This window comes from Carboxylicivirga sp. M1479 (assembly GCF_007097485.1).
Classification (GTDB): Bacteria; Bacteroidota; Bacteroidia; order Bacteroidales; family Marinilabiliaceae; genus Carboxylicivirga.
In genome coordinates, this window is record NZ_VKDE01000017.1 from 1 (window position 1) to 57,671 (window position 57,671).

Here is a 57,671-nt window from a genome sequence, read left to right on the forward strand (position 1 = left end):
TTCCTGGCGTTGGCAAGGAAGGAGCGGCATATATTTTAGCGGAGATCGGCAATAATATGGATCAGTTTCCAAATGAGCAACATTTAGCTTCATGGGCGGGGATGTCTCCGGGAAGCAATGAATCGGCTGGTAAAAAAAAAGCACCCGAATAACACATGGAGATAAATATCTTAAGGTTTTGCTAGTGCAATGTGCATGGGCAGCAACGAGAACAAAAAACACCTATCTACGGAGTAAGTATGATAGTCTTGTAGGACGCAGAGGTAAGAAAAGAGCATTAGTAGCAATAGGACATAAGATCCTGGTAGCCGCCTACTACATCCTTCAAGACAAAGTAGCTTATAGGGAGTTAGGAGTAGAGTATTTACAAGAGATTAAAAAGGAAAAACAAATTAAAAGACATATTCAACTCTTAAAAGAAATGGGAGTTGAAATAGAGATTAAAAAAGAAGTTGCCTAAAGGTCGATTTTTACTGGAGGTTGAAATATCCATATTCAGATATGGAAACCCCGTATATGAAACTGAATTCAAACGCTAAGCACACAGGACTATTGCCTCGAGCATGAACATGAAAATTTAACTTCTTGGCGTTTACAACTTATTTTGAAACAAACTCTATGTCAGAGAATAACAAAATTATAAACACATGAAACGAGCCATGCGAATTGCTTCACACACAGGAGTATGATTAATTTTGGCGAGTTCCATGTGACAATAAAAAACAAAATATAATCACATGAAAATTGCTTTTATCGTACCCGGAACTGGTGATTCATTTTATTGCGGCAACTGTTTTCGTGATAATTTACAGGCCTCAGCACTTCGGAAGCAAGGGCACGATGTAATGGTTATTCCGCTTTATCTGCCGGTTAACAATAAGGCATTCAAAACTAATAGTCCTATTTTCTTTCCTGCTACATCATTCTATTTGGCTCAAAAATTCTTCCAACGAATAAAGATGCCCCTTTGGATAGAGCGAATGCTCAGCTCTGGTTCAATGCTTAAGATGGCAGCATCCTTGTCCGGTACTACATCTGGTGATGGAATGGAAGGTATGACTTTGGCGATGATTAATGGTGATGATAAGGTCTTTTTGGCGGAAGTAGAACGGTTAGTGTCATGGCTAAAAGAAGACGAGCAGCCGGATATCATACATCTATCCAGCACATTGTTAATAGGTATAGCCAAAGTATTAAAGGAAAAGCTGGATATTCCTGTTGTATGCTCTGTGCAGGATGAAGAGGTATGGCTTGATAGTATGAAAGAAAAATACGCCAATGATGCATGGCGTAGTATTGAGGTCAATCTTCAATATGTTGATAAGCTGATAACCACAAGTAATTTTTATAAGAATGTTCTTCAGCAAAGGCTTCCCAATAGTAAAGAACCCGAGGTTATCTATCCTGGCATTGATCAGACCGATTATAAGCAAGTGAATAGACCAACTGTTCCGGTGATAGGCTTCTTCTATCGTATGAACCATTTAAATGGTCTAGATATATTAGCCAAAGCCTTTTTGATATTAAAAGAGAAGAATAATATTCCGCAGCTAAAACTTAAAATAGGAGGGGGCTATACCAATGCCGATATTAAGTTCGTAAAGAAGCTAAAGAAGATGTTGGAACCCTACCAAAACGATGTTGAGTTTGTTGATGATTATGCGATGTCTGATCATGCTTCTTTTTATGATGCTGTTTCGCTTATTTCAGTTCCACTGACATTTGATGAGGGCGTGGGTTTATATTTGTGCGAAGCTTTCGCTGCTGGTATCCCTGCTGTAGTCCCTGATACAGGCTCTTTTTCTGAGATTGTAGATGGCGCAGGAGTGTTGTATCAACCTAACAATCATGAAAAGCTGGCAGCTGCGCTGGAGAGCTTATTAACCGACTCACAAGCATTTAATAATGCCCGCAAAAAAGCATTACAACATGCAAGGTATAAGTACAACGATATAGCTTTAGCTGATAAATTAGTTGATGTCTATCAATCTTGCCTAAGAAATTGGTAGAGAGGTGTTATACCATTTATTTCATTATATCAAGTGCTAATTTCATAATCAAAATGGTATTACCCCCTCGACTAAGCCAAAAGCAAACAATGCAAAAAAAATAACGTTTGTGTGCTTTTGGTTGTTTATCCTGTTAAATAGTGTGTTGGTGAATAAAATAGTGTTATTAGTCTAAAACCCCATAAAGACTGATAATTGTCAGTGTGTTGAGTGTGTGGTCTGCTTAGCTTCGTAATATTGTTTAACCAACAAAAGAATTATGCAAGAGAATAATTATGAATTAGAGCTAAGTAGCGAAGAAGAAACACAGGTAAATGATGCTGTAAAAGTGCTGGAAGCAGTGTTATTACCTAAGCTGGCCGTTTTAAGTGCCAATGAAAAGCAAGATATGCTAATAATGGGTGATAAGTCAGTGGCTTTTGTTGACAAGGCCGCTGAAGTAGCCCGACAAGAGCAGGGCTTGTTGCAGACATTTATTGATCAGGCAGCTTTTGATAAAGATGTTAAAGCCATTGATCAACTACGCTCGTTAAATTTTAAATTAACGCAACTAACAGCGGGTATTAATGATTCGTATGCCATTGCAGGTAGCGAGGCTTATCGCACTTCACTGATGATTTATAGCCTAATGAAGAACGCTGCTAAAATGAACCACCCGGGAGCCAAGGAGAAGGTATCTGAAATGGCAGCCCGCTTTCCACGTAAACGTAAAAAGAAAGAGGAGGAAGTATAGTAGATCATTCAACAAGGGTGCCACATCGGTGCCCTTCCTTGTAATATCTCGTTCACACATTGATTGCTCTGTCGTGTTTACTTCATCATCCATAGCGATCAAATTTTCATCTACTTTCTTAATTTTTACATCTCCCACGTAAAAAAAATCATCAGCCTCCTGGCTTGTAACATCGGTTTTACTCATTTAAAGATCAATAAACATGTCTAAAGGCATATGAACCTGGCTTGTGGCACCTGCCTGTCGATGTGTTTTTGTAGCCAGTTGATGTCATTAAACACCATTATTGATGAAAAAAAGCAGCAAGTTCTACTTAAAACCCAGAAAACCGACCTCTAATAGTAGACATTTTGATGTGCTCAATCATAATAACCGATGTTAGAGAGCACGTGTTTGATGTTTGTTAGGAGGATAGGGATGGCTAGCATATAAGTCATGATGTATGGTGAGGGGAGACTTTGCTGTATTAAATATTAGACGAATTAGTTAAAATGAAAACCATTGCCCAACGCACTAAATACAACTATATAAATATGCTTGAAGAGATTGGACTTTCTCCAGAGCATTTAGTTCTTGATACTGTAGAGATAGAAAAAAGCGAAGAATTTAAATAGTATCATCAATTGTTAAGTTAATTATCAAATGAAAAAAAATGCTTTAGTTTTTTTAATACAGAAACAAAGTTGTGCAACAAGTGCAGTGAAATTATGAAGCACATAGATTTTTCGATTTACCAAATGATGTTTAACCCTCAATAATAGAAAAAGAAGGTTGGGAAGAATCAGACAGTATAGCACATGTTATGGAGTTGAAGAGTATTTTTATTACAGTCAGTTGTTTGGTAGTGTGTTGAAAAATAATGATTAACAATGTGACTCCCTTGTTAATACTAGTAAGGCAACTTTTGTATTAAATAGTTTTTATTAGTAGGTGCTAAGGTGGGGAAATGCTCTGTTTATGAAATTTTTTTTATAGTAATAAAATATAAAGTGTAATAATAATAATACTTTTATAAGTATGTTTAATTAGTCTTGTTTGACTTTTAATCCTTTAATCTAATTAAATGGTACATGACAAAATCACAAATTAACAAACTAGGGAAAGAATTAAGAAAAATACTTAAAGAAGATAAACGCCCAACAATTGAACTATTAGACAAACTTCAAAAATACAGAACATCGTTTAAGGATGATTTATCATCAATGTTTGAGGATTTGAGGGTGATTTCTAAACAGAGTAATAAGAGCAATATCATTTCTTTTAGAATTAAGCGTATTGAATCAATTTTATCCAAAATAAAACGACAGCCAACCATGTCTTTAGGTAATATGGGCGATTTAGCCGGTTGTCGAATTTTAGTTTATAATGAAAGTGCGATAAAAAATCTCGTTAAATTAATTAGTATACGTTTTAACGTTAAGCACTCTAACGATTATCTAAAAGAGAGTAAGGAAGATGGTTACAGAGGCTATCATATATATATTGAAAGTCCTATGAATGCCTCTAAATTAATAGAAGTACAAATACGTACAGTCAGGAGTCACAAATGGGCTTCTATGGTGGAGATAATCGATATTTTATATAATTTAAAAATCAAGGAGGGAGAAAAACACGAAGATTTTGAGCATGTGCTACTACTGCTTTCACGAATAGATAAATTAACTATTGAAGAGAAAAAAGAGGTAATTGAATTAGATGAGAAATATAAAATACATTCTAAGTTTAATGAGGTCTTCATAAAAAACCATCGAAACATTAGAGATGAATGGTTTTATCATATTGGTAAGAATAATAACTTTTTCATTATCGAAGTAGATTCTAATAAATCCTCTAGTATTTCATCATATTGCTCGTACGAAAATGCTGAATCAATCTATTTCGAAAAATTTAAGCAAAATGAACAATCAAACTTTGTTCTAACTCATATTGAAAAGCCAAATTTTAAACGTGTTTGTATTGCTTATGCTAGTTATGTTTTAATAAATCACGATTATTTAAAAGATTGGTATAAAATTGCTAAAGATGTCATAAATCACTCACTAATCACTAATCACTAATCAAAAAAATGAAGCTTTAAGGTATCATAAACTTGTTTACGAAAACCTTAATGAACAATTGGCAGTTGTGCACAGCGAAATAGATGAAATTACCTTGTATAAAGAAGAGGAGAATAATAATATCGATGGTTATGAGGAATGGCTAGATGAAATCAAGGAGAAAGTAAGTACTGTAAGAAAAATTGTAATTGATCATGCTCCCAACGAAAAGATAAAAAACAAATTAATTAAAATAATGAGTAACTAAACAGAGTATTTGACACCAATATTGACCCCTTAAAAACACAAAACCCAGTAAATCAATGATTTACTGGGTTTTTAGTGATCCCGGCAGGAATATCTTCTGAGGTGATAGTGTCCTAACATACAATGTATTGGCTTGTGATTATATTCAGTGTTACACCGAATATTACACTTATTAAATGATGCTATTTATTATCCTTTGATGCTATACAATATACATAAATTTTTTCGAATGACATTTTATTAAAGAGTAAAAATTGTCGTCTGTAGTATTACATCAACAAAAAATAGTTATCACATTTTCATTACTCATAAGCAAAGCTCTTAACGGGCTCAACACATGCAAAAGTGTTCGGCATAAACCTTATTTAAATGATGCGCATTTGTGTGGTCTGATTAGTAAAACCAATGCTTGTTTTTCTATTGAGATTATCTTAGAAGTTTTTTTTTGAGCTTATTAAAACAAGCATCCATTTTACATATCCAAATGTAATGCCCATCAATTTAAATTAAAGGTTATTCCGCTTCCTTTTGCATATAGTTTTTCCCTTCTAAGAAAAGTGGCTTAAGCAAATAAAAATGCCCCATATAATTATGAATGCAAGAGTAGTGTTTTATTCTATAAACCTCGATGTTAAAAGATTGCTGAATTCCTCTTACGAAGTAGATGCAAGATGTGTTTTTGTAATACAAAAACGAGTTTCCTTGCCCTACGGGGTATGAAGTAAAAATGATAAAATCCATATAGAAGACAGCAACATGTAACGAACAATATGAAAAATTCTACAACACTCTATAGTATAGGATTTGTTTTTACATTTCAATGAGCGGAGAGAGAGGGAACTGAAAATTTGCTTTAAGTACCCTATTCTCAATATTTTACGAATTCAATTTTTAAAGTCCTCTGTAAGTCCACCAAAAAAGGCTAAAAAATGCCCGTTTCAAATGCGTTTTAATGAACTCATTTGACAATAAATATAGCAAAAAGGAATCGAACCTAAAAATGGGTTAATGTCAAGTATATTGTGAGATAAAATCGAAGTCGATTGTGAATAGTAATCTGTTCATGAAATTTATTACAGGTAGTGGTTTTGTAGATAAGTACTATGTTATCACTTCTATTTAGAAATGAAGCTTTCTTTCATTTTTGAAGTATAGTGTTTAATCTGGAAAAAATGTCAGTTAAAGTGGTCATAATGACACTGGTACGTTATTGATTTATGTCAAAATGACTCTTGGATAAACACTGCTTTTTATTCCACAAAATCTATTTATTTGAAAATCAATAAAAAATAAATCTTACAGAATAACGCCATTGAAATTGGCATTTAGTTTGAAATAGCAAAGGTGTAATTATAAAAATTTGTTGAACTAAAATTTTTGGAGGATAAAGTTATGACACTTGCAAAATTATCAAACAACTGGTTTCCATCAGCACCTTCAATCTTCGATAGATTTTTCGATGGCGAATTGATGGATTGGAATAGAACTAACTATTCAAGCACAGACACTACCTTACCAGCAGTTAATGTTAAAGAAAACGACAATGAGTTTTTAATCGATGTTGCTGCACCAGGTTTAACCAAAGAAGATTTCAAAGTAAACTATGACAATGGTCGTTTGACTATTTCATCAGAAAAGAAAAGTGAAGTAGAAGAAAAAGATGGTGAAAAAGTAACTCGTCGTGAATTCAGCTACCAGTCTTTCCAACGCTCATTTACAGTTTCTGAAAATGTAATTGATGCTGAGAAAATTGGCGCAAATTATGAAAATGGTATTCTTCACCTTACACTTCCCAAACGCGAAGAGGTTAAACCAAAACCTGCAAAACAAATCGAAATTATGTAATTGACTATGGGCAGTTTTTACTGCCCTTATTTTCGAATTCTTTAAATATCTTGTTATGAAAAGGATAGTTTTATCACTATTTATTCTGGCAACGGTATTTGCCGGATGTGAAAAAGTAGAAAATAAAGTGGAAGGACTAAATGTTGATTCAGTAAAAAAGAGTGAATCTTCAGAAAAGATAGTTGAAACCAATGAAATTACTCAAGTTCCAATAGCTCCTAATATTGATTCTGTTTATATGTACCCATTTTTCAACTCAAAAGTCGATTCAACTTTTAATCTATTTACTCCATTTCAATATTGGCATAACATTCCAGTCTTACAGCCTGATTCATCAAAATTAGGAAATAACGATGGAGAATAGAATTAAGAGCTGGATAGTAAGTTGCATCCCTTGATATTAATTTAAAAAGTAATTATCATGAAAACTATAATATGTACAAACGCAATACCTTGGTTCAGCCCATTATTTGAGTTTAGTTTATTGGAACCAATACTTGAATATAGTCGTCAGCAAACAGAAAGTATATCGGAAACTCCATTTGCTTATAACTATAGTTATACATTGCCAGGTTTTAGAAAAAAAGACTTAGCCATAAGTTTGCAAAACAATGTATTAACCATTGAAGGGACAAATAAAAATAAAGGCTCATGGTGGAATAGTAATACTGACAATAGTATAGAAAAGCACTTTGTTAAAAATATAAGATTATCAAGTGATATGAATCTTGATAATATCAATGCTTCATTCCAAAAAGGTGTTCTAAAAGTAGAGATTCCAAAAAAGGAAGAATACGTAAGCTATAGGGAAATTCCGGTATTTGACGATTCAAGTAATGCTAAAGCTTTGGAAGAAAAAAACAATAAACCAAAAAATATAATTAACGAGATAAAGCTTCGCATTAACAACTTATTCAAGAATACAGCATAAGAAGAAGCAAATTGTTTAAATGGATAAATCTTGATTTAATGGAAGTTTTAAATAAAGAAACGTTCAGGTGTAATCACCAATTAAGAAATAACCATGCTTACATTTCAACAGAAAAATGTAACAATCAGAATGTAGAATTTAAATATGAGGAAAAGCAAGGGCGGAGTTTTGTTTTTATAAGTTCGGCTTTGCTAAAGGAGAATAATTATAGGTTAAATATAAAGGGGGCTTGTTTATCTCTAATCATCTATGAGAGAAGAGAGATTGTAAAACCCAGGTACTTCAGGTTACTTGATAAAACGATTAATGAAAAATCAACTTACGACAGGCTTAAAAGCTTTAAGTATAAGTTGCCACAGGATAATTATATAATTAGTAATGTTTCATGGGATAAAGAAATGAAGAGACTTGAAGTGGTTTTACAAACGGATGAAGTTAATGAGCGGAATTGTAGTCGCATAAAGGATTGTGATGCACTTTAACATTTTCTTAACTGAGTTTAACCAGTCTTTAACCAAAACAATTTGTCATAGAAATTAATTTTGTATTAAACAATAAAATATAGCAACAATGAAAAGGTTTGGCTCATTGCTATTGGTGTCTGTTGTAAGCAGTGCCCTTACAATAGGTGCGTTTCTTTTTATAAATAGCAATAATAATAAAACAGTAAAGGTTGAACATCTATCGGGCACTCCAGTTGTAGGAACTACCTATACAGTTAATAAAAGTGGAGAGATAGTTCCGCTTGAATTTACTGAAGTAGCAAAAAAGGTAATGCCTGCGGTTGTTCATATCAAATCTACACAGGTTCAGAATGTCAAAAACTACAATTATCGTCATCAATCCGACCCGTTTAGGGATTTTTTTCAAGATGACATGTTTAAACGCTTTTTTGGTCCGGAATTTAAGTTTGAATCCCCTCAGCCACAACAAAGAGGTCCGCAAGCAAGAGTAGGTAGTGGTTCTGGTGTAATCATTAATACAGATGGTTATATTGTAACCAATAACCATGTTATTGCCAATGCTGACGATATTGAGGTTACTTTGGATGATAACCAGGTTTTTAAAGCTAAGGTAGTTGGAACTGACCCTTCTACTGACTTGGCTCTGTTGCAGATAAAAGAAAAGGGATTGCCTTATTTGCCATTAGTAAATTCAGATGAAGTAGAGGTTGGAGAATGGGTATTAGCTGTTGGGAATCCCTTCAATCTTAATTCAACAGTGACAGCAGGAATTGTAAGTGCCACCGGACGAAATATAAATATTTTAAGAGACCAAAGTGCGATTGAATCCTTCATTCAGACAGATGCAGCTATTAATCCGGGAAACAGCGGAGGAGCTTTGGTTAACCTTCAGGGTGGATTAATTGGAATTAACACTGCTATAGCAAGTCCAACAGGTGCTTATGCTGGATATGGCTTTGCTGTTCCTGCTAATATAGTTTCAAAAGTTATTGAAGACCTCCTTAAATATGGGATGGTTCAAAGAGGTTATTTGGGCTTGATGATTCGAAGCGTTGACGGGAATCTTGCAAAAGAAAAAGACCTTAAAGTCACAGAAGGAGTTTATGTGGATAGTATTGCCAGCCATAGTGCTGCCGGAGAGGCCGGGATTGAAGTTGGAGATGTTATACTTAAAGTAAATGATGTTGAAGTAGTGGCATCTGCTAAATTATTAGAAGTTATTGGTAGGCATCATCCCGGAGATAAAGTAGCATTAGTAGTAAACCGTTATGGAAAAGAGTTGGAATTTCTGGTAACACTCCGAAATCAGGAAGGAAAAACTAAGTTGTACGAAAAAGGTACCAACGAAATATTAGATGTATTAGGTATTGAATTGGAGGAGATAAACAAGTCAACAGCCAAAAAACTTAATATTGACGGAGGAATCAGAATAACTAAGTTGTTCACAGGTAAATTAAAACGACATACAGATGTAAAAGTTGGTTTTATCATTACTAAGGTGGATGGAAAGCTTTATAAAACAGTTGATGATTTAGTAGACTACCTGCAAGATAAAAAAGGCGGTGTTATGCTGGAAGGTGTTTACGAGGATTATCCTGGTAGCTATTATTACGCATTTGGATTATAAAAATATATAAATAAAAAACAGATTAATATCTTTTTTAAAACAGTAAATATTTTGTTGAATCTTTATTAAAGTATCGTTCTATGTTAGAATTATGTAAGACAGTATTGAATGGAGTTCATGAAGACAAAAGCCTCTTTAGAAAGGAATTGATTAAATCTATCTCCTGGCTCAATCAAGAAGAGCAGGAAAAATTTCAAAATTGGGTACGAGAACGTTTCAGTAATGAGCATGCAGATGTCATTGATGAAATATTAAATACTAAGTACCAATTTGCATCATAAAATTTTTGATTTGAAGCATGCATAGGTTTGTTCTGTGCATGCTTTTCATATATGTCTATGCTCTTTTCTGAGTATGGATGCTTTATTGTGTTTAATTATTTAATTACTAACAGTTTTAAGGAGGAACTTTTATGAAAAGTCTACATTCTTATTGTAAATTTTTAATTGTATCTATTTTATTTTTTAGTGTTCAGCAAAACATTTTTGCTAATGATGGTAAAACAGAAATTTTTACACCTTACACCAAGGTATCTGTATCACCCGGAAGTACAGTAAATTATTCACTGGATATCATCAATAATAACGAACAGACCATAAACGAAAACATAAACATTAGTAACATTCCTCGTTCGTGGAATTATACACTTACAGCTAGTGGAATGAATATTAATAAAGTAGCTGTATTAGGCAGTAAGAAACAAACTTTAAAACTTAAAATTGATGTTCCCTATCGTGTAAAAAAAGGTTATTATACCTTTTATGCAAAGCTTGGCAGTATAGCTTCATTGCCATTGACCATTAATGTAACTACAGCAGGCTCTAATGAATCAGAACTTACATGCGACCAGAAAAACATGGAAGGTACTTCAAAATCTAACTTTTCATTTAATGCCGTATTAAAGAATAAAACAGCTACTAAGCAACAGTACGCATTAATGGCATCTCCACCAAGGGGATGGAGTGTAATGATTAAGCCAAACCATAAACAGGCTACTTCAACAGAGGTGGATGCCAATGGCACAAAAAATATTAATTATACCATCAAAGCACCATCAAATGTAAAAGCCGGAACTTATAAGATTCCTGTAAAAGCGGTTTCAGGTTCCACTTCTGCAGAGATGGAATTAGAGGTTGTTATCACAGGTACTTACGAAATGGCTTTTTCAACTCCAACAGGATTGTTAAGTTCAAAAATCACAGCAGGAGATGATAAAAAGGTAGAGTTGGTAGTTAAGAATACAGGCTCTACAAAATTGGAGAATATAGAACTATCAGCATCTAAACCGAAAAATTGGGAGGTTTCATTCGATAACAAAAAAATAGAAAGCCTGGAACCGGGAAAAACATCGACGGTTTATGCAACGATAAAGGCCGACAAAAAAGCTATTCCGGGAGACTACGTGACCAAAATAACTGCCAAAACATCTGAAGCTAATCAAAATCTATCTTTCCGAATTATGGTCAAAACACCAATGCTTATGGGTTGGTTAGGAATTTTAATCATATTAGCTTCCATAGGAGGGATAGCATTCTTAATCAAGAAATTCGGAAGGAGGTAAGTATGGATAATCCAGTTATACAACTAAATGGTATTTCTAAAAAGTACGGAGACTTTACTGCTGTAAATGACCTGGACTTATCCATTAATAAAGGTGAGATTTTTGGATTGCTTGGGCCAAACGGTGCTGGAAAGTCAACTACAATACTCATGCTCATGGGGCTTACAGAGCCTAGTTCGGGAAGTGTAAGTGTATGTGGAATTAATTCTACCTCAAAACCTATTGCGGTTAAAAAGAAGGTAGGGTATTTACCAGAGGATGTAGGGTTTTATGATGATTTATCGGGTTTGGATAACCTTATATATACGGCCAGGCTGAATGGTTTTGATTATAGCACTGCCAAAGAAAAAGCCGGTGAACTGTTGGAGCGAGTTGGTCTTGGTAACGATAAAAACAAAAAAACAGGCAAGTATTCTAAAGGAATGCGCCAACGATTAGGTTTAGCTGATGTATTGATTAAAAATCCGGAAGTTATCATTCTAGATGAACCTACAACAGGCATAGACCCGAAAGGTGTAATAGAATTACTTAGCTTAATAAAAAAACTCAGCGTAGAGCAAAATATTACAGTACTATTTTCTTCTCATAACCTTCATCAGGTTCAGCAAGTTTGCGACCGTGTAGGAATATTTGTTAGTGGAAAGATATTGGCAGAAGGAAATATCAAAGAGTTATCGCAAAAGTTGTTTACACACGGTATGTACCTTATTGAACTTAGAATAGATAGCGGTGACAAATCTCCAATAGGTTCGGAAGAATTGGAAAAGCTATTAGCTCCAATAGAAGATATCCAGAAAGTATCAGCAGATAATGGACTTTTTCAAATTGAATGCTCTTCAGATATTTCTTCATCCATTGCTAAAAAAGTTATTGAGGCTGATTATAAACTTAATTTATTGAGTAAAAAAGAATATGGTCTTGATGCTATTTATAACCGTTATTTTGAAGGAGGATTAAGCGATGATTAGTATAGCTACAAAGCAAACGAATCCCTTTGGGGTAATTGTAAGTAAAGAAATTTCCGACACGGTAAAAAGTTGGAAATTTATTATCATGGTAGCATTGGTGTTGCTAACATGTATGGGGTCGCTTTATGCTGCCCTGGATGATTTTTCGGCTGCTATTAAAGGAGGAAGTGCCGATGATGATTTCTTCTTCCTGAAGCTTTATACACATTCAAATGGCACTTTGCCTTCGTTTCTGGTTTTTATCAGTTTCCTGGGCCCATTGTTAGGTATTAGCATGGGATTTGACAGCATAAATACCGAACAAAACAAAGGAACTTTAAGCAGATTATTGGCACAACCTATTTATAGGGACTATATATTAAATGCCAAGTTTTTAGCTGCCTTAACCATTCTAAGCTACCTTTTTATTGGGCTAAGTTTACAGGTACTTGGTTTTGGTCTTATATTTATAGGTATTCCTCCTACAACTGATGAATTGATGAGAATCATTATTTTCTCTATTGTAAACATCATATACGTTGGCTTTTGGCTGAATCTATCCATACTGTTTTCTGTAAAATTCAGGCAGGCTGCAACATCTGCTCTGGCAGGGATTTCCGTATGGCTTTTCTTTACTATTTTCTATAGTATGATTGTAAACCTTATTGCAAAAGGACTTGCGCCAGTAAGGTTTATCAGCGAAAATCAAATGGTCAGTTTTCAACGTTTTGTCCAAAACCTAATGCGTTTTAATCCCGGACAATTATTCAATGATGTTACAACAACTCTGTTGCGCCCTTCAGTTCGAAGTTTGGGTCCATTAACAACAGAACAAACCATTGGAGCTATACCAAATCCTCTGCCATTAGGTCAGAGTCTTATGTTGGTTTGGCCACAAGTTGTAGCACTTATTGGAGGTACGCTGATGTTCTTTGCCATTGCATACACCATATTTATGCGAAGAGAGATACGTTCCAGATAGCTATTTACGTGTATAAAACCAGATAATTAACTAATTATTTTCAATTTTTAATAAATCATTCTAAACAATGGACATCCATGTAAAGAATATTACCAAGACGTATGGTACACAAAAAGCCTTAGATGATTTGTCGTTTAAGGTGAAGACAGGTGAAATCCTGGGATTTCTTGGCCCTAATGGAGCTGGTAAAACCACAACAATGAAGGCAATCACCTGCTATACTACTCCCAATGGAGGAGATATTACTCTAGGAGGAAAATCTGTTCATGATGCACCCGATGAAGTAAAGAAAAACATCGGTTACTTGCCAGAGAATAACCCTTTGTACTTAGATATGACCATTATGGATTATCTCAATTTCATTGGCGAGTTGCAAGGAGTTAGCAAAAGCAATATTAAAGTGCAGGTTGAGAAAATGATTCGAATTTGTGGGTTAGACCTTGAAAAGCACAAAAAGGTTGGAGAGTTATCGAAGGGGTACAAACAGCGTGTTGGATTAGCACAAGCTTTAATACACGACCCTGAAGTGTTAATTCTTGACGAACCAACCACTGGTTTAGACCCCAACCAGATTATTGAAATACGAAAGCTCATAAAGGAAATAGGACGTGAAAAAACGGTTATTCTGAGTTCTCATATTTTGGCTGAAGTAGAAGCAACTTGTGACAGGGTTTTAATCATAAACAAAGGAAAAATTGTTGCCGATGGAACACCAGAATCGCTTCGAAAAGAAGCACAAGGAACAGAACTTCTGAAGGTTGGGATAAGCATTATGGATCGCAATGAAGCCTATAAAGCATTGAGCAATATTGATGAAGTTGCAATGGTTTCATTTGTTGATGATAATTCATGCATTTTTGAGGTTGAAAGCCATGTTGGTAAATCATCGATTGAAAGCATCTTTAAAATGTGCGTAAGTAAAGGTTGGTTTATAACTCAACTAACACCGATAGAAAAAAACCTGGAAGATGTATTCAGGGAGTTAACTCAAGGTCGTTAATGAATATTATCTCAAAACTTTAAAAAAATAAGATATTCTGATGAAACAAATATGGATAATCACAAAAAAGGAATTGAAAGGCTATTTTGATTCCCTGATGGCATATATACTCATTGTTGTTTTTCTGGGCTTGAGTGGTTTTTTCACCTGGCTTTATGGAAACAATGACGTATTCTACATTAATAGGGCTACCATGCAACCGTTTTTCGGCATTGCATACTGGACGCTTTTTATATTTATTCCGGCATTAACCATGAAGCAAATTGCCGAAGAGTTTAAAACGGGCACTATTGAGTTACTCTTAACTAAACCTGTTTCGGATTGGCAGGTAGTTTCAGGTAAATTTTTGGCAACTTTTCTGCTAATTGCAATTTCACTGGCTCTAACATTGCCATATTATATTTCTATTGCCAATATTGGGCCAATTGACCATGGCTCCGTTCTGACCGGATATTTAGGTTTACTTTTAATGAGTGCCGCATATATAAGTCTTGGTATTTTTGCTAGTAGTATAACATCTAACCAAATTGTGGCCTTTTTATTGGCTCTTATTATTGGAATTTTCTTTCAGATTCTATTTGGCATTATTTCAAGGGCATTTCCGGGGATGATTGGCGATACTTTATCATATCTCGATATGCAATATCATTATAGAAGTATTACACGAGGTGTAATTGACAGTAAAAACATCATCTATTTTGCCTCAATAATCCTTGGAGGGTTAATGGCATCTGAACTGTCTCTTGTTAAACGTAACATCAACTAAAAAGAAAATCATGAACGACAAGCTACGATTTAAATATTATATCGCATTGGCTTTAGGTGTTTTGGTCTTAATTAACGTTTTGGCTAATCGTTTTTTTGTTCGCCTTGACTTTACAGAAGACCAGCGATATACATTGAGTGAAACCACCAAAGATATTTTAAAAGATATTACAGAGCCAATAACAGTAACTGCTTATTTTTCTGAAGGTTTGCAACCTCAGTTCGACCAATTAAGAAATGATTTTAAAGATTTATTGGCAGAATATGCATCTCGAAGCAATCATCAACTAGTATTTGAATTTATTAATCCCAATGAAGATGCGCAGGAAGAACAGAAAGCTGTACAGGCGGGAATTCAGACAGTGATGATTGAAGCAAGAGAGAAAGACCAGGCTAGTACAAAAAAAGCCTATATGGGGGCTTTAGTGCAGATTGGCGAAAACTCTGAAACAATACCATTTATTCAGCCTGGTGCACAAATGGAATATGCATTAACAACAGCCATTAAAAAGATGACAATTCCGGATAAGGATGCAATTGGCTTTATTGTTGGTCATGGAGAGCCAACACTAAATGAACAAATACAGGTAATTCAAGGATTGGAAGTTCTATATGTGCCGGAAGAAGTCGCATTATCAGATAGTGTAAATCTCAGCAAGTATAAAACACTGGCCTGGATAAACCCTCAGGATTCAATTCCTAAAGAGCATTTTACTTACGTAGAGGATTTTTTAAATCAGGGAGGAAACTTACTTGTATCTTTTAATAAGGTTGATGCTCAATTAAATCAAGGAATGGGCTTTGCTAAATATACAGGAATGGGTAATTGGCTGCAAAAACAAGGACTTACCGTTAATGAGGATTTTGTTGTGGATGCCAATTGTGGTTCTGTAAATGTTCAACAACGCCAAGGTATTTTTACGGTTAATCGTCCGATTAACTTTCCTTATTTACCAATTTTATCCAATTTCGCCGACCATCCTATCACACAAGGGTTAGGAACAATGATTATGCAATTTGGTAGTTCGTTAACCTTTAGTGGGGATTCATTAAGCACTTTTACGCCATTGGTCTTTACCTCGGATAAATCAGGAAAACAACCAGCTCCAGTTTATTTTAATATTGAAAAACAATGGCAGGAAAGGGACTTTACAGCTTCAAAACTTACAGTTTCAGGACTTATGGAAAAAGACAATCATAAATTAGTAGTAATCACAGATGGTGATTTGGCCATTAATGGTTCCGGGCAGGAGGTACGCCAGGTTCAACCTGATAATGCCAATTTTCTTGTGAATGCTATTGATTATATGAGCGATGATACCGGACTTATTCAATTAAGGAGTAAGCAGGTAAAGATGCGACCATTAGACCAGTTAGACGATGGGGATAAGAACTTGTTGAAAATTCTAAACTTTACTCTACCAATCCTTATCATTCTGGGTATTGGTATTTATCGTTATCAAAGAAGAAAATTTACCCGCTTAAAAATTAAAGGAGAAAGCTATGTTTAGAAAATTGAATATAAAAACGTTGAGCTGGGTATTTTTAGGCCTGCTCATATTAACTGTTGGTATAAAGGTATTGGATAACAGAAGAGGTGTTAATACACTCAAGACTGAACTATTTAATATTGAAGAAAATGTAATTACATCTGTAATTGTAAAACCCAAAATGCTCAATGGCAAGAGTATAGAACTTAAAAAGAATAATGAGGATTGGAGAGTTGTATCTGACGGAAAGTCATATAATGGTGATGCAGTAACAATAGAACAATTAATCAATCAATTAAATGGACTAAAGCCTATTAGGCTTGCTTCTCAAACAAAAGATGGATGGGATAAATTTGAATTGACAGATTCACTTTCTACAGAAGTGCAGTTTATGGGAGCTAAAGGGGAATTAGCAAAAATATACATCGGAAAGTTTTCGTATTCCCAACCCAAAACAAACCCTATGATGCAACAAAACCCTTATATGCGTCCGCAAGGCACCATGACATCTTACGTGCGATATAATGACGAAAAAGAGGTTTATGCAGTTGAGGGGTTCTTGGGTAGTTCTGCCAATAGAAATGTAGATGCGTTTAGGGATAAAACCCTATTAAAAACAAATAAAACCAATATTAACAAAATTGAGTTTAGTTATCCTGCTGACAGTTCGTTTACCATGGTTAAAAACGAAGGGGTCTGGATGAGTAATGGTATACAGCTTGATTCTGCATCTGTAGCCAATTATTTATCCGGAATTACTTCGTTGAAAGGTAACAGCTTTACAGGTGGCAACAGAACCTCATTTACTCATAAAACGAAAATCTTTTCAGATAATGGGGAGCAAGTAGAGGTGAATGCAGTGATTGAGAATGAAGAAGCTATATTGACAACTACTCAAAACCAAGGAACTGTTTTTAAAGAAGCCCTAAGTTCAAATTTCAATAAATTGTTTATTTCAAAAAAGGAGCTGTTGAAATAAACAGCTTTGTATTAGAGAAAACCCCTAGTTGCCTAACGGATAACTAGGGGCACAATAAAAACTAACTTTATCACTAGTGACCGAGTAAACTTTTAAAAGAGGGTACTCCCTTAAGGTTTCCCCTCAAAGTTGTAAATTGATTTTGCACAAACATTTTACAACATGAGTAAAAATAATGAAATAAATTTTGTCGGTCAGCCGATATTCAAACAGATAATAGATTTGCTTAAAGTCGTAGACATATCATCGCTCATTAAGCTTCACAATAGTGACCATTACTACAAAGCTTTTAAGACTAGAACCCATATTATCACCATGTTATTTGGGATTTTTAGCCGTTGTGATTCTATGACTGAAATCTTTGAAGGACTGCGGGCCTTAGGCGGAAAGTTAAACCATTTGGGTCTTGATAAGGCACCTGCCAAGAGTACGGCAGGAGATGGATTACGTAATCGGGACAATCAATTTTTTGAATCATTATATTTCGAATTGGTTAAGAAATACCAACCATTTTTGTCGGACAGCCGAACTTATGGCCTGACCTTCAAAGAGGTGCTTTTGATTGATTCTACAACTATTCGTTTATTCAGTGATGTACTTAAAGGTGTTGGTCGCAATCCTAAAGGAGATGGCAAAAAGAAAGGCGGATTAAAAGTACATATGCTTATTGATGCCGTGCAATCAGTCGGTAGGTTTGTAAAAGTTACAGCAGCTAAGGTGCATGACAAAAACTTTCTCAAGAGCTTAGAACTAATATCGCACAGTATGATAGTTTTCGATAAAGCTTACAACTATTATCATCAGTTTGCTTTATGGACTAACCAACAGGTGTACTTTGTCACTCGCTTAAAGAAAAATGCTGTTTTCACAGTGGTAGAAACACATAAAACAGGTTATCGAAAGAAAGGCATTGCCAAGGTTCTAAAGGATCAGACCATAGAATTAGAATACTATCCGGAGAATGAGGATGGCGGCACCAAAAAAGGCTAAAAAATGCCCGTTTCAAATGCGTTTTAATGAACTCATTTCCCTCCAAAAGTAGCAAAAAGGAACCGAACCTAAAAATGGATTTTTTGTCAAGTATTTTGATCAGAAAACTCGACGTATATATATGCGGCTATAAGAGTGGATTTGGCATTAAAAAAGCAGTTGGCTCAAATAAAGAAACAACTGCTTTTAATTATTTTATATGAGTAACTCTACAAACCTTGTTGCATCAATTTTTGCGAAATTTCAGTTTTTTTATGGTTATCAATGGCATCACAAATCTTAACGTAGTGCGACATTATATCCAAATTATTCAGGCACATCTTAATCAACCTACCACTAGCCAAAGATGTCACACCCTCATTCTCAATATTAGATATAGTATTTTTACTAAATCCTAATACTACACTTAATGTTGATGCAGCAATATGGTACTTCGTTCTAAAATTAATTATTTCATCAGGAGCAGCAGCTCCTTTAGCAACTAGGTAAGCACTTTTCAAAGCTTTTAAGTTACGAGTTGCTTGATTCTTAGTATAGTGCTTAACTTGTTTTTCTCTATTAATCATGCCCGTATTTTCATCTACTTCATAATCTAAGTAGTATGCTTCTACGTATGATAATTCCAAGCCTTTGTAATTCTTTTTTACAGTCTCATGTAATTCTTCAGTAGGCTTATTTTTTCTTGTTAAAACTTTTTTAGCATTCATAGTTTCTAACTTTTAAATGGCTGATTCATCGGAAAATCAGGAATATGATTAGAAAAAACTAGTATTTGTAAACCGTCCTCTTCAAGTCCGTATTTTAAATATATCTCAACATTATCTTTACCAACAAAAGCACGAAAGGCACATACGTTAAAATCAGCTTTACCAGAAGGATCTATGCCTCTATAATAGTTCTCTGGAGTAAGATTCAATATGGTATGTTCTATGTCTTCAACGGTAATATCATATTCAAGCATTAAGTCTTCCAATTCTGAATTAGCCTTTGCTGTAAAAGTAATATCAACCCCATTGGATATCCTTTCTCTTGTTTCATTTATGAACTCTTGTACAAGTTCAATATTATCAACCGTATTCGGTAGTTCTATCATATTGTAAATCTTTAATACAAAGATACTAAATCTTTTTTAATATTCCCAACCATTGGGAATTCACTGTGTTTGTTCACGAAAATACTAACATGTTGATATGTTTTTTGATCAAATAACTTGATATTTTTTAAGTGAAATATCAAATGTTAAATAGTCGTATTGTTAGTTACACTAGCATGGCTCATCTTAGAATATTTAGTTTAAATTATCCTCTATTTCCGTAGTCAGACTACTAAAATACTGACCCTTTTAATACAAATATGTGATGATGCATCACATGCCATACTTTTTGACGCCTTGCCTTATATCCATATTTAAATGATTTATAGTAGCGCGTAATATTCATATATACAGTGGAACAGAATGGATTCATATACAAAAACTGATACATCGACATATACTAAAATTGCCACATATTAAAAGTACCCTTTAGACGGGACGATGCGGAGAATAACTACACAAGATAATTTTGTTCGAAAATAAACATACCCTTTCGGGTATAATACGACCATTAAGGTAGAATATTATACCCGAATGAGTATAGTTTGCGTTATTTAGTGGATATTCCGGTTTATCAAACCTCTACAACCCTTCAAACTCTTCCTGACTAATACAAAAGTGTTCCAGGATTGCCTCGAGTTCTTTGTGAGTAAAATAATGGGCACGTTTATTACGTGTCAGCTTATCAAGCTTAGTGCTTAATTCCTGTGATAGTTTAATCTCCTTACGCAGTAATTGCATTGCGGAAATTGTATTTGAACTTTGAGGGTATAGTTTAATAGCTAATTTTTGTTTTAGTATTGTTCGGGGTAATATCATCGTATTGCGTTTAATATTATTCTACTTCATTTTGATGGTTGTAAAATTATATTATAAATCACAAAACTAGCGACTTACAGCTATGCCAATTTCGGACACAACTTAGCCAATTAACGACAATTTGAACTTTTATTGGTTTCATGCACGACAGACCATATAATTCCCAATAAAGTGCTCAAAAAGCACTCTAAAAAACGAAGCATTTTCCTAATTCACCAATGGTGTTGTTTTCATATTGGTGGAGGATTTACACCAAGTGGACAAAGCACTATTGATAATGAATAAAGCATCCCAAAAGTACTCTCAGGAATTTTGAAAGCATTCAAATAGCATGCTTAATATACACTACGAAATGGGCAAAGCGCTCAAAAGCATGTGAAATATGGTCTGCATATGCTCTGAAAGTACCCTCAAGCATGAAAAAGCACTCAAAAGCAATCTGTTTATTGGTACAGATAGTGCTTTTGAGCTTGTTTTTGCATGGTTTTTAGTGCGTTTTGCCATGATTTCATCCAAGAAGCCCCTACAATAGCTTAAATTCTTCCTGGCTAATGCAATAATGCTCCAGAATTGCTTCCAATTCTTTATGAGTATAATAATGCGCTCGTTTATTTCTTGTCAATAAATCGAGTTTGTTATTCAATTCAGGTGATAGTTTTATTTCTTTCCGGAGCAACTGCATCGCTGCATTTATATTTGAGCTTTGTGGATATAATTTAATGGCCAAATCTTGTTTCAAAATCGTTCTTCTAAATATCATTTTTGTGAGTCCTTTTTGCGTTTTTCTGATTCAATTATAGAGAAATAGAATGCAATTACAAAAGAAATGAAGAACATGGTAATAAATAGTAATAAAAGTAAAAGCGTTTGATTTTTAGATAGTAACAAATAGCATTAAATAGAAAAATGTCAAGGATTAGAAGTATGAAGTAATTTAGTCTGTACTCAGTAATATTTACTTGCGCTCAATTAAGAACCGCTAAAACGATAAAATACGATACAAAACAATTTTTTACTTGCTTTTACTCTCCTTTACTTTCCGTTACTATCTTTTACGAGAAAGTCAGTGTACTGTATTGCTTAGGTTTGACTCGTGAAATTAATAATGTATTAAAAATCGAATAAAAATGAGCAAGACAGTTGTAATCGTAGATGAACACCTCTTCAATAAGTTAATGGGCAAGATTGACCATATAAACGATAAGATTGACAGTATCAATGTGGCCAAAAATGATGGTTTTAAGGATCGTTGGTATGTTACCGAAGAAGTATGCAAACTATTAAATGTCAGTAGACGGACTTTACAAACCATGCGTGATAATAAAGTGATTGCCTACAAAAAGACTGGTCGTAAAATCTATTACAAAGCTTCGGAGATTGAAGCATACCTGGAAAGTATTAATGGGTAATTCTTTGTAAGCGTATGAAGTCAATTGAAAACGATAAAACAGAATTGGGAAAGGCACACCTTACTTCTGGAAAACTATCCTTAGAAGAAGCCAATGTCAGGCTAAAGCAGGCAGGTGAATCTGAATTTCCTTTATGTATATTTCCAAGGTTTATTCAGGATACCATTCTTGAACTGTATGAAAATGGGAATTATAATATTGATTATACTTCTGTTAGCATACTGACAGCCTTGGCAGGCATTATAGGAAACTCATATCATCTGCGTAAACACATTGAGTGGGTAGAAAATCCATCCATGTGGGTGGTGTTGGTCGGCAAGTCAGGTCAAAATAAAAGTGCGCCATTAAAAACGGCATTTAAAGCGGTTAAAAATTTACAGAAGCAATATGACCAGGAATATGAATCAGCCATAGCCAACTATAATCCTGATAGTGGTGAGAAGAAACCAAGTAAGAAGAAGCTGTATTCCACCGACCCTACCTTTGAGGCCCTGATTAATATTCATAAGCAAAATCCGAATGGCATGATATTAATGCCTGATGAATTCAAAAGTTTCATTTTGAATCTGATTGGATATAGTGGGACATCAAAGCAAAGTCAGTTCTTATCCATTTGGGATGGAGCGCCTATTTCGTTGGATAGAAAAGAGGCCGAAAGTTCATCATTAAGTATGCCCTGTGTTTCCATCGTTGGTAGCATACAGGATGACGTGATTGCCTCCTTTAAAGCCAAAGATATAAAGGATGGATTTTTTGAACGTATCTTATTTGCGATCCCATTGAAGATGGAGAAGAAATATGTGAAGCGGACAAATCCCAATGATTATACGATAGAACAGTTTCATTCAAAAATGAAAGATTTTCTTGATGCCGTTACTCAGAAGAATAATACTGAAGAGTTAGTATTATCTGATATGGCTGACGAATTATTCATTAATGAAGTGAATAAGCATGTAACACCATCCAATAAGGACTCAATGATTTCCGGAATACTGTCAAAGCTGGATAGGTACATTTTAAGGTTCGCACTTGTACTGGAGGTTTCGAATAGCTTTTTCGATAATCTACCTATCGAGCGTGTAGGTGAAAGTGCTATGAAGAAAGCCATTATGCTAAAGGATTACTTCTATGTCAATGCTTTAAAACTCAATAACATGGTTTTGAATGTGTATGAGGACAACTCCAAGGAGGGCAAAGTATTACAAGTCATAAAAAAGATTGGGAAAAAGGAATTTACCAACAAAGAGTTTATTCAAATGGCAGGCCATATGGGTATTGCTAAAGAGTCATATGCCTACCAATTACTCAGCAATACAAAGCTAGCTTATAAGGTGCAAAAGGGAGTGTATGAAACAGAGGTTTTAAACTAGAATACTGTGGAGTTTGTGGAGTTGTGGAGTTTACTTGATTCACAGTGCTTTATGTGTGGAGTTTGAGTGTAGTATGTGTGGAGTGGCAAAGTATCATTTACCAAGCAAAATAATCACATTTTTTATGAAGCTGTGGAGTGAGTGGAGTGGTGTGGAGTACTAAGTGTCTGAAAAACAACAATCCTCCACTACTCCACAAACTCCACTAAAACAAAAAAATTCCCTAATGTCAGATATTCGTTATTCATTGGAAAAATATAAAGGACGGTCAACCAGGTATCATTGTCCACAATGCCACCAGCGTACTTTTACCAGGTATGTAGATAATCATACCAACAAACATCTGTCTGATTATACGGGTAGGTGTAATCGTGTGGAGAAATGTGGTTACCATTTCACACCTAAAATGTACTTTGTGAAAAATGGATACAAACTAGATGATTTTCCTATATCAACACCTAAGTCAAAACCAATCATCAAACCTCCTTCATGTATTGACAAAAGGTTGATGCAAGCTTCTCTTTCCAACTACCATCAAAATAATTTTGCGGTAGGCTTGAGTAAATACTTTCCGAAACTTATGGTTTTGGAGGTATTACAAAGGTATTTCGTAGGTACTGCAAAAGGCAATAACACAATTTTCTGGCAGGTCAATCGATTGGGACAAGTAAGGACCGGTAAGGTAATGCTATATAATTCAAAAACTCTAAAGCGGGTTGGATATATCAACTGGGTGCATCATATTACTAAGCAAAAGGACTTCAATTTAAAACAAGTATTCTTTGGCGCTCACCTGCTTATTGATAAGACAATACCTGTGGCCATTGCCGAAGGTGAAAAGAATGCCATCTTCGGAGCATTGTATTATCCGCAATATAACTGGATAGCTGTTGGTTCTATTGAAATGCTGAATGTGCAAAAGCTAAATACGCTCAAAGGTTACCAGGTCACTTTATTTCCAGATAAAGGGAAAGCATTTGATAAATGGAGTAAAATTGCAACAAGTGCTTGCTTTGATGTTCATGTGAATACCGTTCTGGAGAATACCGATTTAAATGAAGGTGATGATATCGCTGACTTGGTTATCTCTATCAAAACGAAACAGTATCTGACTGGTCCCGAAGCTCTAATTGATAAGTTTAAAAGGAATAATAAGTACTTGGGCGTATTGATAGAGAAATTTGATCTAATTATTTCTTTATAATATTGAATTCTTTGGATTGCTCAAAGTCTTATAAAACCACCGTTTGCTGAGACAACATTTTCTCATACATCCTGAACAGGCTTTGACAGTCTCATAAACTGGTATTATAAATGTGTTTCACGATTTGGGGTTTTATGAGTATGCGTATTGCTTATGCGGAAATGATGAATGTGATTATTTTCCCTGAGAATAGTAAGGATAAGCGGAAGTAACTTCCTTATGGAACCAAATCTAGTCATCTTTTGGAATAAAACTAGGCAATAGATTTTGAACCTAATATTTATGTTTGAATCCGTAAGTTTCAAATAATTAAATTCAAATTAATATGAAAAAACTAGTACTCTATTTGGCTTTAGTAGGTTTTATGTTTGCGATAGAAAATGCTAATGCGCAACGAATAATTAACGTCATTTCACCCAATGAAGTTTCACCTGGGCAAACAATAAAGGTTACTGTTGAATACAACATTAGCAAATCCAGGGACATTCTTGTTAATGTACAGGAAAATGGTGGCGAATGGAAAAGCTATGCCTGGGAGCGAGTGAAAGTTAAACCAAGTAAAACCAAGGTGACAATTGAAGTACCGGTATCTTCAGAAATTCCATTAGCTACTAATGCCTATAAAATAGGTGTTGCACTGGCACCAGTTGGCGGGAGTTACCCAGATCGACTTGATGAACGCTCTAACACAAATGTGGATGCAGTATCATCTAACAGCCCGGTAGATGTTAAAGCCGCTGCATTAGATGATATAATTAGTTTAACTGCGCCAGAGCAGGTTTCTCCAGGAGAAAAAATAAAAGTAACAGTAGAATATGAGGCCAGCGAACCACGCGACATTCTTATTAATCTGACACTAAACAAAGAACCCTGGACTAATTATGCTTCTACCAAACTAAAAGTTCCAGCAGGCTCAGGCACAAAAGATATTGAATTAACTGTATCTAAGGATATTCCGCTGGCCACCGATGCATATAATTTAGCAGTTGCTATTGTACCTGTTGGCGAAAACTGGAAATCAAGGCTGGATAATATCATAGAGGACAAACTGGATGCAGCAGCTGCCACTGCTGGTAAAAAGGAAAAGAAAAAGAAAGGTAAAAAATAGACATTCGTTCAAAAACTGCACATAGTAATTCTGAAGCCATGCAAGTAAAAACATACATTATAATTGAGTATGGTTTAAACGCAATAAACTATTTCACGCCATCTTTAGGTCTAAAAATGTGCAATGGAATAAATGTCTAATTCCTAAGTTTAAGAATACAAGTTTCTAACAATTAATTCAAAATTATTATGAAAAAACTACTACTTTATTTAACCTTTACTGGTCTATTATTTGCTTTTGACCAGACCAATGCTCAGGAAATAACAAACATAACAGCACCTGATCCTGTTGAGGGTGGTAAAACTGAAATGATCACTGTAGACTATGTGGCCTCTGCACAAAGTGATATTGTTATCAGCCTTCAATCAACCGTTGACTGGACCAATTATGGAAGTGCCAGGGTAACCGTTGATGCAGGAACTGGTTCTGTAAATATAAACCTGACAGTTACAGCAAATATTCCACCTGCAGTAGATATTTATAAAGTGGGCGCCTTTATTGCACCAGTGGGTGGTGGGTATCCAGACCGACTTCACGAATTAAACCTTTATAATATTGACGCTGTAGCACCAGCAGGGCCGATTGATCAATTGATTAATGTCACCGCACCTACTGAAGTTGCACAAGGAGAAACGGTTTCAATTGAAGTGGAGTATGAGGCTACTCAACAGCGCGATATAACTGTCCTTATCCAAGAAAACGGTGGAAGCTGGGCCAAATATGGAGCAGGAACATTAACGGTTGAAGCGGGTACCGGAACGATAAATGTAGATTTACCTGTAGCAGCAGATATTCCTGTGGCCACAGGTACGTATAAGATAAGTACCACTCTGGTACCAGTTGGTTTAGGATGGGAAAGCCGCTTAGATGAAATTGTGGAGTATAATGTAAGTGCTACCATTGCCACTGCTATATCCAATAACCAGATGGATTTGGGAATTAAAATTTTTCCAAACCCGGCCAGCACTACCACTACCATCTCAAGTGAAACAAACATTAAAAGAGTTTCATTATATGCTTTATCCGGTAAATTAATGACTGATGTGAATGTAAATGCGTCAGAATTTCAGTTAGACCTTAAGCCATTTTCAAAAGGACTATACTTACTAAGTGTTACCCGTGAAAATGGTATATCAAGCAGTAAATTGGTAATTAAATAGACCACTGTAGGTTAAGCAGAGGCAATTAAATCTTTATAAGCATAAAGCAAGTTAAATAAAGAGGGAAGCTATACAGACCTGCTTCCCTTTTTTATAACAACTAAAAAAACAAGATGAGCAATTACCAGAGACATGCTATATTATATGCGGTTATCACAGCTTTTTTTGCAATAACCTCTTGTGATGCTTATTCTCAGCATGACGAGGCAGAACCCTCAGAGATAGGTTATTCCTATTGGGGAGAATATCAAAAAACACCTATGTCAGAAATAACAAATCCTCTATGGTTTTCTAAGGAAAGAGTAATAGACGGCTGGGACTGGTCGCTACCTGATAATGTTGAACCATCTGATAAATCAAGTTTATGTATTGCTCGTAACTTTGGACTTGGTATCTATAAAATAAATCAACTGCCTGCTATTCACTTCAAATGCAACCCGGTTATCTCTCATTGGGTCAGATGGAGGGATTTAGAACCTGTTGAAGGTGAAATTAATTTTAAGCCTTTAATAAACAACATTGAGGCAGCCTATCAAAAAGGCTACGGCTCAATTGTCCGTATACACTTTTCAGCCACCGATTTTGCACCAGATTGGATTAAGACATACAATATCCCCATCCGCAAGGAGCATAAAGAAAACCCGGTAAAAATCAACTATGAGGTAAGCCATCCTGAGTTCCATAAGCTTTATATAAAATTTATCCAAGCTCTGGGAAATAGTGGCATTCCCCAGATGGCGGAAGTTAAAGGTTTGTTTCTGGGATATGCATCACCCTCCAATGGCGATGAAGGAATAGGCCCTTACCCGGAACACAATGCAAGTGCCAACGATACCGTTCAACATGTTCGTGAGCGCATCGATGCCTGGGCTAGTGCATGTTCTGGAGTAGAACATAAAGTGTTTATGGGTGGTCTGTCTAACTATGGTTTTAGCAAAGGATTTGGCATCCGACGTGGCTTTGTGGAGATGTATCTGTACCATATTCCTGATGAAAACATAGGTCAATTGTTAGATAATGAAAACTATTTAATGGTTGATGAAACCAACCCCATTATTAAAAACAACCTGATCCATGGCGAAGAAAATGAGGAATACGAAGAGACTTGGGCCACTCCAGAACGCGGATTTCGTTTTGGACCAAACACATACCCCTACCCCTACCGCTACTTCACAGCCAATTTAAGGCTATTGCAAATGCGTTGTAATTACCTTTTAAATAATGAATTTTCCTTATTGCCAGATATGCTGACCTGGGTAAGTCTTAGTTTAGGAAAAACAAGGAAAGATGCTGGAGATGCTTGGTGTTTTCTTCGCGAAAGTTATCTGCGACAGCGTCCGGTAAAAAACTTTGAAAGATGGGTTTTTCAACGTGACATGCCTGGGTATGAAACCAAGCCTGTGATAAAAGTGGAACATCCTATAGAAATGTGGATGGTTCAACCCGGCAAATATTACGACTATGTGGCGAGGCAAGGTTCAAAAATAGGATTTGATGTGGATGATATCTTTCTTGCTTCCAACAAAAAATTTGCTATTAAAGTATCCTATATTGACACTGGTTATGGAGAATGGGCACTTATTTACCAGGGGACGAAAGGTCTCGAAAAGAAAGCTATAAAGTGCGAAAACACCGGCAAAATTAAAACGGCAACCTTTTTTATTGAAGCTGATTTTAAAACTAAAAGTATACCATTCGATCTAGAAATACATGGCCAAGGTAATTTCGAACCTGTCATTAGTTTTTTGAGAGTAATAAAAGTATAAGTGTCATTAAGAGCAAATGAAAATAGAAGTAGGTAAATCAATGCAATTTTTAATTGTTAGTCTGTTCAGATCGAGAGGGCTTACTACCTTTCTAGGACTACTTATAGCCTTCAATAATAATCAGGCAGAGGATGTTTTTCCTGAAAATGCATGGGTTATATATACTTGGGGGGCTTAGAACCCGAAAATTAATTACATTATAGTGTATTGACTATTTCTGCCTAGTCTTTGGAATATAATTAGCCCTAATATTGTATGCCTTGGAGGTAGTTTAGTGGCTTAAAATTAATGACGATGGAAAAACCTAAACTGGTAGAAAAAATACCTTTCATTCTAATAACACTTATCATGCTATTCTTAATATTGAAATATTTGTATGAACACAATTTGAATCCGCATTAGGTTAGTTGGCCCATGAATCATTATTCATAATTTTTTATTTCCAACATGTCGCTCATGGGCTTTAATCTTAAACAAAAACAATAATTTTTGGATTGTATCATTTAATTTATAACAAAATAAAATGCGTAAACTTATTATATTACTAACAGCCTTTCTTATCATCAATAATCTGGCAGCCCAATCTGCGGAAAAGGATTCTATAAATAAAAAGGTAAAACTACTTCTTATCGGTGATAGCACAACTGAAGGAGGCAAGCCAACCTTTGAAAATACGATAGAGCAATTACTAGCTAGAGAAGAAGGTATACCAAACGTTGAAGCAATTAATGTAGGCAAAGGTGGAGAAACAGCATTTTCTCTTTTAAACAGTGGACGCTATGATAGTCAAGTTAAAGGAATTGACAGCATAGACTATATCTTCTTGCGTTATGGTATTAACGACTGGTTCAAGAGACAACCATTTGAGGAAAATTTCCCAAAAGATATGAAAAATGTAATTGCTCAATTACGCAATGATTATCCCGAATCTCAAATCATTGTCATGACCATTCTTCCTTTTCTTCGTGAAGATGATACAAAGATTGTTAATCAGTTTATTACTAATGTAGCGTCAGAAGAAAAACTGGAAATATTTGATATATGCCCTGCCTATCAAAAAGGATTAGAAGAATATGGTGAATTTTCAATGAGTGTCCGATTTTTCCCTTTAAGTGATATCCCGGAAAAATACCATACGCTTGTAGCTCCTTATACCAAATATTACGAATGGAAGAAAGCTGAATGGCTAAGAGTTTACACGAACGAACTTGATCCTTTATTTGGCCATTTACCCGGGTGGTATAAAGACAAACATCCAAACCCTACAGGATATCGACTAATTGCACGAGAGACTGTAGAATTCATTCTACCTAAATTAAAAAATAAATAAGATTATTAATATCAACTTATTATTGTATATAGTTTAAAACACGAAATACGAATTAAAATATGAAGAATCTATTTGGTCTATTGATGGGAATATTAATCTTTTCAGCATGTAGTACCTCAAAGCACGATAAAAATACAACTCCAACTCAACCCAACATTATCTATATTCTGGCGGATGATTTGGGATATGGAGATCTGGGCTGTTATGGTCAAACAAAAATTGAAACACCCAACCTTGATAAAATGGCAGCTGAAGGTATGCTGTTTACGCAACACTATGCAGGCAGTACTGTTTGTGCACCTTCACGCAGTGTTTTATTAACAGGCCAACATACTGGTCATACTCCAATTAGAGGAAACAAAGAAAACGAACAGGAAGGGCAGCACCCAATTAGCAACAGTGCTCTTACTATGGCCGAATTATTAAAACAAGCAGGATATAAAACCGGAGCTTTTGGTAAATGGGGCCTTGGTTATGTTGGATCCGAAGGAGATCCTAACAATCAAGGCTTTGATGAGTTTTATGGTTACAACTGCCAACGACAAGCCCATCGTTATTATCCGATGCACTTATGGCATAATAGTCAAAAAATATTGTTAGAAGGTAACGACTTTAAGAACACCGAAGTTTATTCAGGTGACTTGATACATGAACAGGCCTTACTGTTTATTGAAGATAGTAAAGACCAACCATTTTTCATGTTCTATCCCAATGTCATTCCTCATGCTGAACTGATTATGCCTGAAGGAGAGATGATGAATAAATACCGAGGAAAATTTGAAGAAGAACCACATATTGATGGCCGTCCGGGAGCTGATTATGGGGACGAACCATTTGAAGTTAAATACTACTGCTCACAACCTGAACCACGAACTACTTTTGCCGCAATGGTGTCATTGCTCGACAAACAGGTAGGCGAAGTTTTTGCCAAATTAAAGGAACTGGGCATTGATGATAATACCATAGTAGTGTTCTCGTCGGATAATGGTCCTCATAAGGAAGGTGGAGCCGACCCTGATTTTTTTAATAGTAACGGTGGTTTAAAAGGTTATAAAAGGGACTTGTACGAAGGAGGAATCCGTATGCCAATGATAGTAAGGTGGCCGAATAAAATTAAAGCTAACTCAAAAACCGAACACGTATCAGCCTTTTGGGATGTAATGCCAACTCTGGCAGATGTGGCAGGTACTGAGTTGCCCGAAAAGATTGATGGTATCTCCTTCTTACCAGAATTGTTGGGTGAAGATCAAAAACAACATGATCATTTATACTGGGAATTTCATGAACAAGGAGGTAAAAAAGCAGTTCGTAAAGGAAAATGGAAAGCTGTAAAATTGAATTGTTTCGACGAAGAAAAAACTACCATTGAATTATATGATTTAAGCGTCGATTTTGAGGAAAGGAACAATTTGGCCAACGACTATCCGAAAATAGTGGTAGATATGAAAGCTATTATGGAGAATGAACATTTTAATCAGCCGGATTTTCCATTTGTGAGCAACGTAAAAAATAACTACTAAAATCATAGAGCTTCAAGAAGTTTGCAGTTCTGCAGTTCAATAATCGAAAATGAATTATTTCGGATTATTAATGGAGTGCCCCAAACAAAATAAGCATGACGAATGCCCATTTCGATCGTATAGAAGCTTATCATTTCGCGAAGCTGTTCAGCTTTGGGAAATGATAAGCTTTCAAAGCCGGAATGAATTTATCAATAAACATTTAAGTTGTACTCTATTGCCACATTATACTTCACCTGAAGTACCTGTTAAATGAAACAAATCAACTTGAGTGTTTTTTTTATGATCTAAACTTTAAATTTTAATCAAGTGAAAGGACTAAGATTATTTATAACCGGAATTGTAATAATTACCTTCCAATTAAGTAAGGCAGATGTTAAAATTGCAGATGTCTTCTCTGACAATATGGTATTGCAACGAAATATAAACGTGAGGGTATGGGGACATGCCAATCCCGGAGAAAGAATAACGGTAAGTTTTAACGGGCAAAAGTGTAAAACCAAAGCTGATAAGGTAGGAAAATGGTTGATAACACTTCAGCCAATGAAAGCTGGCGGACCTTATGACATGACCATCAGTGGAAAGAATGAATTTGTTCTCAAAAATATTCTTATTGGAGATATCTGGATCTGCTCAGGTCAATCTAATATGCAATGGCCGGTTTCAAAATCAAATAATCCTGAAAAAGAAATTAAAAATGCCATCTACCCTGAAATAAGACTACTCACTGTTCCGAAACAGCTTAGCAATGTACTAGAAGAAGATATGCCAAATACCTCATGGCACGCTTGCTCACCTGAGACTGTCAAAGACTTTTCAGCTGTAGGTTATTTCTTTGGCAGAGACTTACAAAGAGAAATAGGTGTACCCATTGGATTAATAAACTCAACTTGGGGAGGCACATGTGTTGAAACCTGGACCTCAAAGGAATCCATTACAAAATTGCCAAAATACGAAGACTTTGGTCAAAAGATTGATAGTTTTGATGCAATGGAAATAGAAAAGATTAACAAAAATGCCTTGAGTAAAGCCTTGGGTATAGACAGTTTGCCAGAAAAAGAAACTGGTATGGTAGAACAGTGGATGAAGCCGACATACGATCGCAGCAATTGGCAAACCATGAATCTACCTACTCACTGGGAAGATGTCGGATATCTGCAACTAGATGGTATTGTTTGGTTTAGCTATAATTTCGAATTAAATGCCATAAATAGAAATGATAAAGTCTTATTAAATCTAGGTAAAATTGACAATTCGGACCTTACTTGGGTAAATGGACAAAAAGTTGGAGGAGTTGAATGGGAAAGCGATATAGAACGGGTTTATAAAATTCCGGAATCTATACTTCAGGTTGGAAAGAATAATATTACAATTAGAGTAGATAACAAATGGGGAAAAGGTGGTTTTGCAAGTCAACCCGAAAACTTCTTCCTACAATTAGGACCGGCACGTATTCCTTTAAGTGGCGATTGGAAGTTTAAGGCAGATCGTGTTTATGACAAATTCAAAGCTTCTCCCAACGAAGCTCCAAGTTTACTGTATAATGCCATGATTAATCCACTAATTCCTTATGGTATAAAAGGGGTAATTTGGTATCAGGGCGAGAATAACACACCTCGCGCCAAAGAATATGCCACTACCTTCCCAAACATGATTGAGAACTGGCGCAAGAACTGGCATCAAGGTGACTTCGCGTTTTTATTTGTGCAATTGGCTAACTTCACAGAGTCCACTACAAGCCCTGGTAATAGCAATTGGGCCGAATTGCGTGAATCACAAGTAAAAACTCTAAGTCTAAAAAACACAGGCATGGCTGTGTCTATTGACATTGGTGAAGCATTAGATATTCATCCACGAAACAAGCAAGATGTTGGTAAAAGACTGATGTTATCCGCCTTAAAAATTGCATATGATAAAGAAGTGGTGTTCTCTGGTCCCATCTATAAATCCATGCAAATTGAAGGCGATAAGGTAATCGTTAGTTTCGATAATATCGGTTCCGGCCTCATGACTAAGAGCAAACATGGATATATTAATGAATTTGAAGTTGCTGGAGAGGATAAAGTATTTCATTGGGCTAAAGCTGAAATAGAGAACAATAAGGTTGTTGTTTGGTCGGATAAAGTAATAGCCCCTATTGCTGTGCGCTTTGGATGGTCTAACAATCCTGCTGAGCTAAACCTTTATAATAAAGAGGGCCTACCATCCTCACCATTCCGAACCGATGATTGGATGGGCGTTACCGAAGGTAAGTCATTTGATGATTAATAAGTACCTTTATGCAAAATAATTGTAATAATAAGGTTTATTTGGGCTGATGGATTCGATCTGAATTATCAGCCCAAATAATTTGATTAACTGTTCAAATACGAATTATTAAAATTTATCCCTTCTAGTTCCTATTATAAATTCACATTTAGTCCATCTCTTTCTTTGATTCATTTCTAACTAAACATGCATTTATGAAAAAAATATACTTCTTGATTACACTCCTTAATATCATTGGGTTATATAATGATGTACATTCCCAGAATTTAGTTGTATACAACAACATACCCGACCGTGCTGAGTCTGACCAATATCTGTGCCGGATTAAATTTGAAAGTGAAGATGATAGTGCTTTTCGCAATGCTTTTGTGCTTCAAACAAGATGTAAAACAGATGCCGGATACTATGATAACCTATACGGCTGGTCGGCATCATGGATCGCTTTCGAGTCTGATTTCAATGGTGATAATGTTGTTGTTGAAATTTCTAAAAAAGATGGAAGTGCCATAACCAAAGCAATGGTAAGGCCTATGGCTGATGCTTCATCTGCAACAATCGCCAATGGCAAAGCCTATGTTACCTTAAGCGAGCCAGCCAATATTAATGTCGATATTAACGGACAGATGGAAGATCAATACACAGGCATGGAATATAACGGTGATGCTGTGCATACCATTTCTGTATTTGCCAATCCAATTTACCAGGTACCAAATACAACCGATCCTGGAGTAATTGAATTAAACCCCGGAGATGCTATTCCTTCCGATAGAAATACGTGGCATACTATTTACTTTAAACCCGGTGTTCATGATATTGGACTCGCATTTGAAATTTTATCTAATGAGACATTGTTCATTCCCGGTAATGCAGTGGTTCATGGTACGGTTCATCCTCCTAATTTATGGGGAAGTTCTTCTGCCCAAAACTTCACCGTTTATGGTTCGGGTGCAATAAGCGGAGAAAACTATACCTGGACCGGGGATGGATCAAAAGTGAACAAGACGTTTACTTACCAAGCTGCCAATGCCCGTTTGGAAGGTTTTGTGGTTATTGACCCTGCCAATCACACATTTAACATGAACTCCTCGTTCGATGATCCTCAACGCTTAAACATATACAAGAATTTAAAGATTCTCGCCTGGAGACAAAACAGCGATGCCATTAATGCATTCAGGAATTCGGTAATTACCGATTGTTTCTTTAGGGTTCAGGACGATGTGTTTTACTATGGTGAAAATGTAAAAATCAGTAATATAACAACTTGGAACGATGCCAATGGAGCCGTTTTATTTTTGACTAAAGGAAGTACCGTAATGGAAGACAGTTATTTTAAAGATATTACATCCATTTACCATCGTTCCAAGTGGCATTATTGGGATGGTGGACGAATTATTTCGATGCGAGAAACATCCCCTGGAAGAACCATAAAAAATGTTTTTATCCAAAATGTGTTAGTTGAAGATCCATACCCGGCCTTCCCTCCTTTTTATGCAACAATGATAGATGGAACGGGAGATATTACGTTAAATAATATCGTTATTGAAAATGTGCATCAAGCAAATGATGGAGTAGCTACAAACCATGATCAAAACCGGGGAAAACCTCAAAATACTATGTTGGGCCTTGATTACAATAGACAATGGGAAAATATAACATTCAAAAACTGTTATTTTAATGGCAAAACATTAACCAGTTTTGACGATGGTAATTTCAAAACCACATTTGTTGACTATAACACGGTAATATTTCAGGTGCCTCCTTATCCTGACGTTGAAAATATCATTAATGTTATTTCTCCAAATCAGGTTTCACCGGGTGAAACAGTTACTGTTTCGGTAGATTATAATGCCACTGAAACAAGAGATATCCGTGTATTTATTCAACTAGACTCAGATCCATGGGCCACCTATGGATCCAATACAATAACAGTTGCCGAGGGAACAGGAAGCGCTAATATAGATTTACCTGTATCATCCGATATTCCTATTGCTAATGACGCCTATAAAATAGTTGTTAATTTATTACCAATTGGAGGTTCGTGGTCCGACAGGATAGATGAAAATATTAAAGCCAATGTTAATGCTGTTGAGCAGGCAACATGGAATAATGAGCAAGCTATAGCCCCGAATGTTCTAAAAATATATCCAAATCCAGTTAAAGATATGTTAAATATTATTTTTCCTGATCAGACTTTTAGAAATATCAAGGTTTATAATTTAGCTGGACAATTACTTTATAATAAACAGACAAATGGTCATATAACACAGATTGATATTAATTCGCTTAATGTTCGGGCACCTGTTGTTATTCAGGTGAAATCCGAAAAATCGATTTCAAATCATAAGATATTGGTTGATTGATAAAAAACCGCACGCTACCAAACAATTCTATTTAAAACCGTAATCAAGAATTTTAACTTGGTTCTGGTTATGTTTTTTGCAATTCTATTCATTTCCATTGTCATTAATGCTTTAAAGTTTCTTCTCTTTCATCTCTGACGGAGAAATACCAAATGTCTCTTTAAAACTTTTACCAAAATATTTTGGACTAGTATAGCCTACCATATAAGCAACTTCATCTATTCGTATGTTTTTATTATCCATTAGAACTTGTTTGGCTCTATTCATTCGCATTCCATTTAACAACTCTTTACCCGATTGCCCCGTTAAACTTTTTATCTTTCGATAAAAATTTGAATGACTCATCCCAAGCTTTTCTTCAAGTGAACTGACATTGAACTCGGAATCAGGTATTCCATTTTCTAAGGCAGCTAACAAGTCTTTCAGGAACTTCTCATCTAAAGAATTAACAGTGACGGACGAAGGCTCAAGAACGGTGCCCTTTTTTTGAAATATTTTTCTTAATTGTTCTCTACTTTGCAGTAAGTTCTTAATTCTAATGACTAAATACTCCATCTCAAACGGTTTAGATATGTAATCATCCGCACCTGTTTCAATTCCTTTATATTTAGACTGATTATCCGTTTTAGCAGTTAAAAGTATGATGGGTATATGACTCGTTTTTAAGTTGGTTTTAATGTGTTTGCAATAGGCCATCCCGTCCAAGTTCGGCATCATTACATCGCTTATGATAAGGTCAATATCATTATTTTCAGCTGCCTCAATCCCTTTAAGGCCATCTTCAGCTTCTAGTATGTTATATTCTTTTATGAGTTCTGATTTTATGTACGATCTCATATCGGCATTGTCTTCAACAATTAGTAAGGTTTTTGCAAATTTGTTAGTGGATCCTGTCTCTTCAACTGATGTTTCATTATTTTTTTCCTTATAAATATCATCTTCATTTGTTAAGGGTTTTACAGCCTCATCCAATGTGGTGGTAATATCGGGTATAAAGAAGCGTATTGTTGTACCTATGTTCTCTTGACTTTCTACTTCTATAACACCATTATGTGCTTCTATTAGCTCACGGGTATGAGATAAGCCAATACCGTAACCTTTCCCATTTATGGTATTTTCCTGATAAAACCTTTCAAAAACACGGTCTAATTGAAGGGAAGAAATGCCTTTACCTGTATCACTAACCTCTACTTTTATAAATGATTCATATTCAGATATTTTAAGAATATTGTAGTCCACATTACTGACCTTTTCGATTGAAATGTTTATTTCACCATAGTCGGTATATTTCAGGGCATTAGAGACCAGGTTGAAGTACACTTTAGCAATCATTGACGGATCGAAGCTCAGCATTAATTGTGACGAGTTGCTCTTTATATTATATTTAAGTCCTTTATTATGTATTGCATAGGTGAAATGAGCAATTTCTTCTTTTGAAAAAGCCACAATATCCATTGGTTGCAATTGTGCCACGAGTTTTCCACTTTCAGCCTTTCTCACATCCAACAATTGCTCAATAAGGTAGTTAAGTCGCTTTACATTGCGCATAATTAGCAATAGCTTCTCTTTTATATCGATATTTAAATTTTTCTTTTGAAGAATACTGTCAAGAGGCCCTTTTATTAAAGTTAGTGGCGTTCTTAGGTCGTGCGATATATTTATAAAGAATTCTGTTCTTAGCTTGTTAAGAACGTGCACTTTCTGATTATGCTCTTGCTCTAAAAGGAGTTTGTTTTTGGTTGTATATCGAATAATGGAATAATATGAGAAGTAAATAAATATCAAAACAATGATAAGTAGGTAAAGAACGTAGGCATACCAAGTATAGATGAATGGAGTTTTAATATGGATAAATAATTCTTTCTCCCTTTCTTCCCAAGCTCCATCACTATTTGTGGATTTTATTTTAAATATATATTCACCATGTTTTAGATTTGTGTAATTGGCGTGTCTTTTTGCAACATCAGTATATTGCCATGTTCTATCAAACCCTTCCAGTTTATAGGCATATTTTATTTTTTCTGCATTGGGATAAAGCATTGATGAAAAATCAAAACCTAGATTATTCTGATTGGGAAGTAAGATGATAGAGTCACAAATACTTATGCCTTTACTCAGCGGAATGGTTTTATCTATTTGCTCATTAGGATTGATGCGTTCTCCATCTATGTAAAAATCAGTAATGGTTGTCAGGGGGTATCGATTGCTACTTGTTATTTTATTCGGGTAAAATGTTGTTATACCGTTAATACCCCCCATAATAATTTCATTGCTATTAGTTCTGTGGGCTGTATGCTCTGAAAATTCATTGCTTTGAATGCCGTCACTCTCAGAGTAATTGATAAAAAGTTCCTGTTCTGTGATAAACTTTGATAGGCCATTATTGGTTCCAATCCATAAGTTGTTTTCATTGTCTTCAATAATTGAATGAATCATATTATTGGGTAATCCATCAAACGAAGTATAATATTTAAATGAAACTTCTCCTGATATTGAATCAATTATCATCTTATTTAATCCTTCATAAGTTCCTACCCAATAGTGGCCTTTATTGTTTTGAATGATTGACCTGATATAGTTGTTACTTATTGAACCTTGCTGTTTGCTACTTTTAAAAATTTCATCATTATTTACCTCATGATCCTCATTAAGCGAAAGTCTGTGTAATCCTCCACCTTCGGTGCCAACAAAAAGTGTATTTGTTTTTTCAGAATAAAAAAGAACTCGACAGTTTTGTGCTGAATTTGATTGGGGAGCTGCTAATGTATAATTCTTATCAATTATTATTTTATTGTTTATTATTTTTAAACGATAAATGCCGTTAAATGATGCAAGCCAAAAATATTCATGGGCTCCTTTAGTAATGTAAAATGTTGCATACGTTTTTAGGTGGCTTAATATATTTATCACCCCATTTGATTCTTCGATTAATAATAGGCCTTCATCGCTGCAAATGAGTTTTTTATTGTCCTTGAATGGAGCAATAAAGAAAATGCTCATGTTTCCAAGTCCCAGCTTTTTTATTTTGTTTGTAGTCCTGTTTATTTGATATAAGCCATTACTATGTGTGCCAGCCCAAATCTTTTTATCTGAATTAACATATACAGCCCTGATGAAATTTGAGCCGTTACTTGTTGATTTGTTAATTGTTAAGTGTTTAAATTTTTTCTGGTCAGTATCAAAGCAATTAATGCCAGCACCAATGGCACCTATCCATATTACATTGTCGTTAGAAACGTAAATTGCTCGAATAAGATTAGAGTTTATACTTGAGGCATCAAACGGGGTGTGTTTAATGTGTTCGAATTGAATTTTATCATTATTTACCTGATTAGAATTAATGATATTGAGTCCATTATCAAGTGTTCCAAACCAAATATTTCCATTATGGTCTTTCGCAATACCGGAGCATTTCAAGGAGGACGGTCCTGATATATCAGATGATGGCTTAAATTTTGTTATTTGTTTATTGGTTATGTTATACCTTATGATTCCGGTTCGATTACAACTGATCCATAGGTTATTTGAATTATCCTCAACCAAATCCAAAAAACTAAATGAAGAGTGAATGATTGGCGTTTCAATAGTAATAGCCTTGTTGCTGTGTAATTCAACTATAATGCGACTGACCGAATGACTGGTTTGCATCCAGAATCCACCATTACTGCATTCTTTTAAGTTAACTATATTCAAGTTTTCTTGCCCTTCTGTGGAGTCGAAAACAATCTGTTGTAAATTATTACTATCTAATTGATTTATTTCTTCATTAAGCATAATGCGATACAATGCTTGCCTGGTACCAAGAAATAAATAATCCTCATATACAAGAAGAGAGCTAATGGTTAGCTTATTGTCTGAGAATGAATTGGAGATGATCTGAGACACTGACTCAGTATAAGGATCGTACATATTTAGGCCGTCATCAGTTCCGATCCAAATACGTCCTAGTTTATCTTCGGCAAGACTGCGAATAGTATTATTTGTAAGGGATAGAGGATTATTCCTTAAGGTGCTAAAAGTTTTAATACTGTAACCATCATAGCAGTTTAATCCATCAACAGTTCCGAACCACATAAAACCTCTGCTGTCTTTTAAAAAACAATAAACCTCACTTTGCGAGAGTCCATCCTTGGAAGTTATATGGTGAAAACGCTTGTTTTGTGAATGGACTTTTCCGCTTACAAAAAGCAGAAGGCAAATGATAATTATTTTAAGATTTCTTCCCACAAGCACAATTATACAAAAATATTGCAGTCTTATTTTAAAGTGATTTAACTCAACTCTGAAGATAAACAAAAACTACCCATAAACTGAACATTTTTTATCCATTGACTGAATGTTTTAGGCCAGATGAAGGAACTTTTTAGTACCATCTGAAACTCTTAAATGAAGTTAATTTGTATTTGATAATGTTTAAATATCCTAAATCATTAGACGATGGATAATGTAAAATCAATGTATTAAAGTTTAATTTTGGATCTAATAAATTTAAGATTTATGAAAGAAAAATTTAAAAGACATGGCCGCCTTACAATAAAGCTTTCTGCGATATTGCTATGGTGCTTTGTTTCGATTAATGCTTTTGCACAAGAACGAAAAGTGAGCGGTAAAGTAATTGATCACGAAAATGAAGAACCGATTCCTGGTGTTTCAATAATTATTGAAGGCACAACTACCGGAACAATAACTGATATTAATGGTGATTATTCCATTAAAGTGGATGATGTAGAATCAAAGCTTGTTTTCAGTTTTATTGGTTTTAAAGATCAAACTGTAGTAGTCGGGAATCAAATTCTGATTAATATTTCGTTAAAATCAGATATGACTGACCTTGATGAAGTTGTAGTGGTTGGGTATGGAACAATGAAAAAACGCGATCTTACAGGTGCGGTAGCTTCTGTAAAAGGTTCAAGTATGGAGAAAGGAAGTCCATTAACTATGCAAAGTGCTTTAGCAGGTCGTGCAGCAGGTGTGCAAATCACACAAACGGATAATAGTCCTGGTGCTGGGGTAAAGGTTTTGATTCGAGGAGGATCTACTTTAACAGGAGGTAATGAGCCTTTATATGTAATTGATGGCTTTCCTATTTTACCTGATGATAGTAACCCGAACCAGAATCCTTTAGCTGATTTAAATCCAAATGACATTGAATCCATGGAAATTCTAAAGGATGCATCATCTACAGCAATTTATGGTGCTCAGGGTGCTAATGGTGTGATTATCATCACTACAAAATTAGGCAAAGCCGGAAAGCCAAGCATTGATGTTAATTATAGCTATGGATTGTCAGAAATGACAAATGTGCCAAATATTTTAACACCTGATGAATATTTGGATTGGCAGATAGAAAAAGGTCCGATTACCCAATTTTATGATCCTAATGTGTATACTGAAGCATGGCAGGAAATAAAAGATTCTGGCCAAAAAGGTAGTGTTTGGATTGACAGAATAACAAGACAAGCTGAGACCCATAGAGCTGACATAAGTTTTAGTGGAGGTGATGAAGGTATGAAATATCGACTTTCTGGAAGTTATCTTGGACAGGAAGGAGTATTGGTTAATTCTGACTTTAATCGTTTTAACTTTAATGCTAACCTTGAGCAGAAAATAGGAAAAAAAATAAGAATTGGTGCAACGATGAAGTACTCAATGACACAGGCAAATGGTATGGTGAATAGCTGGGACGAAAGCAGTGTGACTAAGACTGCTCTTCAATTGAATCCCTTTATGCCTGATGACTTTGATATTAATGATTTTCCGGATGATGATGAAACATATACCTGGAATAATGAAAATGTATTGACCTATATGAATGAAGTAGATCTGTCAACAGGTACTGAACGGATGATTGGCAATATGTTTTTCGAATATAAGATTATGAATGGGCTAAACTTTTATACAAGCTATGGATTAAATAGTTTCAATGATAATTATGAAGAGTTTTTTCCATCTTCTGTTCGACGAGGCAATAATGTTGGCGGATTTGCTAATTTTCGTAATCGAAAGATGTTAAGCACATCTTATCAAGCCCGTTTAAATTTTAATAAAAGTGTAAAGAGGCATTACTTCAATGCCACTGCAGTTTTTGAGGCCAATACATTTGAGCAGGTTGACAAAAGATTTGGAGCGCAGGGTTTTGAGGAGGAGTCTCGCGGAAAATATGATTTATCTTCAGCAACCACAGCGTATTTCCCTTCCAATATATATTCAGACAATAGTATGCTGTCATATTTAGGACGGTTTGGATATAGCTATAATGGCAGATATTTGCTGACAGCCTCATTCAGAGCTGATGGATCTTCAAAATTTGGTAAAAATAATAAATGGGGATATTTTCCATCTGCAGCATTAGGTTGGTTAGCATCTGAAGAAGAGTTTATTAAAAACCTTAATACATTTGATTTATTAAAGTTTCGACTGTCGTATGGTGTTACCGGAAATAATCAAATCCCAACCTATCAGTCTCTTGCACGACTTACAACCGAAAAATACATATTTAATGATGGTTTATATGTGGGTATGGTACCAGGTAGTATTGCCAATCCTGATTTAAAATGGGAAACAACTCAGCAATACAATGTTGGTTTAGATCTTGGCTTCTTCAAGAATCGTTTGCTGGTAACAGCTGAGGCCTATTATAAAGAAACTAACGATTTATTACTTGAGGTGCAGTTGCCTACGACTTCTGGTTTTACAAATGCACTACAAAATATAGGAGCAATTAGTAATAAAGGTTTTGAATTAGCTATTAATACAGTAAATATTGATAAAGGTCATTTTAAATGGTCCAGTGCATTGACCTTTTCAATGAACAGAAGTGAAGTTCTGGACTTGGGAGAAAAAAAGGAAATGTTTTTTACACGTAATTTCTATCATAAGGTTAGAGATGAGGTAATTGTGCGTGTAGGTGAGCCGGTTGGACGATTTTATGGATACGTTGAGGACGAAGTACTCAATAGTGAAAATGAAATTGCTAACAGTCCTAGAATGCAGAATTTGGAAAATATTGTTGGCCAAGTCAAATTGAAAGATGTAAATGGTGATGGAGTAGTCAATGCGAATGATAAAGTATTGATTGCTAATACTACTCCAGATTTTATTGGTGGATTGAATAATGAATTTAACTACAAGAACTTTGACTTAAGTTTTTTTCTGCGTTGGAGTTATGGCAATGATGTTATCAATGGCAACGTTACATTCTTAGATCGGGTAGGTGTTGGAAACTGGAATACCTTACAAGGTTATGCTGACAATGCTTTCTCTCCTTTAAATCCCAAAGGAACTGTTCATGGTTCTGTACCAGATACCTACTCAACACTAATGCGAAGTAGTTATGTTGAAGACGGATCATTCTTAAAGTGCGATTTCATAAGCTTAGGTTATTCTTTGCCAGATCATTTATTATCAAATATTAATGTGAAGAAATTAAGAGTTTATGCAAGGGTTGATAATCCTTTTATGATTACCCGCTACAGTTGGTTTGATCCCGAAGTAAGCACAGGGTGGGGCACTGTGGCTAAAGTTGGCCCAGGTGTAGACCTAGGTACTTATCCACGAGCAGTAACTTACACATTGGGAGCATCAATTAGTTTTTAATCTCTAACATTTTATGAATATGCAAACGTTAAATTATATTTTCATACTTCTAGTGATCTCCATATTGTTTGGGGGCTGTCAGGACTTTCTTGAGGAAGTGCCAAGATCAGAGGCGTCACCGGAGAATTTTTACAAAACGCCTGAACATGCTGAAGCTGCTGTGGTGGGGGCGTATAATGCCTTACAACGTAACGGGGTTTACGGACATAAACAACAATATTTAACAACTGATATTATTCGATGTGCCACCTGGAATACGCAGGGAGGAATTGGCACCTATTCTTTCTCAGCCGAGAATACACAAGTAGTCTCTCCTATTTGGACTGAGCACTTCAAAGGAATAAATGAAGCCAATGCAGCTATTACTAACGTACCTAACGTGGAAATGGATGAAGACAGGAGAAATACTTTGGTCGCCGAAGCTCGTTTCCTAAAAGCTCTTTTGTATTTCAATTTGGTGCGTTATTACGGAGATGTACCATATATGGAAAAGGAAACCAGCTCTTTAGATAATCTTGAAGTGCCTAGAGAACCTGTTGACTATGTCTATGATAAAATTATTGCAGACTTGGAATTTGGAATAGAACATCTGGACATGAAAGAAGAGTCAGTTCCAGGAAGAGCAACGATAGGTTCAGCTAAATCACTACTGGCAATGGTTTACCTTACCCGAGGTAGTATGACAAAGCGTGATGGCAAAGGGGATGGAATGGCAGACTTTCAGATGGCAGCAAATTTATCCGGCGAAGTTATTACAGATGGCAATTATCAGCTTTGCGATTATTTCCCTGATGCGTTTATTGTAGAAAATAAAAATAACGATGAAATCATCTTCGACGTACAGTATAAAAGTGGAGGACTAAATGAAGGTAATTACATTGGCATGATTATGGGGCTTCAGGGGCCACCAGCCAAAGGAGGTAGCTGGGGTAATGTTATATCAACCCAATATTTTCATACTATATATGAACCAAGTGATATGGTAAGGCAGGAATGGACATCATGTCATGTTCGTGTTCAGGGGAATGGAACGCTAAAGACAGATTATCCAGAAATGCACTGGGAATCATGGAAAATTGGAAAATACAGACGCTACCCGGTACGTAATCCTGACTTTGTATTTAGTGATTATGATATTCATTGGCCGGTTTTAAGGTATGCTGATGTATTGTTAATATATGCTGAAGCCTTAAATGAATTAAATAATGGGCCAAATGATGAGGTATTTATGGCATTGAATGAACTTCGAAAAAGAGTCAGAAATGTAAATGGAGACGCAACAAGAGAATACCTTCACGAAGATTATTTACCAAGAGATTTAACGTACGATGCCAACATTCTTCCGGATATATCAGCAGCCGATTATTCTGATTATGAATCGATGAAGGAATATATCATGTTAGAACGCGCTCGTGAATTAGGTGGCGAGTGTAAAAGATGGTTTGACTTGGTGCGTTGGGGTAAGCTGGTGGACAATATTAAGTTTTTAGCAACCTATACTCCGCCTGGACGCACAAGGCCTGAAGATGCTTGGGCAACCACAGCCAATAATGTATCTGATCACCATATGCTTCTGCCTATTCCTATTTCTGAAATCAATGCTAATCCTGCATTGGAACAGAATCCTGGGTATTAATTGTATTAATGATATTAATGAATAGAACCATGATAAATAATATAAAGTTTTTAGCAATGTTCTTTGTTGTTGTAGCTCTTGGGGGGTGCAATAAAGATGCAATAGTTCCCGAAATAGATTTAACTGCTGATAAGGTCAAGGTACAGGTTAATGAAACCGTTGCATTTACAGTTAGCGGGGAAGCAGAGACCTTCGTGATATATACAGGAGATAGCATGCATGAATTTGCAAAAAGCCATCTGGCAGTAACCGAAGGAAAAGATCTTGATCAAGAAGAAGTCGTGTTGACTTCAGATAGCTTGGTTAGTTTAACGCCTTGGTTGACCGTGATTGTTGATAATCACAATGCAGGTTTGGAACCGGGAATACCCCTTGTTAGTATGGACGCTATCCTTCAAAACTTGGAAACTTTAGTTGATAAAAAGTACACAAATAAAGAATCAGCTAGTTACGAGTCTTACCTTTTTATGATAGAGATGGGGAGTGGTTTGGCAAGAACTGTTGCTACCGATATGGTAAACCTGTATTATGAGGATCATAGTGTATTGCTTACACCCGAGGAAGGTTTCTCAACTGGTTTTACCATCGATAGGTATGAGAAATCTTTTGAATATGCTTATAATGAGGTCGGTACTTATATTGTTACTCTTATTGCAACCAATGTTGGAGATAAGAAATACTCAGGCTCCGGCTATCAGGGTGACAGAACATCATCAGGAGATGAGTATGATTTAAATCGAACTATTAAAGAGTTAACCATTACTGTGCAATAGTCTGGTAAACTTGTTTTTAGAGTTTATTAAGTGATTGCTCCCTGCTTGTAAAAACATGTAGGCAGGGAGCTTTCTACCTTTTAAGAATTAAGTATGAAATATATAATTGTTTGTATAGCACTATTTTTTGTGAGTTTGGGATCCTTCTCGCAAGAGATAGAATCGATAGAGCTGGAGGTTGAAGATAATGAGTATTGGTGGGGTGGTTTGAGTTCTATTGGTCACCAAACACCATATGACAAGAATTCCAAGTTCTCAGTGAATTTATATGGTGATAACAGGGGCAATCAGGCTCAACCTCTGTTATTATCCAGTAAAGGCCGGTATGTATGGAGCGACAGTCCTATTGAATATAGCCTATCAAATGGAGTACTCTCTGTTTCGTCTAAATACGGAAAGATTGATTCAGGCAAGGCCGGCGATAACCTTAATTCAGCGTACAAATATGTATCTGATAAGTACTTTCCATCAAATGGCCAGATACCGGATGAATTATTGTTTACTCATCCACAATACAATACCTGGATCGAACTGATGTATGACCAAAATGAAGAGGACATACTTCAATATGCTCAAAGTATTATCGATAAAGGTTATCCTCCCGGAGTACTGATGATTGATGATAATTGGCAGGAAGATTATGGTACATGGAAGTTTTCGGCCAAAAGGTTCTCTGACCCAAAAGGAATGATAGAAAAGCTTCATAACATGGGTTTTAAAGTTATGATGTGGGTATGTCCCTTTGTTAGTGCTGATTCAGAAGTGTTTCGTAAATTGGCGGCTGATGGATTGTTATTGCTCGATGCAGAACGAACCCAGGAAATACTGTGGGCCAATACCAGAAATAAGGCTGCCGTAGTTCGTTGGTGGAATGGTGCAAGTGCCTGTTTGGATTTGAGTAACCCAAAGGCAAAGGATTGGCTTAAGGCTGAGTTAGATTACCTGGTGAATGAATATGGGGTGGATGGTTTTAAGTTTGATGCCGGTGATGCTCAATTCTACAAAGACGGATTGGTATCTTTTAATGAGTCTTTACCCAATGACCATACGCGTTATTTTGCAGAAATGGGATTACATTATTCATTGAACGAATATCGTGCATCGTGGAAAATGGCTGGTTTACCTTTAGCTCAGCGTTTAAGAGATAAGGGCCATGAATGGGAGGATCTTCAGAAATTAATTCCTGACCAAATGTCGCAAAGTGTGATGGGCTATGCCTACACTTGTCCCGATATGATTGGAGGAGGAGAGTATCAGTCTTTTTTGAATTCTGCTGTAATTGATGAAGAACTAATTGTTCGTTCGGCACAGGTTCATGCTCTTATGCCCATGATGCAATTTTCTGTTGCGCCTTGGCGTGTTTTATCCAGTGATAATGAACAGATCTGTCTTAAGATGGCTAATCTTCATAAGCAGTTTGGAGACCATATTCTGCAATTAGCTAAAAAAGCTTCCGAAACGGGAGAACCTATTGTTAAACCCATGGAACTGGCATTTCCAGGTAATGGATATGAAACTGTTAAAGATCAGTTTGTGCTAGGTAATACTATCATAGTAGCACCTGTGGTTGAGAAAGCAGCGAGATCCAGAGAAGTAGTTTTGCCTAAAGGAAAATGGATAGATGAAGAAGGGAAAAAGTTCAAGGGAGGTAAAACCATTCAAATCGAAGTGCCCCTTGAACGCTTACCATATTTTAAAATGATAAAATAAATATTGTCAGATACCTGAATAATATGAACTTAAATTATAAAAGTATATTAGTTTTATCAATATTACTTTGTTTTGTGTTGGGAGTAAGTTGTGTACAAACAAATTCAAAATCACAGGAAACCAAGCAACCATTGGTGAAATTAGCTCAAACACCTCCAATGGGGTGGAATAGTTTTGACAGTTATGGGGTTTATTTACACGAGGAAGCTGCTATGGCTAATCTTGAAGTTTTTGCCAGAAAGTTAAAGCCACATGGATATGAATATTTCGTTATTGATGCGGGGTGGTTTGGTGAGTTCAAACTACAGGAAGGAACTTTATACCCTGCAGAGAAGCATGCTGAAATATTAAATTTCAATGAGTTTGGTTTATTGCAGCCGTCAAAAACCTATTTTCCTAACGGATTACAGCCAATAATTGATCGATGCCATGAGTTAGGCCTTAAATTTGGCATTCACCTGATGAGAGGAATCCCCAGAGCAGCCGTAGAAGCTAATACTAAGGTAAAGGGCACTAAATATTTTGCCCAGGACATTGCGGATACTACTAGCATTTGTGAGTGGAATCATCAAAATTATGGTGTTGATATGTCAAAGCCCGGTGCGCAAGATTTCTACAATAGCTTGATAAATCAAATGGCAGATTGGGGCGTTGATTTTCTTAAGTATGATGACCTTGTACCTTTTCCAGAAGAGATAAAGGGAATTGCAAAAGCAATAGAGCAATGTGGAAAACCTATCGTTTATAGCTTGAGTCCTGGAAACCATGTTGACCCCAATCATCTTGTGGCGTTCAAAACGGCTCACATGTTGCGTGTTACACCTGATATTTGGGATGAACAGGTTGGAATAGATCAGTGTTTTTTAGCTTGGCGCAAATGGCAAGGAAAAGAAGAACCCGGATTCTGGATTGATATGGATATGATACCATTTGGGCAATTGCAATTGATGTCACCAAAACCAGAAGGAGTCAATGGAGATGAAACAAAAATAGAAGTTGCAAATAAAATAAAGTTAGGTGAATTAAGTAATATTGAACTATTAGCAGGAAAGGGATGGACTCGTCAAAGCGAATTTACCATAGATCAGATGTATACATTTATTACCCTAAGAGCCTTATCTGCATCGCCATTAATGATGGGAGGTGATTTGCCTACTTTGGATGACTTTTCATTGAAGCTCATTACTAATAAAGATATTTTAGAGTGTAATCAGAATGGTGTGATGGGCACCTTGGTTTATGATCATGACAGTGTTGAAATCTGGAAAACACGAAAGAGAGAGGGTGATAGTGGCTGGATTGGGATTTTTAATCGATCAACATCTTTAAAATCGCTTTCGCTATCATTGGATGAGTTGCAATTAGATATTACAAAGCAATACTTTATTTATGACATCTGGGGGGGCAAAGAGGTAAATTCATTTGATTATGATATTAATCCCAATGGAGTAGTTTTCTTAAAATATTCAACCAAAGAAAATGATTGATAAAAAGATACATTTATAACACATTTCTGTGCAACTTAATCCATATCTAAACAATTGGTTAGATATGGATTTTGTATTGTTATTCAATAGTTGAAATATCAGGCAAATCCAAGAAATAAAATATCATCATATGAATAATTCAATTATTTTCTTACTGTTTTTAAATTTTTTGGGATGCAATGTGGCACCTAAGCAAGAAGCAGCAAGACCCAACATCCTTTTTTGTATAATGGATGATGCTTCACCTCACATGAGTGCCTATGGGTGTAATTGGAGTAACACTCCTGCCTTTGACCGATTAGCTGAACATGGTATTCTTTTTACCAATGCGTATACACCTAACGCCAAATGTGCTCCATCCAGAGCTAATGTGCTTACCGGACGTAACTCATGGCAACTGGAAGAAGCTGCCAATCATGTGATTAATTTTCCGGCCAAGTTTAAGACTTTTCCCGAGGTTCTTCGTGAGAATGGTTATTTAACTGGTAAAACAGGTAAGGGTTGGGGGCCGGGTAACCCGGGTAAGTTGGATGGTAAAACAAGGTTATTAATTGGAGAATCGTATAACAGAATAAAAACCCAAGCATGGGCCAACAAGATGAGTAATGAAGATTACGCCTCAAATTTTGATGTGTTTTTAGATGATGTTCGGGAGGGCGAACCATGGTTTTTCTGGTTTGGAGCGCGAGAACCACATCGGGAATATGAGTATGGTTCTGGTAATCGTGTAGCAGGAAAAAATATTGCAGACATAGATTCTGTTCCAGCATTTTGGCCCGATAATGAAGTGGTCAGAAATGATATGCTCGATTATGCCCTTGAGATTGAATATGTCGATTCGCATTTGGATCGCATGATTAACAGTCTCGAAAAAAGAGGTTTGTTGGACAACACTATTATTGTTGTGACTTCCGATCATGGTATGCCTTTCCCACGTTGTAAGGCCCAAGAGTATGAGTATTCTAACCATGTGCCTTTGGCTATTATGTGGCCGAAAGGGATTAAGAATCCGGGAAGGATTGTAAATGATATGGTCAGTTTTATCGATTTTGCACCTACTTTTTTGGAGTTGGCAGGTGTTAAAAATAAAGAATCCGGTATGCGCAGCTCACCGGGAATAAGTTTATCCGATGTTTTCTATACCGAAAAAGAAGGACAGGTAAATCCAGATAGAGATGTTATTGTGATTGGTAAGGAACGTCATGATTACAGTCGTCCTAAAAACCAGGGATACCCAATCCGAGGCATTGTATCAAAGGATTATTTATACCTCTATAATTATGATATTTCGCTCTGGCCTGCCGGAAACCCAGAAATAGGATACCTTGATATTGATGGTTCACCCACCAAAAGTGAAATATTGCGGTTGTTCCGTTCGGGAGAGGAAGATAATTACTGGGAGTGGTCGATGGGTAAACGACAGGAAAATGAAGAGTTATATCAAATCACCAAGGATAAAGAATGCATGTTTAACCTAGCATCAGATTCAGCTTTTATCGCCATTATGGACAGTTTAAAAGCCAGAATGGAAAAGATTCTGAGGGAGCAAGAAGACCCACGTATGTTTGGTAAAGGTGATGTTTTTAATACCTATGGATACTCCAACGATCAGGGCTGGAATTACTACGAGCGTTTTATGGAGGGAGAGTTCACCATCGAAAATACAGGCTGGGTAAACCCGGGAGATTGTGAGCTAAAGCCTTTGTAATACTAGCAATCAATTCTTTTAATCAGGGCTTCTGCATTTTAAGAGGAGACTTTGTTGCATTACTATTGCTTAAATAAACTCATCATTGAAAAAAATTAGATAAAACAGGATTCTTATGAGAGTATTCAGTTCTTTGGTTTTAGGATTGTTTTTTATATATCAATCTGCAAATAGTCAAATTATACAGCCATCTAACAGGCCAAATAAAACTCAGAAATTATTAATTGAACGTGGCTACGGAATGTTTATTCATTTTGGCGTTAATACGTTTGCTAATAAAGAATGGTCTGATGGTACTTTACCTGCTACCATTTACAACCCGGTAAATTTGGATTGCGACCAATGGGTTCGAGTAGCGCGTGATGCAGGTTTCCGTTATGTGTTGTTGGTGACAAAGCATCATGATGGCTTTTGTTTGTGGGACAGTAAATATACCGAATATGATGTGGCATCATCCCCGGTTAAAACAGATGTGGTGGCAGAAGTGGCCAAAGCCTGTCAAAAGTATGATCTTGAACTTGGGATTTATTACTCACTTTGGGACCGAAATCATCCTGCTTACACAGATAAGAATCCAAATGTTTATGTTGATTATATGATTAATCAATTAACTGAATTACTGATGAATTATGGAGCTATTTGCGAATTGTGGTTTGATGGTGGATGGGATCGTGAAGTTGCTGACTGGGATTTGGATCGGGTTTACAAGTTTGTTAAGGGTATACAGCCCCACTGTGCGGTTGGAGTAAATCACACCATTGAACTGGAGCCATGTTCACGAGAATTTGCACTGCCCGATTCAATGATAGTCGATAACAAATACACCTTTCAATATTTTCCTGGAGATTTTCGTTTATGGGATCCCAAAATAGCACACAAGCTGGATGAAAAGCAGTACATCCATAAAGGCGAATCTTATTATTTACCGTTTGAAAACACAATTTGTTTAAGTAAAAGATGGAATTGGTTTCAAAAGGATGACTTCAGACCTGTTAGGGAACTGGATGAACTAGAAGAATTGTTTTATTGGTGTACCGATAATGGTAACACCCTTGTTATGAATGTTCCGCCTGATAATACAGGACGTATAAGAGAGCATGAGGTCAATGCAATTATTGCTTTAGGACTGCGGCTAAATATAGAAAAAGGAAAACCATTACCTCGTAATGGTAAATTTATTTCTCTTAAAGCAACAGTATCTGCATCATCTATTATAAATGATGATGAGGTCATGTTTGGAGCTCAATTAGCTGTTGATGGAGGTATGCAAACGAGATGGGCTGCTTCTGATACATTATCGATATTGGAAATTAATCTTGATCCGAAGAAGCCGTTTAATAAAATTTCAATATTTGAATTTCAGGATAGTAAAGACGGAGGGGATGGCTTCTCGAATTATCGAATAAACAGGATTCAGTCTTACTCTATTGAAATTTTTAAGAATAAAGAATGGCAAACTATATACATGGATGATAAGTCAATGGGAGATTGCAAGGTGATTCGATTTCCCTATTCCTATCAAACATCAAAACTTCGGTTTCGAGTTCTGAAGGCAACTGCTCCTCCTTCCATTTATGAGATTAACGTGATTCAATCGGATACTAAAGGTTACTTTTGATTTGTCATAATTGTTTCAGATAGGGAGCGTTCATGGTGTATTTCGCATTGAATTGATTTATTGAAATTTGGATGTTCGTAAAATTAAAAGAAAGTCGCTTCTCCAACCCTTACTCCAAGCCTCAAATTGATATGGTAGATCTGTTTTAAATCTGCCAATATATTTTGTTCTCACACTACGTGGATTGCACAATTAAGCTTCAATATTGGGAGTGTAATTTTGTTTAAAGTCTATTTTAATAGGATTGCTACAAGGAGTTTAGGCAATAATAGTTTTGTTATTCATGGAGGCAGAACATAAAATGTATGATTTACCCTCTTTGTTTTCATTAAGTATTAAAGACTGATTTAATTTCATATCTTACCAAGGCAGTTTCTCGAATATTTGTCTTAAATACCACATATGAACAGAACCAGGAAAAACCAATCGGAAAATCGACTATTGCACTTTACTTCTTTGTGTTGTAGTCTCCTATTAATCAGCGTTAAAATCTTCAATAATTAGCGACCAATCAAGCATTGCACGCACGTGCAATACGATCTTAAAACTAAAAAATAAATTCTAATATTACGCACTTAAAACAATAGATCTGCGCATTTTTTAATAAATCTGAGTCAGTTTCTGGATATGACATTCTATTACAGTCTCAGTTGAACGTTCGTTTCGTTGAATCACCTTAATCGCTCGTAATATTAACATTGGTTCCTACGACATATTGTATTATGGAAATTGTTAATCTACCGTATCAATAAGCAATCAACATGTTATTGATTGAACCAGCAATGTAGTCAACGAATTTAAATTTAATGGATATGTATAAATATTCTAATTAGCTATGATTCAAAGTGTAATTACCAAACAATGACCGCTTAGTAAACTATTGATGGCATTCAACAAGCGCGCAATAGTGAGAATGATTTCCATTTTTGCGCGCTGTAAACTATTATTTTACGCATTTTTAATACAAATCCTTAATCTTCTCCATATTTTTTTGAATCAAAGCTTCTGTTGTTCTGGCATAACGCTGAGTCATTTTTGTGCTGGAATGGCCTAAGGTTTTTGATACAACTTCCAAAGGCATATTATTTTCCAAAGCAACTGTTGTAGCAAAAGTATGCCTGGCCGTATGGGTTGATATGGGTTTATCAATACCGCATATTATTCCAATTTCTTTCAAATAGGCGTTCATTTTTTGATTGCTGAGAACGGGGAGAACTGCACCTTTTTCAATAAGTTCTGGTTCGTATTCATACTTGGCCATTAGCTTTTTAGCAGCCTTTATAACAAAGATGGTACTCATCTGGTCGGTTTTGGTGCGTTTTTTATGAATCCAGGTAATTCCGTTTCCATCCGTTGTAATATGTTCACGTTTTAGTGACTTGGCATCGGAGAAAGCCAATCCGGTAAAACAACAAAAGACAAAAACATCACGAACCTGCCGTAAGCGTTCTATGCTTATTTCTTTATTAATTAGGGTATTCAACTCATCTTTAGTGAGATATACTGCATCAACAGGTTTTAGTTTGAATTTAATGGTCGCAAAAGGGTCTTTCTTTATCAAACCATTGGCCAGTGTAATGCGTACTATCTTTTTAAAGTTCTTCAGGTATTTGATAGCGGTATTATGGGCACATTTACGTTCTGTTTTTAAGTAAAGCTCATAATTACGAACAAACTGGTGATTTAAGTCTTCCAAAGCCATGTCTTCTCGTTGATACTGCCAACGAATAAAGTCTTTTGTGTGCATGTAAGAAGTCTCGTAACGCTGAATAGTGTCTGGTGCGAAATCAATACCAATTAGTTTCCTGGCATTGTCATTATGTTCTTGGAAAACTTTCAGTATAGTTAGCCTCGTTTCTTTTTTACCAACTAATTTTTCCTGAATAATTCGAGCAGTGACGGTTTGATTATCCAAGATCATAAAATCAATATAGGATAATATTTTTCGTTGATATTGATCGATGAATTCATTGAGTTCTAAAATTTCCGGGCTTCGGCCTTTAGCTCTGTCCTTTTTGTCATTCCAATTATTAGGATTGACATGTTTTTTTAGTGAGAACTCTGTTCTTTCCTTATTAATAGTGATTCTAACAAAGATTGTTGCATCTCCACTTTTGGTAAGTTTTGTTCTTTTAATGAAGAACAGGATTTTGACATTTTCAAGTCCACTCATAATGATAAATTTTAGTGTTAAAATTATTTCTATGAGTCCATTTTCGAACGATTCAAAACCGAGTAATAGAGCGCAATGTAGCGTGATTAACAACTGCTAATCGAGGATTTTTTCAGAGGAAATTAAGTCCTCGATAAGTCCGCTCAAAAACTGCGTTTTTTTGCATCTTTTTGCAAAATATTGCGCATTAAAAAACCCTGTAAGTGTTGACTTACAGGGTTTTTCTTAAAATTGCTTTCGCTATCAGCGGAGAGAGAGGGATTCGAACCCTCGGTACCTGAAATGTACCATTTTAGAGATTAAATATTTGGGTTTTTATCAAACTTAGAGAACCTGTCATAATATGTTATTTATTTGATATTAGTGAGTTGATAATCAGGCTGTGAAAGCTATTTTAACGTCACGGAGGATATTAGCTTGATTTCATAATGGAATTTGCCATAGTCGTTTCATAAGTGTCCGTATTTAATTTGTTTCGAAGCGTATTCATATCTTCGCCAATCTTATTTTCAAGTACCTTAGCATAAATTTGGGTAGTAGATATTTTATTGTGACCAAGAACCTTGCTTACCGTTTCTATTGGAACACCATTACTTAATGTAACAGTTGTTGCAAAGGTGTGTCTCGCCATATGAAAGGTGAGGTTTTTATTAATTTCACAAATGTCAGCAAGTTCTTTCAAATAAGCATTAAGTTTCTGATTCGATGGAACAGGGAATAATTTATTTTTTAATTCTGAAATTGGATGGTGTTTATATTTTTGTAGTAATTCAGTCGCTAGTGGTAATAATGGAATTTGAAGTAAAGAGTCCGTTTTTTTACGCGAACTATGAATCCATTGGTTACCATCTATTCCAATAATTATGTTGTTAGTTGTTAAAGCTTTGATGTCACTGTAAGCTAGGCCAGTATAACAAGAGAAAAGAAAAAGATCCTTAACTATTTGTAAGCGCTCAAAAGAAAAATTTTTAGTTTCAATTTTAAAAAGTTCATCTTTAGATAAAAAGGTACGTTTACTCTTTTTATAGCATATTTTATAAAATTTAAACGGATCATTTTCAATCCATTCAAGCTTAATAGCAAGATTTATTAGCGTTCTTAAGCGGGCCAAGTGCTTCATTATACTGTTATGAGCCAATTTTCTAATGGCTTGTTCTGGAGGTTGATATTTCCTCAAGAATGCTTCAAAATCAGTTATAAACCGATAATCTATTTTCTTTAAATAAATATCATTTGATTTGTTAAGTTCAAATAAGAATGCAACTAAATATTTTTTAGTCGTTTTGTAATGTTTTAAAGTACCGATTTCCAATGTGTTTTTTTGCGTATCGTAATGATATGCAATAAGGGAAAGAAGAGAATGTTGTTTATCGTCAGTTCCCATGAACTTTCGTTGTATCATTGCAGGTAGTATAAAGTCTTCTTCTAGTCTAATCTCTTGATAAATACACATTAGTTTAGTCTTTATCTGTTCAAGCATGAAATTATTTGTCTTTGCTTTAATGGAAGAGCCTTTGAAGTGCCCTTTTTTAGGATCCCACTCTGATTTTAAGGTTTTTAAGTTACTTGTAAAATCAGATCGTAGACCATTAGCAGTAATCCGAATGTAGATTGTTCCCGATGTTTTACTTTTTCTTTTTGAACGATAAAAGAAAAGAATTGCAAATGTTTGTTGGTTGATCATGATAAGTAATTTTTAAAATTAATACCAGGTCTCTACGAAGAAAGACCACTAATCTTGACCAAAAGACACTTAATAGTACCAGATAATAATATTTGCTCAATCACCCTCAAGCCTTTTTAGAATAACGGTTTGAAGTCTATCCGGTGTAACACAAGTTAAATAAAAATAGGTTACACCGAATTTTACACCAGAGAATTGGTTTTATATGTAGCCATTTGTTAATCGTTAAAAACAAAAAGGCCTGTAAATCAAGTGATTCACAAGCCTTTGTTATTGTTTGTTACGTTAAAACGTGATCCCGGCAGGACTCGAACCTGCAACCTCTGCGGCCGTAACGCAGTGCTCTATCCAATTAAGCTACGGAACCATTTAGGTTGATTTGTGAACCATTGTTCTCAAATGCGGTGCAAAGAAAAGCTATTTACTTGTAATTACCAAACCCAAATGAGCCAATTAATACAATAAATTAGGTGGTTTGAGCTATATGAACGTGTAAGTTTTTGGTTATTAATTGATAGATAATAAAAAAAGGATTACAACTTTTTTGTTTGTAGTAAACATCAAGTGTAATCCTTCTATTTTGTTAGTGTAAACTCGATTTAAGTAAGTCTACTTTTAATCATCTTACCAAATACTGGCCCTGTTTTCGGGTGCTATAAATAATGCTGCGTTGGCATCAAGATTAAAAGCATCGTAAAACTGTTGTAAATTGGGTAGTGGACCATTTACACGATTAACACCCAAGGAGTGCACATCAACTTTAGTTAAGCGTAAAATCTCTTTATCACGGATGTTTTGTGCCCAAACACGCGAATAGCCTAAAAAGAAGCGTTGTTCATCGGTAAAACCATCAATGTCGGCTACCTCGCCTTTATCTTTAATAGAATTCTGGTAAGCTTGGTACGAGATGGCTAAACCTCCAAGATCGGCAATGTTTTCGCCTAATGATAATTCTCCATCGGCATAGGTACCTTCAAGTACTTCGATTTCATTAAACTGATCTACTAGCAATTTTGTACGTGCATTAAATAGCTCAGAGTCCTCATCAGTCCACCATGTTTGAAGATTACCATCTTTTCCGTATAATCGACCTTTATCGTCAAATCCATGGGTCATTTCGTGACCAATTACTACTCCAATAGCGCCATAATTAACTGCATCATCACCATCTAAGTAAAAGAATGGAGGTTGTAAAATAGCAGCAGGAAATACAATTTCGTTACCCACAGGACTGTAGTATGCATTTACTGTTT

At 35.6% G+C, this 57,671-nt stretch carries 46 protein-coding genes and 1 tRNA gene (1 of these 47 running past the window's edge); 38 read left to right on the top strand and 9 right to left on the bottom strand.

What is annotated here, in order from left to right; genetic code table 11:
• The 21 genes from FNN09_RS21575 to FNN09_RS11645 form a co-directional block, all read left to right on the top strand.
• A partial coding sequence (locus tag FNN09_RS21575; RefSeq protein ID WP_143302518.1) for a transposase occupies positions 1 to 152 on the top strand: 152 nt, incomplete at its 5' end.
• 26 nt (positions 153 to 178) lie between these two features.
• On the top strand, positions 179 to 460 hold the full coding sequence (locus FNN09_RS11555) for a hypothetical protein (protein WP_143302519.1): 282 nt from the start codon (positions 179 to 181) through the stop codon (positions 458 to 460).
• 277 nt (positions 461 to 737) lie between these two features.
• A complete protein-coding gene (locus FNN09_RS11560; RefSeq protein WP_143302520.1) occupies positions 738 to 2,009 on the top strand; it encodes a glycosyltransferase family 4 protein in 1,272 nt (423 codons plus the stop codon).
• 259 nt (positions 2,010 to 2,268) lie between these two features.
• Complete coding sequence (locus FNN09_RS11565) at positions 2,269 to 2,742, top strand: hypothetical protein (protein WP_143302521.1); 474 nt, start codon at positions 2,269 to 2,271, stop codon at positions 2,740 to 2,742.
• A gap of 491 nt (positions 2,743 to 3,233) precedes the next feature.
• Entirely contained in the window at positions 3,234 to 3,356 is a 123-nt protein-coding gene (locus FNN09_RS21465) for a hypothetical protein (RefSeq protein ID WP_255434095.1), read from the top strand.
• 456 nt (positions 3,357 to 3,812) lie between these two features.
• Entirely contained in the window at positions 3,813 to 4,799 is a 987-nt protein-coding gene (locus tag FNN09_RS11570; protein WP_143302522.1) for a hypothetical protein, read from the top strand.
• Between the two features lie 67 nt (positions 4,800 to 4,866).
• On the top strand, positions 4,867 to 5,046 hold the full coding sequence (locus FNN09_RS11575) for a hypothetical protein (RefSeq protein WP_143302523.1): 180 nt from the start codon (positions 4,867 to 4,869) through the stop codon (positions 5,044 to 5,046).
• Positions 5,047 to 6,437: 1,391 nt separating this feature from the next.
• The gene (locus FNN09_RS11580; protein WP_143302595.1) at positions 6,438 to 6,890 is read left to right on the top strand and encodes an Hsp20/alpha crystallin family protein; all 453 of its coding nucleotides are present in this window, start codon (positions 6,438 to 6,440) and stop codon (positions 6,888 to 6,890) included.
• Between the two features lie 55 nt (positions 6,891 to 6,945).
• Entirely contained in the window at positions 6,946 to 7,254 is a 309-nt protein-coding gene (locus tag FNN09_RS11585) for a hypothetical protein (protein WP_143302524.1), read from the top strand.
• A 57-nt stretch (positions 7,255 to 7,311) separates the two neighbouring features.
• Positions 7,312 to 7,821: an Hsp20/alpha crystallin family protein gene (locus tag FNN09_RS11590; protein ID WP_143302525.1), complete on the top strand. Its 510-nt coding sequence runs from the start codon at positions 7,312 to 7,314 to the stop codon at positions 7,819 to 7,821.
• A 38-nt stretch (positions 7,822 to 7,859) separates the two neighbouring features.
• On the top strand, positions 7,860 to 8,303 hold the full coding sequence (locus FNN09_RS11595; protein WP_143302526.1) for a hypothetical protein: 444 nt from the start codon (positions 7,860 to 7,862) through the stop codon (positions 8,301 to 8,303).
• A gap of 88 nt (positions 8,304 to 8,391) precedes the next feature.
• On the top strand, positions 8,392 to 9,912 hold the full coding sequence (locus tag FNN09_RS11600) for a Do family serine endopeptidase (RefSeq protein ID WP_143302527.1): 1,521 nt from the start codon (positions 8,392 to 8,394) through the stop codon (positions 9,910 to 9,912).
• Between the two features lie 80 nt (positions 9,913 to 9,992).
• A complete protein-coding gene (locus FNN09_RS11605) occupies positions 9,993 to 10,193 on the top strand; it encodes a hypothetical protein (RefSeq protein WP_143302528.1) in 201 nt (66 codons plus the stop codon).
• 131 nt (positions 10,194 to 10,324) lie between these two features.
• On the top strand, positions 10,325 to 11,473 hold the full coding sequence (locus FNN09_RS11610; protein WP_143302529.1) for an NEW3 domain-containing protein: 1,149 nt from the start codon (positions 10,325 to 10,327) through the stop codon (positions 11,471 to 11,473).
• Positions 11,474 to 11,475: 2 nt separating this feature from the next.
• Entirely contained in the window at positions 11,476 to 12,441 is a 966-nt protein-coding gene (locus FNN09_RS11615) for an ABC transporter ATP-binding protein (protein ID WP_143302530.1), read from the top strand.
• A complete protein-coding gene (locus FNN09_RS11620; protein WP_143302531.1) occupies positions 12,434 to 13,402 on the top strand; it encodes an ABC transporter permease in 969 nt (322 codons plus the stop codon). The genes FNN09_RS11615 and FNN09_RS11620 overlap by 8 nt, the downstream gene beginning before the upstream one ends.
• Before the next feature lie 67 nt (positions 13,403 to 13,469).
• On the top strand, positions 13,470 to 14,402 hold the full coding sequence (locus FNN09_RS11625; RefSeq protein WP_143302532.1) for an ATP-binding cassette domain-containing protein: 933 nt from the start codon (positions 13,470 to 13,472) through the stop codon (positions 14,400 to 14,402).
• A gap of 40 nt (positions 14,403 to 14,442) precedes the next feature.
• Positions 14,443 to 15,168, top strand: coding sequence for an ABC transporter permease subunit (locus FNN09_RS11630; protein ID WP_143302533.1), 726 nt, complete (start codon positions 14,443 to 14,445; stop codon positions 15,166 to 15,168).
• Between the two features lie 10 nt (positions 15,169 to 15,178).
• The gene (locus tag FNN09_RS11635) at positions 15,179 to 16,678 is read left to right on the top strand and encodes a GldG family protein (protein WP_143302534.1); all 1,500 of its coding nucleotides are present in this window, start codon (positions 15,179 to 15,181) and stop codon (positions 16,676 to 16,678) included.
• Positions 16,671 to 17,636 carry a DUF4340 domain-containing protein gene (locus tag FNN09_RS11640; protein ID WP_143302535.1) on the top strand — a complete coding sequence of 322 codons (966 nt, stop codon included), beginning with the start codon at positions 16,671 to 16,673 and terminating at the stop codon, positions 17,634 to 17,636. Before FNN09_RS11635 ends, FNN09_RS11640 begins: the two co-directional genes overlap by 8 nt.
• A gap of 162 nt (positions 17,637 to 17,798) precedes the next feature.
• A complete protein-coding gene (locus FNN09_RS11645; RefSeq protein WP_143302536.1) occupies positions 17,799 to 18,626 on the top strand; it encodes a DUF4372 domain-containing protein in 828 nt (275 codons plus the stop codon).
• 209 nt (positions 18,627 to 18,835) lie between these two features.
• Here the strand turns inward: FNN09_RS11645 and FNN09_RS11650 are convergent, their stop codons facing one another.
• From FNN09_RS11650 to FNN09_RS11665, 4 genes are all read right to left on the bottom strand, one after another.
• Positions 18,836 to 19,333, bottom strand: coding sequence for a transcriptional regulator (locus FNN09_RS11650; RefSeq protein WP_143302537.1), 498 nt, complete (start codon positions 19,331 to 19,333; stop codon positions 18,836 to 18,838).
• Between the two features lie 5 nt (positions 19,334 to 19,338).
• Complete coding sequence (locus tag FNN09_RS11655; RefSeq protein ID WP_143302538.1) at positions 19,339 to 19,719, bottom strand: hypothetical protein; 381 nt, start codon at positions 19,717 to 19,719, stop codon at positions 19,339 to 19,341.
• Positions 19,720 to 20,301: 582 nt separating this feature from the next.
• On the bottom strand, positions 20,302 to 20,538 hold the full coding sequence (locus FNN09_RS11660) for a DUF4248 domain-containing protein (RefSeq protein WP_143302539.1): 237 nt from the start codon (positions 20,536 to 20,538) through the stop codon (positions 20,302 to 20,304).
• A gap of 523 nt (positions 20,539 to 21,061) precedes the next feature.
• Positions 21,062 to 21,298 (bottom strand): DUF4248 domain-containing protein, encoded by a 237-nt coding sequence (locus FNN09_RS11665; protein ID WP_143302540.1) that lies wholly within the window; start codon positions 21,296 to 21,298, stop codon positions 21,062 to 21,064.
• Between the two features lie 367 nt (positions 21,299 to 21,665).
• On the opposite strand from FNN09_RS11665, the gene FNN09_RS11670 reads away from it, so the two are divergent.
• The 10 genes from FNN09_RS11670 (at position 21,666) to FNN09_RS11715 (ending at position 36,033) form a co-directional block, all read left to right on the top strand.
• The gene (locus FNN09_RS11670; RefSeq protein WP_138529957.1) at positions 21,666 to 21,947 is read left to right on the top strand and encodes a helix-turn-helix domain-containing protein; all 282 of its coding nucleotides are present in this window, start codon (positions 21,666 to 21,668) and stop codon (positions 21,945 to 21,947) included.
• Between the two features lie 14 nt (positions 21,948 to 21,961).
• Positions 21,962 to 23,317, top strand: a complete 1,356-nt coding sequence (locus FNN09_RS11675) for a DUF3987 domain-containing protein (protein ID WP_143302541.1) — start codon at positions 21,962 to 21,964, stop codon at positions 23,315 to 23,317.
• A 226-nt stretch (positions 23,318 to 23,543) separates the two neighbouring features.
• Entirely contained in the window at positions 23,544 to 24,521 is a 978-nt protein-coding gene (locus FNN09_RS11680; protein WP_143302542.1) for a DUF6371 domain-containing protein, read from the top strand.
• Positions 24,522 to 24,846: 325 nt separating this feature from the next.
• On the top strand, positions 24,847 to 25,629 hold the full coding sequence (locus FNN09_RS11685) for a hypothetical protein (protein WP_143302543.1): 783 nt from the start codon (positions 24,847 to 24,849) through the stop codon (positions 25,627 to 25,629).
• Between the two features lie 188 nt (positions 25,630 to 25,817).
• On the top strand, positions 25,818 to 26,789 hold the full coding sequence (locus tag FNN09_RS11690) for a T9SS type A sorting domain-containing protein (RefSeq protein ID WP_143302544.1): 972 nt from the start codon (positions 25,818 to 25,820) through the stop codon (positions 26,787 to 26,789).
• A 113-nt stretch (positions 26,790 to 26,902) separates the two neighbouring features.
• The gene (locus FNN09_RS11695; RefSeq protein WP_143302545.1) at positions 26,903 to 28,555 is read left to right on the top strand and encodes a hypothetical protein; all 1,653 of its coding nucleotides are present in this window, start codon (positions 26,903 to 26,905) and stop codon (positions 28,553 to 28,555) included.
• Positions 28,556 to 29,078: 523 nt separating this feature from the next.
• Positions 29,079 to 29,885, top strand: a complete 807-nt coding sequence (locus tag FNN09_RS11700; RefSeq protein ID WP_143302546.1) for an SGNH/GDSL hydrolase family protein — start codon at positions 29,079 to 29,081, stop codon at positions 29,883 to 29,885.
• A gap of 59 nt (positions 29,886 to 29,944) precedes the next feature.
• Positions 29,945 to 31,405, top strand: coding sequence for an arylsulfatase (locus FNN09_RS11705; protein ID WP_143302547.1), 1,461 nt, complete (start codon positions 29,945 to 29,947; stop codon positions 31,403 to 31,405).
• A gap of 309 nt (positions 31,406 to 31,714) precedes the next feature.
• Positions 31,715 to 33,673 (top strand): sialate O-acetylesterase, encoded by a 1,959-nt coding sequence (locus tag FNN09_RS11710; protein WP_143302548.1) that lies wholly within the window; start codon positions 31,715 to 31,717, stop codon positions 33,671 to 33,673.
• Positions 33,674 to 33,867: 194 nt separating this feature from the next.
• Positions 33,868 to 36,033, top strand: coding sequence for a T9SS type A sorting domain-containing protein (locus FNN09_RS11715; RefSeq protein ID WP_143302549.1), 2,166 nt, complete (start codon positions 33,868 to 33,870; stop codon positions 36,031 to 36,033).
• A gap of 111 nt (positions 36,034 to 36,144) precedes the next feature.
• On the opposite strand, the gene FNN09_RS11720 is transcribed toward FNN09_RS11715, so the two are convergent.
• Complete coding sequence (locus FNN09_RS11720; protein ID WP_366520168.1) at positions 36,145 to 40,266, bottom strand: two-component regulator propeller domain-containing protein; 4,122 nt, start codon at positions 40,264 to 40,266, stop codon at positions 36,145 to 36,147.
• 264 nt (positions 40,267 to 40,530) lie between these two features.
• Here FNN09_RS11720 and FNN09_RS11725 point away from each other — a divergent pair, with 264 nt between their 5' ends.
• From FNN09_RS11725 to FNN09_RS11755, 7 genes are all read left to right on the top strand, one after another.
• Positions 40,531 to 43,629, top strand: coding sequence for a TonB-dependent receptor (locus tag FNN09_RS11725; protein WP_143302551.1), 3,099 nt, complete (start codon positions 40,531 to 40,533; stop codon positions 43,627 to 43,629).
• A gap of 19 nt (positions 43,630 to 43,648) precedes the next feature.
• Positions 43,649 to 45,265, top strand: a complete 1,617-nt coding sequence (locus FNN09_RS11730) for a RagB/SusD family nutrient uptake outer membrane protein (RefSeq protein WP_185968972.1) — start codon at positions 43,649 to 43,651, stop codon at positions 45,263 to 45,265.
• A 29-nt stretch (positions 45,266 to 45,294) separates the two neighbouring features.
• A complete protein-coding gene (locus FNN09_RS11735) occupies positions 45,295 to 46,038 on the top strand; it encodes a hypothetical protein (RefSeq protein WP_143302553.1) in 744 nt (247 codons plus the stop codon).
• A 93-nt stretch (positions 46,039 to 46,131) separates the two neighbouring features.
• Positions 46,132 to 47,748 (top strand): glycoside hydrolase family 31 protein, encoded by a 1,617-nt coding sequence (locus FNN09_RS11740; RefSeq protein WP_143302554.1) that lies wholly within the window; start codon positions 46,132 to 46,134, stop codon positions 47,746 to 47,748.
• A 23-nt stretch (positions 47,749 to 47,771) separates the two neighbouring features.
• A complete protein-coding gene (locus tag FNN09_RS11745; protein WP_143302555.1) occupies positions 47,772 to 49,235 on the top strand; it encodes a glycoside hydrolase family 27 protein in 1,464 nt (487 codons plus the stop codon).
• 130 nt (positions 49,236 to 49,365) lie between these two features.
• Positions 49,366 to 50,943 (top strand): sulfatase, encoded by a 1,578-nt coding sequence (locus FNN09_RS11750; RefSeq protein WP_143302556.1) that lies wholly within the window; start codon positions 49,366 to 49,368, stop codon positions 50,941 to 50,943.
• A gap of 115 nt (positions 50,944 to 51,058) precedes the next feature.
• On the top strand, positions 51,059 to 52,561 hold the full coding sequence (locus FNN09_RS11755) for an alpha-L-fucosidase (protein ID WP_143302557.1): 1,503 nt from the start codon (positions 51,059 to 51,061) through the stop codon (positions 52,559 to 52,561).
• Between the two features lie 958 nt (positions 52,562 to 53,519).
• On the opposite strand, the gene FNN09_RS11760 is transcribed toward FNN09_RS11755, so the two are convergent.
• The 4 genes from FNN09_RS11760 to FNN09_RS11775 form a co-directional block, all read right to left on the bottom strand.
• Positions 53,520 to 54,734 carry a site-specific integrase gene (locus tag FNN09_RS11760; RefSeq protein WP_143302558.1) on the bottom strand — a complete coding sequence of 405 codons (1,215 nt, stop codon included), beginning with the start codon at positions 54,732 to 54,734 and terminating at the stop codon, positions 53,520 to 53,522.
• A 412-nt stretch (positions 54,735 to 55,146) separates the two neighbouring features.
• The gene (locus tag FNN09_RS11765; protein ID WP_143302559.1) at positions 55,147 to 56,418 is read right to left on the bottom strand and encodes a site-specific integrase; all 1,272 of its coding nucleotides are present in this window, start codon (positions 56,416 to 56,418) and stop codon (positions 55,147 to 55,149) included.
• A gap of 293 nt (positions 56,419 to 56,711) precedes the next feature.
• A tRNA-Arg gene (locus FNN09_RS11770) sits at positions 56,712 to 56,785 on the bottom strand.
• 257 nt (positions 56,786 to 57,042) lie between these two features.
• Positions 57,043 to 57,671, bottom strand: the 3' end of a protein-coding gene (locus tag FNN09_RS11775) for a M13 family metallopeptidase (protein WP_255434097.1). 1,414 nt of this gene lie beyond the right edge of the window; only the last 629 of its 2,043 coding nucleotides appear in the window; its start codon lies off the right edge, out of view — the gene reads right to left on this strand; it ends in the stop codon at positions 57,043 to 57,045.

Excerpts from the sequence above, each read along its gene's own strand:
- FNN09_RS11600 (WP_143302527.1), top strand. The coding sequence starts at position 8,392 with ATGAAAAGGTTTGGCTCATTGCTATTGGTGTCTGTTGTAAGCAGTGCC.
- FNN09_RS21465 (WP_255434095.1), top strand. The coding sequence starts at position 3,234 with ATGAAAACCATTGCCCAACGCACTAAATACAACTATATAAATATGCTT.
- FNN09_RS11695 (WP_143302545.1), top strand. The coding sequence starts at position 26,903 with ATGAGCAATTACCAGAGACATGCTATATTATATGCGGTTATCACAGCT.
- FNN09_RS11755 (WP_143302557.1), top strand. The coding sequence starts at position 51,059 with ATGAGAGTATTCAGTTCTTTGGTTTTAGGATTGTTTTTTATATATCAA.
- FNN09_RS11745 (WP_143302555.1), top strand. The coding sequence starts at position 47,772 with ATGAACTTAAATTATAAAAGTATATTAGTTTTATCAATATTACTTTGT.
- FNN09_RS11660 (WP_143302539.1), bottom strand. The coding sequence starts at position 20,538 with ATGATATTACCCCGAACAATACTAAAACAAAAATTAGCTATTAAACTA.
- FNN09_RS11730 (WP_185968972.1), top strand. The coding sequence starts at position 43,649 with ATGCAAACGTTAAATTATATTTTCATACTTCTAGTGATCTCCATATTG.
- FNN09_RS11685 (WP_143302543.1), top strand. The coding sequence starts at position 24,847 with ATGAAAAAACTAGTACTCTATTTGGCTTTAGTAGGTTTTATGTTTGCG.
- FNN09_RS11630 (WP_143302533.1), top strand. The coding sequence starts at position 14,443 with ATGAAACAAATATGGATAATCACAAAAAAGGAATTGAAAGGCTATTTT.
- FNN09_RS11675 (WP_143302541.1), top strand. The coding sequence starts at position 21,962 with ATGAAGTCAATTGAAAACGATAAAACAGAATTGGGAAAGGCACACCTT.
- FNN09_RS11740 (WP_143302554.1), top strand. The coding sequence starts at position 46,132 with ATGAAATATATAATTGTTTGTATAGCACTATTTTTTGTGAGTTTGGGA.
- FNN09_RS11585 (WP_143302524.1), top strand. The coding sequence starts at position 6,946 with ATGAAAAGGATAGTTTTATCACTATTTATTCTGGCAACGGTATTTGCC.
- FNN09_RS11580 (WP_143302595.1), top strand. The coding sequence starts at position 6,438 with ATGACACTTGCAAAATTATCAAACAACTGGTTTCCATCAGCACCTTCA.
- FNN09_RS11700 (WP_143302546.1), top strand. The coding sequence starts at position 29,079 with ATGCGTAAACTTATTATATTACTAACAGCCTTTCTTATCATCAATAAT.
- FNN09_RS11610 (WP_143302529.1), top strand. The coding sequence starts at position 10,325 with ATGAAAAGTCTACATTCTTATTGTAAATTTTTAATTGTATCTATTTTA.
- FNN09_RS11655 (WP_143302538.1), bottom strand. The coding sequence starts at position 19,719 with ATGATAGAACTACCGAATACGGTTGATAATATTGAACTTGTACAAGAG.
- FNN09_RS11605 (WP_143302528.1), top strand. The coding sequence starts at position 9,993 with ATGTTAGAATTATGTAAGACAGTATTGAATGGAGTTCATGAAGACAAA.
- FNN09_RS11560 (WP_143302520.1), top strand. The coding sequence starts at position 738 with ATGAAAATTGCTTTTATCGTACCCGGAACTGGTGATTCATTTTATTGC.
- FNN09_RS11735 (WP_143302553.1), top strand. The coding sequence starts at position 45,295 with ATGATAAATAATATAAAGTTTTTAGCAATGTTCTTTGTTGTTGTAGCT.
- FNN09_RS11670 (WP_138529957.1), top strand. The coding sequence starts at position 21,666 with ATGAGCAAGACAGTTGTAATCGTAGATGAACACCTCTTCAATAAGTTA.
- FNN09_RS11715 (WP_143302549.1), top strand. The coding sequence starts at position 33,868 with ATGAAAAAAATATACTTCTTGATTACACTCCTTAATATCATTGGGTTA.
- FNN09_RS11570 (WP_143302522.1), top strand. The coding sequence starts at position 3,813 with ATGACAAAATCACAAATTAACAAACTAGGGAAAGAATTAAGAAAAATA.
- FNN09_RS11760 (WP_143302558.1), bottom strand. The coding sequence starts at position 54,734 with ATGAGTGGACTTGAAAATGTCAAAATCCTGTTCTTCATTAAAAGAACA.
- FNN09_RS11640 (WP_143302535.1), top strand. The coding sequence starts at position 16,671 with ATGTTTAGAAAATTGAATATAAAAACGTTGAGCTGGGTATTTTTAGGC.
- FNN09_RS11595 (WP_143302526.1), top strand. The coding sequence starts at position 7,860 with ATGGAAGTTTTAAATAAAGAAACGTTCAGGTGTAATCACCAATTAAGA.
- FNN09_RS11625 (WP_143302532.1), top strand. The coding sequence starts at position 13,470 with ATGGACATCCATGTAAAGAATATTACCAAGACGTATGGTACACAAAAA.
- FNN09_RS11765 (WP_143302559.1), bottom strand. The coding sequence starts at position 56,418 with ATGATCAACCAACAAACATTTGCAATTCTTTTCTTTTATCGTTCAAAA.
- FNN09_RS11725 (WP_143302551.1), top strand. The coding sequence starts at position 40,531 with ATGAAAGAAAAATTTAAAAGACATGGCCGCCTTACAATAAAGCTTTCT.
- FNN09_RS11705 (WP_143302547.1), top strand. The coding sequence starts at position 29,945 with ATGAAGAATCTATTTGGTCTATTGATGGGAATATTAATCTTTTCAGCA.
- FNN09_RS11615 (WP_143302530.1), top strand. The coding sequence starts at position 11,476 with ATGGATAATCCAGTTATACAACTAAATGGTATTTCTAAAAAGTACGGA.
- FNN09_RS11635 (WP_143302534.1), top strand. The coding sequence starts at position 15,179 with ATGAACGACAAGCTACGATTTAAATATTATATCGCATTGGCTTTAGGT.
- FNN09_RS11750 (WP_143302556.1), top strand. The coding sequence starts at position 49,366 with ATGAATAATTCAATTATTTTCTTACTGTTTTTAAATTTTTTGGGATGC.
- FNN09_RS11565 (WP_143302521.1), top strand. The coding sequence starts at position 2,269 with ATGCAAGAGAATAATTATGAATTAGAGCTAAGTAGCGAAGAAGAAACA.
- FNN09_RS11650 (WP_143302537.1), bottom strand. The coding sequence starts at position 19,333 with ATGAATGCTAAAAAAGTTTTAACAAGAAAAAATAAGCCTACTGAAGAA.
- FNN09_RS11590 (WP_143302525.1), top strand. The coding sequence starts at position 7,312 with ATGAAAACTATAATATGTACAAACGCAATACCTTGGTTCAGCCCATTA.
- FNN09_RS11665 (WP_143302540.1), bottom strand. The coding sequence starts at position 21,298 with ATGATATTTAGAAGAACGATTTTGAAACAAGATTTGGCCATTAAATTA.
- FNN09_RS11620 (WP_143302531.1), top strand. The coding sequence starts at position 12,434 with ATGATTAGTATAGCTACAAAGCAAACGAATCCCTTTGGGGTAATTGTA.
- FNN09_RS11645 (WP_143302536.1), top strand. The coding sequence starts at position 17,799 with ATGAGTAAAAATAATGAAATAAATTTTGTCGGTCAGCCGATATTCAAA.
- FNN09_RS11680 (WP_143302542.1), top strand. The coding sequence starts at position 23,544 with ATGTCAGATATTCGTTATTCATTGGAAAAATATAAAGGACGGTCAACC.
- FNN09_RS11690 (WP_143302544.1), top strand. The coding sequence starts at position 25,818 with ATGAAAAAACTACTACTTTATTTAACCTTTACTGGTCTATTATTTGCT.